The 46,950-nt window shown below is 57.3% G+C and carries 29 protein-coding genes, 4 tRNA genes and 2 rRNA genes; 16 read left to right on the top strand and 19 right to left on the bottom strand.

Translation table 11 applies throughout. The annotated features are described in order from the left end of the window. Window positions 1-110: 110 nt before the first annotated feature. Entirely contained in the window at window positions 111-536 is a 426-nt protein-coding gene (tnpA, locus tag LBK75_08420; protein ID MDR1158305.1) for an IS200/IS605 family transposase, read from the bottom strand. Between the two features lie 123 nt (window positions 537-659). On the opposite strand from tnpA, the gene LBK75_08415 reads away from it, so the two are divergent. From LBK75_08415 to ybaK, 5 genes are all read left to right on the top strand, one after another. Next, window positions 660-1,136 (top strand): hypothetical protein, encoded by a 477-nt coding sequence (locus LBK75_08415; GenBank protein MDR1158304.1) that lies wholly within the window; start codon window positions 660-662, stop codon window positions 1,134-1,136. Window positions 1,137-1,147: 11 nt separating this feature from the next. Next, window positions 1,148-1,615: a hypothetical protein gene (locus LBK75_08410; GenBank protein MDR1158303.1), complete on the top strand. Its 468-nt coding sequence runs from the start codon at window positions 1,148-1,150 to the stop codon at window positions 1,613-1,615. 121 nt (window positions 1,616-1,736) lie between these two features. Continuing rightward, window positions 1,737-2,207: a macro domain-containing protein gene (locus LBK75_08405; protein MDR1158302.1), complete on the top strand. Its 471-nt coding sequence runs from the start codon at window positions 1,737-1,739 to the stop codon at window positions 2,205-2,207. A gap of 213 nt (window positions 2,208-2,420) precedes the next feature. Continuing rightward, window positions 2,421-3,053: a recombinase family protein gene (locus LBK75_08400; protein ID MDR1158301.1), complete on the top strand. Its 633-nt coding sequence runs from the start codon at window positions 2,421-2,423 to the stop codon at window positions 3,051-3,053. Window positions 3,054-3,077: 24 nt separating this feature from the next. Next, window positions 3,078-3,545, top strand: coding sequence for a Cys-tRNA(Pro) deacylase (gene ybaK, locus LBK75_08395; protein ID MDR1158300.1), 468 nt, complete (start codon window positions 3,078-3,080; stop codon window positions 3,543-3,545). 140 nt (window positions 3,546-3,685) lie between these two features. Here ybaK and LBK75_08390 read toward each other — a convergent pair whose 3' ends face one another. The 7 genes from LBK75_08390 to LBK75_08360 all read right to left on the bottom strand — a co-directional run bounded on the left by LBK75_08390 (window position 3,686) and on the right by LBK75_08360 (window position 19,472). Continuing rightward, the gene (locus LBK75_08390; GenBank protein ID MDR1158299.1) at window positions 3,686-4,177 is read right to left on the bottom strand and encodes a hypothetical protein; all 492 of its coding nucleotides are present in this window, start codon (window positions 4,175-4,177) and stop codon (window positions 3,686-3,688) included. Between the two features lie 410 nt (window positions 4,178-4,587). After that, window positions 4,588-4,893: a hypothetical protein gene (locus tag LBK75_08385; GenBank protein ID MDR1158298.1), complete on the bottom strand. Its 306-nt coding sequence runs from the start codon at window positions 4,891-4,893 to the stop codon at window positions 4,588-4,590. Window positions 4,894-5,144: 251 nt separating this feature from the next. Continuing rightward, the gene (locus LBK75_08380) at window positions 5,145-6,296 is read right to left on the bottom strand and encodes an S-layer homology domain-containing protein (protein ID MDR1158297.1); all 1,152 of its coding nucleotides are present in this window, start codon (window positions 6,294-6,296) and stop codon (window positions 5,145-5,147) included. 17 nt (window positions 6,297-6,313) lie between these two features. Continuing rightward, a complete protein-coding gene (locus LBK75_08375; GenBank protein MDR1158296.1) occupies window positions 6,314-10,312 on the bottom strand; it encodes a hypothetical protein in 3,999 nt (1,332 codons plus the stop codon). 89 nt (window positions 10,313-10,401) lie between these two features. Next, on the bottom strand, window positions 10,402-12,744 hold the full coding sequence (locus tag LBK75_08370; protein ID MDR1158295.1) for a hypothetical protein: 2,343 nt from the start codon (window positions 12,742-12,744) through the stop codon (window positions 10,402-10,404). A 647-nt stretch (window positions 12,745-13,391) separates the two neighbouring features. Further along, on the bottom strand, window positions 13,392-18,983 hold the full coding sequence (locus LBK75_08365; protein MDR1158294.1) for a family 78 glycoside hydrolase catalytic domain: 5,592 nt from the start codon (window positions 18,981-18,983) through the stop codon (window positions 13,392-13,394). Between the two features lie 84 nt (window positions 18,984-19,067). Beyond that, complete coding sequence (locus LBK75_08360; GenBank protein MDR1158293.1) at window positions 19,068-19,472, bottom strand: hypothetical protein; 405 nt, start codon at window positions 19,470-19,472, stop codon at window positions 19,068-19,070. Between the two features lie 258 nt (window positions 19,473-19,730). Between LBK75_08360 and LBK75_08355 the strand changes: the two genes are divergently transcribed. From LBK75_08355 to LBK75_08335, 5 genes are all read left to right on the top strand, one after another. Then, window positions 19,731-20,849: an FKBP-type peptidyl-prolyl cis-trans isomerase gene (locus LBK75_08355; GenBank protein ID MDR1158292.1), complete on the top strand. Its 1,119-nt coding sequence runs from the start codon at window positions 19,731-19,733 to the stop codon at window positions 20,847-20,849. A gap of 32 nt (window positions 20,850-20,881) precedes the next feature. Next, a complete protein-coding gene (locus tag LBK75_08350) occupies window positions 20,882-21,331 on the top strand; it encodes a hypothetical protein (protein ID MDR1158291.1) in 450 nt (149 codons plus the stop codon). Window positions 21,332-21,357: 26 nt separating this feature from the next. Then, the gene (locus tag LBK75_08345) at window positions 21,358-22,134 is read left to right on the top strand and encodes a hypothetical protein (protein ID MDR1158290.1); all 777 of its coding nucleotides are present in this window, start codon (window positions 21,358-21,360) and stop codon (window positions 22,132-22,134) included. 154 nt (window positions 22,135-22,288) lie between these two features. Then, window positions 22,289-23,413 carry an S-layer homology domain-containing protein gene (locus LBK75_08340; protein MDR1158289.1) on the top strand — a complete coding sequence of 375 codons (1,125 nt, stop codon included), beginning with the start codon at window positions 22,289-22,291 and terminating at the stop codon, window positions 23,411-23,413. 122 nt (window positions 23,414-23,535) lie between these two features. Continuing rightward, window positions 23,536-26,415 (top strand): glycoside hydrolase family 3 C-terminal domain-containing protein, encoded by a 2,880-nt coding sequence (locus LBK75_08335; protein ID MDR1158288.1) that lies wholly within the window; start codon window positions 23,536-23,538, stop codon window positions 26,413-26,415. A 138-nt stretch (window positions 26,416-26,553) separates the two neighbouring features. On the opposite strand, the gene LBK75_08330 is transcribed toward LBK75_08335, so the two are convergent. After that, complete coding sequence (locus LBK75_08330; protein ID MDR1158287.1) at window positions 26,554-28,701, bottom strand: RNA-binding transcriptional accessory protein; 2,148 nt, start codon at window positions 28,699-28,701, stop codon at window positions 26,554-26,556. A 163-nt stretch (window positions 28,702-28,864) separates the two neighbouring features. Between LBK75_08330 and LBK75_08325 the strand changes: the two genes are divergently transcribed. Continuing rightward, window positions 28,865-30,118 (top strand): helix-turn-helix domain-containing protein, encoded by a 1,254-nt coding sequence (locus LBK75_08325; protein ID MDR1158286.1) that lies wholly within the window; start codon window positions 28,865-28,867, stop codon window positions 30,116-30,118. A gap of 19 nt (window positions 30,119-30,137) precedes the next feature. Here LBK75_08325 and LBK75_08320 read toward each other — a convergent pair whose 3' ends face one another. The 3 genes from LBK75_08320 to LBK75_08310 are packed head-to-tail and all read right to left on the bottom strand — an operon-like array spanning window position 30,138 to window position 34,043. Continuing rightward, window positions 30,138-31,166 carry a Gfo/Idh/MocA family oxidoreductase gene (locus tag LBK75_08320; protein MDR1158285.1) on the bottom strand — a complete coding sequence of 343 codons (1,029 nt, stop codon included), beginning with the start codon at window positions 31,164-31,166 and terminating at the stop codon, window positions 30,138-30,140. Window positions 31,167-31,201: 35 nt separating this feature from the next. After that, window positions 31,202-32,701: a hypothetical protein gene (locus LBK75_08315; GenBank protein ID MDR1158284.1), complete on the bottom strand. Its 1,500-nt coding sequence runs from the start codon at window positions 32,699-32,701 to the stop codon at window positions 31,202-31,204. A gap of 1 nt (window position 32,702) precedes the next feature. Further along, the gene (locus LBK75_08310) at window positions 32,703-34,043 is read right to left on the bottom strand and encodes a hypothetical protein (GenBank protein ID MDR1158283.1); all 1,341 of its coding nucleotides are present in this window, start codon (window positions 34,041-34,043) and stop codon (window positions 32,703-32,705) included. A 324-nt stretch (window positions 34,044-34,367) separates the two neighbouring features. On the opposite strand from LBK75_08310, the gene LBK75_08305 reads away from it, so the two are divergent. From LBK75_08305 to LBK75_08285, 5 genes are all read left to right on the top strand, one after another. Further along, window positions 34,368-38,846, top strand: a complete 4,479-nt coding sequence (locus tag LBK75_08305) for a hypothetical protein (GenBank protein MDR1158282.1) — start codon at window positions 34,368-34,370, stop codon at window positions 38,844-38,846. Between the two features lie 169 nt (window positions 38,847-39,015). Next, window positions 39,016-42,789: a family 43 glycosylhydrolase gene (locus LBK75_08300; GenBank protein ID MDR1158281.1), complete on the top strand. Its 3,774-nt coding sequence runs from the start codon at window positions 39,016-39,018 to the stop codon at window positions 42,787-42,789. Window positions 42,790-42,933: 144 nt separating this feature from the next. Then, window positions 42,934-43,308: a hypothetical protein gene (locus tag LBK75_08295; protein MDR1158280.1), complete on the top strand. Its 375-nt coding sequence runs from the start codon at window positions 42,934-42,936 to the stop codon at window positions 43,306-43,308. Further along, window positions 43,290-43,433 (top strand): hypothetical protein, encoded by a 144-nt coding sequence (locus LBK75_08290; GenBank protein MDR1158279.1) that lies wholly within the window; start codon window positions 43,290-43,292, stop codon window positions 43,431-43,433. The genes LBK75_08295 and LBK75_08290 overlap by 19 nt, the downstream gene beginning before the upstream one ends. A 5-nt stretch (window positions 43,434-43,438) precedes the next feature. Next, window positions 43,439-44,077 carry a DUF2271 domain-containing protein gene (locus tag LBK75_08285; protein ID MDR1158278.1) on the top strand — a complete coding sequence of 213 codons (639 nt, stop codon included), beginning with the start codon at window positions 43,439-43,441 and terminating at the stop codon, window positions 44,075-44,077. A 44-nt stretch (window positions 44,078-44,121) separates the two neighbouring features. On the opposite strand, the gene LBK75_08280 is transcribed toward LBK75_08285, so the two are convergent. The 7 genes from LBK75_08280 to LBK75_08250 form a co-directional block, all read right to left on the bottom strand. Continuing rightward, window positions 44,122-45,390 carry a DUF4143 domain-containing protein gene (locus LBK75_08280; GenBank protein ID MDR1158277.1) on the bottom strand — a complete coding sequence of 423 codons (1,269 nt, stop codon included), beginning with the start codon at window positions 45,388-45,390 and terminating at the stop codon, window positions 44,122-44,124. Between the two features lie 175 nt (window positions 45,391-45,565). Then, a tRNA-Ile gene (locus LBK75_08275) sits at window positions 45,566-45,642 on the bottom strand. A gap of 78 nt (window positions 45,643-45,720) precedes the next feature. Continuing rightward, window positions 45,721-45,796: transfer RNA gene (locus LBK75_08270), tRNA-Asn, on the bottom strand. Between the two features lie 76 nt (window positions 45,797-45,872). Further along, a 5S ribosomal RNA gene (gene rrf / locus LBK75_08265) occupies window positions 45,873-45,989 on the bottom strand. 76 nt (window positions 45,990-46,065) lie between these two features. Next, window positions 46,066-46,140 (bottom strand) — tRNA-Glu (locus LBK75_08260). Between the two features lie 60 nt (window positions 46,141-46,200). After that, a tRNA-Lys gene (locus tag LBK75_08255) sits at window positions 46,201-46,276 on the bottom strand. 184 nt (window positions 46,277-46,460) lie between these two features. After that, window positions 46,461-46,950 (bottom strand): 23S ribosomal RNA (locus tag LBK75_08250); the annotation flags it as partial.

The raw sequence follows: 46,950 nt of genomic DNA, 5'->3' as shown, positions 1-46,950 counted from the left end.
ACTCAACCACACCTGCACTGAAGTGCAGGGGATGGTAAACGACTGAAAGTCGTATTTTCAGGCTAAAGCCAGTTGAAATATCGCACTGTAAGGCTTTTTATGCTGAAGCATTATTCCGTTATCTTAAATGTCTCTTTTCCCTCATCTTGTTGCTTCTCTATATATTCCTTGATCATTTCCTCCGTCACCGCTCCCACCGTCCGGCAAAAATACCCTGTTGCCCAAAGATGTTGCCCCCAATATCGTTTCCGCAGTTCTTCAAACTCTTCCTGCATGATCTTGGAGCTTCGTCCTTTCAGTAACTGCATAATTTTGCTGGGCGCTAAGGTCGGCGGGCAGGATAGCAACATATGTACATGGTCTTTCCCTATGCTCCCTCGTACGATTGTTATCCCATGTGTCCGGCATCCTTGTCGCAGTACTTCCCTCAACCGTTCAGCTACTTTCCCATGCAAAATCTTGTACCTGTACTTTGTTGTCCATACCACGTGGTACTCTATATCATACACTGTATGACTGCCCTTCCTGTATTCCACCGGCGTCACCCCGCTTCCATTATACCAGATGACACTAAAGTGTCTACAAGTTCTGAAAGAATTTACGGACTGAAGTCCGTGGTTTTTACCAGCCGCTTGTTAAATAAAGCCGGGAGCAGTATTGTGAACTGCATGGACTGCGCCACCATCGTGGCCACATTCGCAGGCGCGCTCGGCTGCCGGGTAAGCGAGAAAAGGATGGGCAGCGGGTTTGCCTGCAATCCGATCATAGCGATTGGCTACGACGTATGGAAACCGCCGTTTAATGGCAGTTTCAGCTACCATGAGGTGAGCGTGTCCGAGCCGCTGGACACCGAAACCGCCCTTGTCCCGAAGGAAAACAATTATCGCGTTTACGACGCCTGCCTTCATCTGGATGGTTCCGAAGCCCCCGGCATCGCCGGCTCGGAAATCAAGCTGCTGCCGGCAGGCATGATTTTCTCGAAATTCAGCGATCCCATCGCGGCGGGGCGGGAAATTCCGCTGTGCGAATCGTACCGGGAACACTTGGCGACCAATGATGACGAAGGCGTGAAGAAATGCAAATACAGCTTGGATTACAACAGCAATTTTAATAACATCTATAAAACGGTGATATAGGGGGCGGGAATATGGCCGATGATTTTTTGGGCGACGCGATGGAACGCTACGCCTTTGCGGGATGGCCGAAAGAAAGCCGCCGCGGAGCGGAAACGAAGCGCGCCTTGATGGTAGATAAAACCGCCTTCCCCGGATTTACGTCGGTTCGCCGCGCTTCCATCGGCGCTCCGCGCTCTTACGAGGATTTTTATGCGAGCGATAAGAATGGCGACGCCCGCGTCCGAATCCGCGTCGTCAATACCGAATCGTTTAGCGAGGCGAAAGACGCGCTGATCAGGCGGCTCGCGGACTGTGCCAATCCCAACATCCCAAGATGGGAGCAGGACGAGTTGCCTGTTGACATAGGTTTTGCGTCGGAGAATGAAGGATTGGCGTCGATAATGTTTGTAACAGGCGGCGTGTTTGTAGAAATCGCCAGCGTCGGCTCGGAAGATGTGGACTTGCGCCAATTCGTACAAGCTATGAAAAGACAGATATAGAGCAAAAACGGCAAGCGTCCACGGCTTGATGACTGATACTCGGGATTTACAAAATTTGTTGCAAGATGATTGCATGCGTGCTATACTATGCAGGGTATACTCAATCTGGGGGGCGAACGTCATGTCCATTTCCATCATCTTCAACGATATCACGAAATTGTATGTGGACGCCATCGTTAACGCCGCAAATACCGACCTTGCGAGAGGCAGCGGCGTGTGCGGCGCCATCTTCAACGCGGCGGGAGCGCGGAAGCTCCAGGCCGCGTGTGACAAGCTCGCGCCGATAAAAACTGGCGAAGCGGTCATCACGCCCGGTTTCAATCTGCCCGCAAAGTACGTCATACACGCAGCGGGGCCCGTGTACCGCCACTGGAGCGCCGAACAAAACGAACAACTGCTCCGCGCGGCATACACAAATTCGCTCCGGCTGGCCGTGGAAAACCAGTGTAAGAGCATCGCGTTTCCGTTGATTTCGAGCGGTGCTTACGGCTACCCGAAAGAGGATGCGCTCCGCGTTGCCGGCGCCGCGATTCAGGACTTCGTCAGCAGCCACGACATCGACGTGACGCTTGTGCTCTTTGAGAAGGGATAAGCTCGTGAATGGTCTGCCTGCTCCCCCCGTGTCTGCGGGTGAGCAGGCAGATCCGCACATACGCGCGGACGCTCTGTGCTTCTCCACCGTTTTGCAGGCGGCGTCGGCTCTCCTCACCTGAAAAAACAGACTTTGCAAATGCCTCCGTCTCCCGTATAATTTCTTTGAGACATGGATGTCTGTCAAACACATCCAGGGAGGGAGGAAGTGCATATGAAAGTCTTCGCCTATGTGCGGGTGTCTACGCAGGAACAAAATGAGGACCGCCAGCTTCTCGCGCTGGCCCCCTTTGACATTCCGGCGCAGAACCTGTACATGGACAAGCAGTCCGGCAAAGATTTCAAACGACCGGCCTACCGGTGCATGGTCAGACGCCTGCGACCGGGGGACATGCTGTATCTGAAATCCATCGACCGGCTGGGACGCAACTACGCAGAGATCATCGAACAGTGGCGTATTCTCACCAAGGACAAGAGGGTGGACATCAAGGTGCTCGACATGCCGCTTCTCGACACCACTTACTGCAAGGACCTGCTTGGCACGTTTATCTCGGATCTTACGCTGCAGATCATGTCTTTCTTTGCCCAGTTGGAGCGCGACACCCTGCGCCAGCGTCAGGCCGAGGGTATCGCCGCCGCCAGATCGCGCGGTATCCTGTTTGGGCGGACGCCGGCGCAGATGCCGGAGGATTTCGAGACCTTGTACCGACGATGGCGCGTCGGCGAATTGACCACACGGGAAATCACCGCCCTGTGCGGGATCAGCCGACGCACGCTCTACGAAAAAACGGAGTCCTGGCGCAAACAGGACAAACTGAAATTTCTCCAAGCCATCGGCACCGGCTGACGTCACCACACAGGGGTATCCACTATGACCAAAACAAACGCAATCCGCATACTGGAAGCCGCAAACATTGCCTTCACCGTGCGTGAATACGACGTATCCGACGGCAAAATCTCCGGCGTTGCGGTCGCCGCGAAGATTAGCCAGGAGCCGGAGCACGTCTTTAAGACGCTCGTTACAGAGGGGAAACACACAGGCTTACATGTGTTCGTCATACCAAGTACGGTGGAACTCGACCTCAAAAAAGCGGCTCAAGCAGCGGGCGACAAGTACATCGAGATGATCAAGTCACGGGCGCTTGAGCCAAAGACAGGCTATGTCCACGGGGGCTGTTCGCCGGTTGGAATGAAGAAACAGTTCCCGACCTTCATTGACGAAACCGCGCAATGGTACGATACCATCCACGTCAGCGGCGGCCGTGTCGGTTTGCAGGTCGAGCTCGCGCCCGACGATCTCGCAAAACTGACCGGCGCCGTCTTCTGCGACTTGTTCTAGGAGGCGAACGCTATGTCCTTTGCCGTCGTCTGCAACGACGTGACGCCTGCGTTCTTTGGGAGGAAACGACCATGAACGGTCCGGCTTTCCTCCTGAAAGAAAACGATCCGTTTTGGGGATAGCAGGAGCATAGCGCGCTATCATTCCGCCGCCAAGCCGAGCATTTGCAGTATTTTGTCCGCCGAACGCGACATCAGCCAGTCCCGCGCGCGCTGTTCTTTGCTGTCGAGCAACGCAAACAGACATGCCGGGCATTCGGTCTTTGTGACGACCGCCGCGAGGTCTTTGCGCGTCTCGTACTTCACCGCCGCAATCTCCGCAAACAACTTGTCCTGCCGCTCCGCGAACGCCGCGATTTTGTCCGTGAGCTTGCCAAATACACCGCTGTATTCCGGGAAATATGAAAGAAATTCCTCCTGCACGACGGCGGACGACCAGTCAATGTCCGGCACATAGCTTTCGCCGTAGTTGCCGAACTTGAAGAACGGCACGCACACAGGGCGGTATTCGTCGGACTCGTCGAGTATGACACCGCGGCACTCGCGCACGAGCGGCTGCATAAAATCGGAGCGTATCTGGTCGTATCTGAGCAGCACAAAACCGCCGTCGCGCTTTGTCTTGACATACATCATAGACAACATCCCCGATAAATCAAATGTACTGTGCTCCATATATGAAAGTACATCGTCATCACCAAAGCAACAAAGCTAGTAGGCTGTGTCACCTAAATGTTTACCAAGCGCCGGTCTTTTTCCCGCCAGACAGCGTTGGCGGAACCCGCTGATACACGCCAGTATCAGCGGGTTCCGCCGCCTTGTCTGACGAAAAAAATCCTCGCCGCTTGCTGACAACCTTTAGATGACACAGCCTACTAGGAGCTCCACCGGGGCAATGCTATTGTGACACTTCTTGGGCAAAAAGTCAAATTGCCATCGTACAACGTAGCGGGGCGCCTGATGTACCATGTACCGGTTCATTAGACGCCCCGCTTTGTCCTTGGCAATCAAAACGGGCGGCATTCCGCCGCCCGTCCGCATCGCCGTTATTGTTTGGTTTTACCGAGCAGAGCGCGGAGCCGTGCGATCTCTGCGTCCTTGTCCACGAGGGCCGCATCCTTGTCCGCCACAATAACGCGCCAGTTGGCATCGCTGATGGCTACGGCCGTCTCACGGCGGTCGCGTTCGGCCCAGAGGGCCATCTGGTAGTCGAAGTACTTCTGCTGCACCTTCGGGTCGCTGGCGTTAAAATGATATTGCTCCGCAAACGTTCGCAGCCCTTCGTTCATCTTCAGCACCTCCTGCACAAAGGGATCCTCAGGGTGTCGATACCCTTCCACCAAATAATACATCCACATTCCTCCGTTTGGGTTTCGGTCCCTGCTTTGGTTTACCACTTCGTCACCCTGAGTATACCACATCCTGTCTCCACATTTCAATGCCCGCTTCAACCGCGCGCATTTCGACGAAGCAGGGCGTCTGATGGGCCATGTGCCGGACCATCAGGCGCCCTGCTTTGTCTAAGGGAAGAGAAAGGGTGTAATCTTCGCATCTTCGCGGCGTTACAGTGCGGAGTCTCCCACTGCCGTCGGCGGGGATGGCGTCATGACTGATCCGTCGGCTCTAAGTATGCGCTCACAAAGTTCATCATCAACTGCGCGATTTCGGCCCGGGTCGAGCTGGCCAGCGGCCTGAACCGGCCGTTGGAGCCCTGCATCAGCCCGGCTGCCGCCGCGCGTACTACGGCCGCCTCGGCCCAGCCGCTGATGTTGCCGGCGTCCGAGAAGGTGATCTCGATGTCGTCGCCCAGTTCGATCGCTAAGGCGTCGCAGAAACGGATGATCAGCGCCGCCATCTGCTCGCGCGTGACGGTCTCGTCCGGGGCGAACCTTGTGGGGCTGTGACCCTGCACGATTCCTTTGCCGGCCGCCCAGGCGACGTACGGCGTGTACCACTGGCCCGCGGGTACATCCTGGAAGGTGTGACTGAATCCGGCGACCTCTTCGCCCTGCTTCTCCGCCAGCCGGCCCAGTACCGTCACAAACATGGCCCGCGTCATGGGCCTCTCGGGGGAAAATTTACCCCCGCCGGTGCCGTTCATCAAGCCGTAGTCGGTGACGAAATACACCGCGTCGTAGTACCACGCGTCGGGATCCGTGACGTCGCTGTACAGCTCCCTGTCGCCGGCCGCCGGCGTGTCCGGGCCCGGCACGTCGACAACCACCGTGTTGTTTCTGCCGCCGCTGCTGCTGCCGCTGCCGCCGGAACCGGCCCGCCGGACTGTGATCACGACGACATCTTCGGTGTTGTCCTGACCCGCCGTCGTCCCGTCGGCCAGCAGTCGAACCACCTTCCTGTGCGACAGGGTGAGCGTGACCGTCTCGCTGCCCGTGTAGCCGTCAAACGTCAGCATACCGACCGTGTACCGTCCGCTGTATGTGTTGGCGTTTGTGAAAAAACCGAAATAGTGGACATCCCGCGCGGTGACAAAGGGAGACTCCTGCGCGCCGGAGAGCGCTTCGCTTTTCGCGAAGGAGGCAAATCGCAGCGCGTTTTCGTTGTCTATGGTCAAGCCAAACTCGATGCCCGCATAGGGCTCGTCGCCGTCATCCACCGCCAGTTCGATCGTAAAGCTGTCGTCCCCTGCGGGGACGGTCACCGTCAATGTCTCCGGCGCGGCCCACGCTACGGGCATACACAGTGACAGTAACAGCGCGGCCAGGGTCGCGAAAGCAGCCGTTTTGATATATCTCATGTTTATGTCCTCGTCTCTCACGCGATAAAGTGCGCGTAAATCTCCACTAGGTCCAGCATGTCCACGACATTGTCGCCGTTCACATCGGTCACTTTTGCGCTCTCCCAGTTTGCGTCGCCCTGGCGGGACTGGTAGTAGTAGAACGCCAATGAGAGGTCGGCCAGGTCCACCTTGTCGTCGCCGTTTGCGTCGTAGACACTGGTGATCTTGGCGACGGCGGAGGCCGGGGCAATTTTGCCGCTCCGTGTGTGGGACACGGCTACTCCATCCACAATGTCGATCCCGTAGATTTTCACATCTGTCAGGGTCACCGCCGCGTCACCAAGCTTCACGGTGTCCAGTTGCAGCTTCGCCACGTCCGCCACGCCGGATTTGGTTTGATTGTTCCCAATAATTCCCAATATCACCTTGCCCTGCCACTGGTTGTTCCCAAGATCCTTCCATGTGAGCGCGTCGAATACTGTGAAGCCGTTCAGACCCTCCAGGGCGGCCGCCGCGCCGCTCAACAGATTGCCGTCCACTGTGAAGGTGAGCTCGATCAGATTGACAGTCTCCATGTCCTGGGCGCTGAAGGTGTATTCGGCTTTGCCGCCAAACGGCGTCCTCGCGGAGGTGCGGACGCCGACAGCCGTCTCAAGAAGAATCTGGGTGTAGGGGGTCAGTTTCACAGTCCGGAGACCGTTCATATACGGTGTGGCGCCGCCGCCGCCAAATCCGCCGCTGACTGCGGGTTCCACAGTGCCGTTGTTGTCGGCGTACCCGCTGTTTTCCAAGAAAGTTCTGGCGAACAGAGTGGTGGACAGCTTGATCGCGATGGTGTTCGCGCCCGGAACCAAAGCGCCGCCGATGTCCAAGCGGTCGCTGGCGTTGTTGGCGGGGAACGTATAACCGTTGACAGTGACCGATCCGATTTGATCCCAGCCGTATGTGACGTCCAGATACGCGCCGGTCGTCGCGTTCCAGTCGCTTGGGGCGTCAAAGGTAAGGGTGTATTCGCCGATGCCCGATACATACCGCATGTGGTTGACGCCGAGCTGCGCAAGCTGCGCGTCAGAGGCCGCGATGTTTTCCCAGTCGATCAGATTTTGTTTTCCGAAATCGACCGTGGTGATCTTGCTTTCGCTCGGATCGTTCCCGTCGTCTGTGGGACCGTAGCTCTTGATGACCAAATCCCATTTCGCGTCACTCAAGTCAAGCGCGCCGAGCGTCTTTGCCACGGTCACATTCTTTGTTGCATTGTCGGACAGTCTGACCGTGTAGGCGGCCGGAGTATTGGACCGCAAAGTCAGACCGCCGCCGGAACGCGCAATGCTGTATTGCTCGGAGGGCTTGTCCACGCTCTTCACGTAGGTCTTCGCGGCCGGGAAATCCGTCGCGTTGGTTGTGACCGCGTAAATCACGGAATCGCCGCCATAAAGCTCGTCGATGACAAAGGCGACCGTACCGTTGCCGATGGTGTACTCTCCCACCTGACGGATCTCGCCGGTGATGGCGTCAAGCTGATATGGGACGCCGTCGCCTGCCAGGGTGACGGCGACGTTGCGAATGGCCTTGTCGCCGCCCTTGTATTTTTTGCCCGCGCCGTTGGACATCATGCCGCTGTTCGTGGGCAAGGCGTTGTTGTACATGTAGTAGTAGTTGGTGCCGTCCGCAGGATCGGTATACATCGTGGTCTCAAGCTGGGGGGCGCTGTAGTCGGCATAGGGCGTGATGTTCAGTTCTTTCAACGCGTCACGCACTGCATTCAGCGTGTCCGCTTTTTTGACACCCGGCAAGGCCAGCAATGTGTTGAACTTGTCCGCCAACACAGCGTCGTCGGCCACATCGCTGCCGTAAACCCGCGCGATGTTGCTGTTGTAGACCACGATGGGCAGGTCGGCGACGGCGTACTCAATCAATTTGTCAATGCCATCCACAGACAAAATGGATACCCTGTCCACGACGAGAGCCTTGAAAGCGGGGCCGTCCGGGGCCAACCGACCGCCGCTGACGGTGGCGTTCGGGTGGCTCAGGATCGATTCGCTGATCGGATTGTACGAATACCCCAGATCGAGGAGATTCTGGAACCGGTTGCCGCTCTCAAAGTCATAGGTCTTCTCCTTGTCGATCAGGACGGCCAGATCGATTTGGGCCTGCCCTTTCTGAATGATGGCCTGATTCCGGGCCATGTAATCGGTTTCAGTCGTGATGTCGTCCCAGTACGCCTGACGGTATGTATAGGCGTCGCCGAAGGACCCGGCACCGAATGGCAGCCAGCCCGGCCAGCCCGCGTTATAGCCGTTGAATGTCTTGGCATAGGGCGTACCGTGCAGGATCGCGCGGCTGACGCCGTCGGAATAATTCTGTCCGATCTCAGTTCTGATGTCGCCCATACTGGCCAGATTGACGGTCAGGCCCGTCATGGCCTCCATGGTGAGATAATCCCTTCCGGTTACGTTTACGGTGCCCGACTGATAGCGCACGCCGTCGCCCTTTGACATATTGTCGCACTCGGCCACGTCAGCCACCATCGCCGCGCTGGCGATCTCAAGGCCGGGCAAATGGTAGGTCTGGCCGCGGAAGCCCCAACCCGCCGTATCACGGGCCCATTTCAAGACGCCATTGACACGGTAATCGACATAGAGTCCGGCCAATTTGTCGTTGTAGTCCTCATAAATACGGCCGGCCAGTACGTCGTCATCAAACAGGAAGAAATCTGAGCGGGTCTTTGTTCCGAACATACCCGCCATGTATCTGCTGGCAGCCACGATGGGCAGAATGTTTTTATAGGCGTACTCATCTTCGACATCGTCCAACACGCTGGGCGCCCAATACGACTCCGCGCTGGAAGACTCAATGGAGTCTTCGAAGATGTAACCCGGGTTCGCTTTCATCAGGTCCAGCAGTTCAGGGTCTCTGGCAAACATGTCGTCCCAGTATCCGGTCACCGCCTGGGTGCCCGCTTGGTTGTAGTAATTGGTCACGAAAGCGCCGTTGTGCATGATCTTGCCACCTGATATACTCTGGCCTGTGCCCCGGTAAAAGATAGAGACAACGACCCAGTCGCCGGGCTGAATGGTCGTGTCGTCATTCAGTGTGTCGCCAAGCGTGAGGCCGCTCAGGTCGGCTTTGTACTCGTACTGCCAGTCGGCCATGCGTTTCCGATTGCGCTGTGCGTCCAGCTTCATGCCGTCCGGCAGCGGCTCCGCCGGATCGGGACCGAAGAAATTGACGACATTGGTTTGATAGTTCCAGCCTTTCGCCGCGGCGGTGGCCGCGTCTGGTACGCCGGCCGCAAAACCGGCCGCGCCGCCCGGACCGTCGCCGCCCATCTTTTGAGATACAGCCGCGATGGGCGTCAGCGAATCAAAGTCGAGAACATATTTCCCGCTGTTGATACCAACGACCTTCGCTGCGGCAGCCGCCACAAAGGTGTCGGTGAACAGGAAATTGGTGGTCGCTCCACCGCCGCCAAACCCGCCGGCCGGGAGACTTATTTTCTGTGTCGGAAGACTCAGGTCAACCGTGCCGCCCTGCAAAATGCCGTCTGTAATCTTGGTAAAACTGTACGACAGTTCCTCGTTGGCCGCGTCGTCATTGGGGTCCAATGTGTCCAGCGCGGGCGGCCAGTGGGCGGTGATGGTCATGTCTATCTGAAAACCGCCGGGGACTTTCGCGGCCGCTTTCAGAACCTTTTTGAGGAGTTTGCTCCAGTTGTCGGTGCCCCAGCCGTACACGGCACCCGCGGCGTTGTCATAGCTGACGCCGTCGGCGAGCATGGCGACCTCAACGCCGCCAAAGCCTTTGGCCGCCAATTCGAGAATCTGTTTTTCAATGAGATCGTGATCGTCCGCGCCGGCTTCGGCGTCCGGGAACCACATGCGCGCCATGGGCTTGGAGTTCGCGTCGGGATTTTTGAAGTACTCGATGACGGCGCCGCCACCCGCAGGCGCCGCGCCGGCCGCCGGCATAACGCCCACGAACAGCGACAACAAAAGGCTTGCCACAAGCACACAGGACAGGATTCGTCTTCTCATCGTCTTTACCTCTCTTTTCATCATTTTTCTATATTTTGCGTCATCGGCTGTGCGACTTCCGCAATATAGAATTCCAATACGGTCCTCTCTCACGCGATGAAGTGCGCGTAAATTTCCACCAGGTCGCGCATGTCCACGATGTTGTCGCCGTTCACGTCGGCGACTTTTGCGCTCTCCCAATGGACGTCGTCCTGACGAGACTGGTAGTAGTAGAATGCCAATGAGAGATCGGCCAGGTCCACCTTGTCGTCGCCGTTTGCGTCGTAGACGCTTACGACCTTGGTGACGGCGGTGGCCGGATTGATGACAGACACCCTTTCGCGGGATACCGCCTCGCCGTCCACAATGTCGATCCCGTAGACCGCCGCCGCCGTCAGCGTCACTTTCGCGTCGCCGAGCTTCACAGCGTCCAATTTCAGTTTCGCCACATCCGCCGCGCCGGTCTTGGTCTGGCCGTTTTCAAGGATCCCCAGGATGACCTTGCCCTGCCACTGGTTGTTCCCGAGATCCTGCCACCGAATGTCGTCAAACACCGCAAAACCGTTCAGCGCCTCCAGGGCGGCGGCGGCCCCGCTCAGCAGATCGCCGCCCACACGGAAGGTGAGTTCTATCAGGTTGACAGTCTCCATGTCCTGGGCGCCGAAGGTGTATTCGACTTCGCTGCCAAACGGCGTCCGCGCGCCCGCTCGGACGCCGACTGTCGTGGCGGCGATTGCTTCTTTCCCATAGGTTACGATCTCCACATCACCTACCATTCCATAGGACTGCCACGGACTTGACGCGCTGGCATCGGCATATGCCTGTTTATTGGTCCATGTGTCATACAGAGCTCCATAAGCGACTCCGTTTTGAGTTCCCAGATACCTTATGACGTTTTCCAGTGTACTGGCCACTGAGATGGTAATCGTGTTTACGCCCGGCTTCAGATATGCGCTGATATCCAGTCTCCGGGCCACGAAATCAAAGCCGGGAACTTTTCCATCCCTTTCGAAGCTTACGGAGCTGTCTGTATTGATTGGTGTCACCTCGCTATTTACGAGGCCGTTGACAAATACTTGCGCTGTGTTCCCGTTGAGATTCTCGACATCCAAATAGGCGCCCTTCGTGTTTGCATTCCAGTCGTCAGGCAGTGTGAATGTAGTGGTATAATAGCCCACACCGGAGACTCCTCCGCCAATTTCCGGGATATCTTTCCACGGTTTCAGTGAATCCAATTGTACCGAGCCTAACAAAGCGTGCACCGTCGGATACCATGCTTCTTTGGTCACATAACCCAAGCCGCGGTCTTCGATGTTTACCACCTTGGCGCCATTGGTATAGCTGTCAACCACCAGGCTCCAATCGGTCAGCGGGATGTTCGCACCCGGAGCTGCAATATGACTCACAACCTGGCTGCCGTTGCTCAGCGTGGTGGTATAGGTTCCGCTCTTGGCGGCACTCACAATCAGTTTCCCGTTGACCATCGTCGCTCTGTCGGCATCAGTCGAAACGGCGTGCAGGCTGTCGCCGGCATCATTCGGATCCAACGCGAAGTAAGCCGTCGCGCCGGGTTGCAGTGTCACATTGAAGGATGTGCGGCCGGCCGCGATCGTATAATCGGCGACTTCCGTGATATCACCTGTCCATGTGTCGATCATATAGGGCTTACCGGCGACGTCAACGCTCATGTTAAAAGTCGCGGGACCGTCCTTGGCCTCGATCATCGGCACACCGTTGTAGTCGAAGTCACTGACGGCATTGTAGACGTACACATAGTTCGCGCCATCAGTTTTGCGCATTTGTGTATAAATGTTCTTAATGCCGCCGATCAACTCTGTGTGCGGATAGATACCGAGGTCTTGGAGCGCCTGGAGAACAGCCGAGTCATAGGGTTTACTCGGGTCGTATCCTTGGCCGTCGGTTAAAGTCTTGACATTGGGGAGAGCCTTGATCTGATCCACGACCACTTGCAGATCTGCATCGCTTTCACCCAAAGAGAGGGTGCGGGAAGCGGCTTTGACGACACCTGTTTTGTTGGTGTCTGTGTCGTTGGCCGGGATGGCGGTGTTGTTGTTCACACGATCCTCAAACACATTGTCCACAAAGATGATCGGCAACCCCTCCTGCGCCAATTCAAGGAGTGTCTTGGCGCTGGCCATCTCCATGGCATCTTGATAGACGATCAGGGCCTGATATCCAACTCTGGTGGGAAGCAGTTCGCCGTTGGCATATATGGGCACTCCGGCCTCCTTCACCAGTGTCAGGTTGCGAGGCGCAAAATAGTCATAGGTGTAACCGTTGTTTTGCAAAGACATATCCTGCCAATACAGACCTCTGTTGTCACGTGTGGGGTCATATGTGCCGGCGGAAAGTCCTAACAGAGGATCGCTGCTGCCCGTGGTGGCACCGCCGTTGTTGTTGTTGTAGTCTGTGTGGAGGATACCGATATCCACTTGAGGAATCCCTTGTTGCAGGATGGCCTGAGCCCTGGCGAGCATGGACATATAGTCGCCATAGTGCTGGAATGCGGGCTGACGGGGACCCCAGCGCTCAGAAAACCGATCGTACATGCCTTCGTGACCGGGCCAGTAAGTGGGAGTCCAGAAATTCGCATTTCTGACATAGTCCGCGTCCGCACCCTCTTGAGCGGAGTAGCCGTGGAAAACCGTGAACTGAATGCCGCTGGCAAACTGCGTATTGATGATCTGCCCTCATCTTCCAATTTCCCATATTTCACCATTCTGTTCTAAAAAGTAAACTTTTCCGCACACACCGCTCTCAACAAAATAGCAGATAAAAATAGTCTGTTTCCCCCCAAATATGGTGTCTGAACCATAAAAAAAGCACCGTGCGGAAAAGTTTACTTTTCCGCACGGTGCCGAAAGGCCTCTTCTACCGCCGGCTTTCTTCCTCCGCCGGCAGAAAACGACAAAGCATCGTGTTCGTCTCCATCGTATCCCTCGTTGCGTCAAAAGTAAATGGAAAAAACGAAACACTTTGGATGGAAAACAATGAAATGTGGCGGCAGATTTTCCACAATTCAGAAAATCTGCCGCCACCTACTTAAGGGAAGAAGATTATGGGAAATGCTGGTTTGTCCTCAGGCGACGGAGACTGTCACCAGGTGGGTGGCGCCGCCGAATTCATCCGACGCGCGCACCACGATGAGCGTCGTACCGGCCTTCTTGCCGGTGACCACCCAACCGCCGCCGACCCGCTCCGCCGCCGCGACGGCGGGGTTGCTCGACGTCACAGTGTACGCCTCCTCCGGCAGCGCTTCCACGTTCAGATTCAGCGGCGCTTTGCCCTTGATGCGCAGTGAGATGCGTGCCGACGAGTGCGCCCGCACCGCCGCCGGGATCGGCGCGGATCTCGTGACGCCGCCCAGCGACGCGTAGTAACGGTGTCCGCCCAACCAAGGCAGATCCGCCGTCGCCGAATCCGGCAGCGTGAGCTCTACGCGCCCGGCGTCGTCCGCCGTCACATAGGTGTGGTAATCATCCGTCTCCGCCGGCGCGTAGTTGTAGCCCGTGCGCAGCAGCGCCCGCTCACCCGGCTCGAAGCCGGCCCCCGTGACCGTCACAGTCCGGGCCGTCCGGTCCGCTACGACGTCAAAGGTAAAGTCGGACTTGCCGTACACCTCAATCTCGGCGAGCTGCAGACGATTGTAGGTGGCGCTCTCACCCACCGCGGGCAGACCCAACATCGTCGTCACAATGCGTACATAACGCGCCGGCGCCGCATCAAAGGCGTACTCGCCCCGGCCCTGCGTCTCCGTCGGCGCCGGTTCGCCCGTCACCGTTTTGACCGCCGTGTAGTTTGTGCCGTCGGTGCTCACCTGAACTGTGAAGTTCTCCGGGTAGTTCGCGTAGCCGCCTGCGGCCGCCTGCGCGTCTGTCCTTGGGTAGAGGTACACCCTGTCGACGTTCTTCACGGTGCCAAGGTCGATTGTGAGCTTGTGAGGATTTGCGGATAGGTCGCGCTGGCCGTTGTAGATCGCCGTCGTAAAACCGCCTTTCCCGGCGCGGCTGAGGCGCTCACCGTCCACCAGATTGTTCGAACCCCAGGTGCCGTCGGCAGCCCCCGTCATCGCGTTGTCCGCCTCGACGGGGATCTTCCCGCAGGCCAGATTGACAGGACCTGTCCACTCAGTGTGCGCCAGCAGTGTATAGTCCCGATCCATCTGCACCACATAGGCCGGCTGCGTCTCGTCGCCGAAATCGGCGCCGTCGATCCCCACGATGCCGTATTCGCCCGCGTAGCGGGCCGCGAAGCGGACCTGCACGCTCTCGCCCGTCGGGAAGACGCCCAGGTACGGCGCCGGCTGCACCGCATCGTTCACATAGATCTGGACATTGGCCCGGTCCGTCACATCCACACGGAGGGCTTGGAGTCCGGCCTCGGCGCCTGTGATCAGATAGGCGCCCACCTCGCTGAGCTGCATCCGGTAGTTGGTCCCATTGCCGTCGTCGCCGGCCGGCGTGCCCAGGCGGGTACAGACGATGCGCAGGTGCCGCCATGTCTGCGGCGCAAAGGTGAGCACGTACGGGGCAAGATAGGGCGCCTCCACGTCGGTCTCGGACCGGATGACCGTCCAGTCGGACCCGTTCTGGGAGCCCTCAAGCCTGAAGTCTCGCGGGAAACCGGCCATCTTCCCCTCCAGCGTGAGCGCGTCGCTCCGGGGGTAGAGGTGTAGGCGGTTAAAGGGTTTGGGCGCGCCCATATCGAACGTGACAATCGGGATGTTGCTTCCGGTGGGGTTTTCGCCCACGATGGCACTGGTCCAGCCGTTGCGGCCGCTCCGAGCCGTCAGCAGGCCGTCGATCAGGTTGTCCCGGCCCCACGACCCATTCAACTCGCTTGTGTGACTGGCCTGCGCTGTGACCGTCGCGCCGGTCAACAGATTTTCGGCGCCGATCCATCTGAAGCGGGCCGTGAGAGTCCCATCCCCGGCCAGCCCCTCAAAGGTTCGTGGGTTGTCGACCAATCCGTCTTCCCACGCCTCGAACGCGAAGTCCACGTCGTTATAGGGACGCACAGACAGGGAGAATGTCTCTTTGGAGCCCACGGTGACCAGCGCCGGCGTCTTCTGAGGTCGGGTATCTCCGGAGGCGAGATGGGCGGTCACCTCGGCGATGGCGTCGGGCGTGCCGCTCTGGACCGTCAAGTCGCGGCGCTCCCCGATGACCGCCACGTCGGACATAAACGCATAAGACCCGGACGCCACCTCATAAAGAGCCCGCTGCGACGCCGCGTCGTACCCCAGGTAGGTGACGCCCTCCGCCTCGGCGGCGGCCTGCGCGCCCTCCAGGACCAGTGAGGGGTCCCGGGTCGGGACGGACACGGTGGCGCCGGTGTTGGCCGGCACGGTGAAGTTATAGGTGAAATCGCCGGTGTCCTGATCCCAGGTCCAGGCGCTCTCGATGCGCCCCGACACGGAATCGTAATGGCCGCGGGCGTAAGTGAGCGTCCCCCCGTACTGCGGGTCCAGAACAAAGTGGCGAAACCCGGGCGCCGCTTCGTCGCGCCGAATGCCCAAAACGCCCGACATCATCCACTCGCCGATGGAACCGAAGGCATAGTGGTTAAAGGAGTTCATCCCCACCGAGCCGAAGCCGTTCGCGACGGTGTAGGAGTTCCAGCGCTCCCAGGTGGTGGTGGCACCCTGATTGATGCTGTAGATCCAAGAGGGGTAGTCCTCCTGCTCCAGCAGCCGGAAGGCCGCCTCCGACTGGCCGTTTTGCGACAGCGCAGGAGTCAGGTAGCTGACGCCGATGAATCCGGATGTCAGCTTCCAACCGTGGGTACGGACATTTTCCATCAGCGTCTCGGCCAAAAAGGTGCTGTCGGCCTCGTCGGCCAGCCCGAAGTAGATGAGCATCGCGTACGGGGTCTGGCTGGTCGCCTTCAGTGTGCCGTCCGCGTTGCGGAACGTGGCCGTGAAGGCGTTTACGATGTTCTGCGTGACGGCGTCGTACTGATCCGCGACCTCCGTCTCGCCGATGACGCGGGCCATCTTGGCAAAGAGTTTGTTCGAATACGCCGAAAACAACGTGTTGGTCATGTTCTGGGGCGAACTTTCCACCGCGAGCCAGTCGCCGTAGTTGTTGTCGCGCCCGGTGTATCGATTGCGGATGTAGTCCGCGCTCCGCTCGGGCGCATTGAGGAAGTCACACCAGGCTTTCATCGAGTCGAAGCTGTCGCGGATGATCTGCTCGTCGCCGTACTGCTGGTACATCTGCCACGGGACGATGACGGCCCCGTCGCCCCAGGCGTTCGACCACTGTGTGAAACCAGACGTACGCACGGCCGGGATCAGCACGGGTACCAACCCTTTGTGCTCCCCCGTCGTCTCCTCGTTCATCTGGTAGGAACGCAGGTCGCGCAGCCATTTGGCATAGAACTGGTCGGCATTGGCCAGGTAGACGCCCGTACCGGCGAAGATTTGGGTATCGCCGGTGTACCCCAAACGCTCATCGCGATTCGGACAGTCGGTGGGGATGGAGACGAAGTTGCCACGCATACCCCAGACGACATTGGAGTAGAGCTGGTTCACCTTGGGGTTGGATGTCTCAAACGCGCTGGTGAGCGCGTTGTCGGAACTGATGGCGATGGCCGTGACGTCCTCCGGCGGGATGGCCTCGTCCACGCCGGTGATTTCGATGTACCGAAACCCGTGGAACGTGAAACGCGGCGTGTATGTCTCACCCGCCGGGTCGCCCTTTAAGATGTAATAGTCGAAGGCGACCGGCACCTGCTGGTCGCGCAGGTTGGCCCGGTAGACGGTACCGACAGGGCCGTCGCCGTTGTTCACAGCCGCCTCGCCGGGGTTCTTATAGGCGGTGGTGGTATTCAACATCTCTCCGTGCCGGATCGTGATCCGGGTGCCCGCGGCGCCCTTCACCTTGACGGTGACAAAACCGGCGATGTTTTGGCCAAAGTCGTAGGTGTACTGGCCGGGCACAGGCTCGGTCAGCACGGGTTGCTCAAACCGCTCCACCTCGCGCACAGGCGGCCCGGTCTGCGGCACGATATCCACCGCGGCAGGCAGCGGCGTATGGATTCCGGCGGGTATCCAGCCGGCCGCGTCGTACCCAGCCGTGTTCCAGCCGGCGCAGTCGTAACGCGCGTCGTAGGTCTCCCCCGCGTAATTTTCGGCGTAGAGAATCGGCCCCGGGTGATACTGCCAGCTCCCGTCGGTCACAACAGTCTGCACCATGCCGTCCTCGTAGGTGATGACCAGCTTCCCCAGCAGCGACTGGGTGTTTCCGTACATGTTGTACCCATAGAGCTGGTGCGGGCCGGAGTACCAGCCCATCCCCAACATGCCGCCGATGGCGTTGCCGCCGGACCGCAGCATACCGGTGACGTCGTAGGTCTGGTACATGATGGTGTAGTAGTAGTCCGTCCAGCCGGGGGCCAGATAGACGTCGCCCACCTTCTCCCCGTTGAGCGAGAACTCATAATAGCCCCGGGCCGTGGCGTAAAGACGGGCGCTCCTCACAGGTTTGTCCACGATAAATTCCTTGCGAAACAGCGGCTCGCCACCCTCCGGCGGAGCCGGATCTACAACGTTACGGCTGCTCGTGAATGTCTCGCCGCCCACGCGGTAGACGCCGTCCTGCGTCGTACCGCGGGTGCCGAACATCCCGGTAGGAGCGCTGTCGAATGTCTCCGCATAAAGAAGCCGGCTGTCGTCGTCGGTGTCGTCCCAGATCGCGATGTTGTCGTACTCGGTTATCTCCTCATTGTTGTTGTCGTGGATCTGGCGAAATCCAATTTTTCCTAATTCCCAGCTGCCGGCGACGGTCCGTGCGTTGTCGATAACGGTCAACATTCCGCCCACCGGTCCCACGGATGTAGTAATCACGGTGCCGCTTTGGCCCGCTCTTACAACAATCCGACAGCGGTACCAGGCGTGCTTGCCCTCCTCGCTGTCCGGGATCACGTGGTCAATTTTGATCTCCGCCAGCGAGGCACCGCCCGGGTTCCAACGGTGGGGCCGGAAATAGGGCGTACCCCCATAGGGGCGCTCCACCGGATTGATGTTGAACTGCCACATGAGGTAGTTGTTCCCGGTGGCGGCAAAGATCAGACCGCCGCCGTCTTTGATCATCCGAAAGTCATATTCGACCGTGTAATCCGCAACATCCGGGTTCTCGGAGACCATGGGTTTCGTGAGCCAGAGGGCTCCGTTCCATGCGTCGATCTTCGGATTCATAAAGCCTGTTTCAAACCAGGCCGGTTCGCTGACAGCGGTCCCGGCGTTTGTCTGCGCGGTCACGCGCCAGTAGTACCGGGTGGCGGGTTCCAGAGCCGCGCCGCCGTAAGGGATGTTCAATGTGTTGTCGGAGACCTCGTCCGCCGCCCACACGACGGGTCCGTCGGACGCTCCCTTCGTCACCGTGATCTGATAGCGCTGCTGCTTGACGCCCCGGGCGTCGGAGGCCAGCGCCCAACTCAGGCGGGGGTGGGCCTCGTCCAGCCCCAACGGATTCGTCTCGTACTCCGTCTGAAGGTCCGTCACCTGTACCGTCACTGCGGAGGCCGCGGCACCCGTGATGAGTCCGGCCGGCAGCAGAGTGACCAACCACACCAACGTCAGTACCAGCGCCAAGACCCGCGCGGGCCGCCGCCGTCCCGACCGGCCTCCCCCGTTCTCTTTTGTAGCGCCTACTTGTGTTCGTTTCATAGTTTCCTTCCTTTCTCTTCCAAAATGTTTCAAACTCTCTTTTCAACGGCGTAATATCCCCTACCAATGCGCCATTTTCGTGTCTCAACCTCCCCACTTCCAGCCACAGACAGGATTTTCGATACAATTCCACATGTCCATTATTAAGATGCTCTCCCGCAAAGTAAATGGAAAAAAAGAAACAGTTTTCATGGAAAATAGTGAACTCATCGAGATTTTACAGCAAATGGAGAGACGGTCCCCGAAGAGAAAAGTATAGAAACGCCAAAAACCGCCGTTTTCTCCTACGGAAACGGCGGTTTTTGGCGTTTTTGGTGTTTTTGAAAAGATATACCTTAATAAGCGGGCATATGTAAAGGGGTTTTGTGATTTTTGCCTACACAAATATGGAAAATATTGTAAGAAGTGCAGTGATTTTTTAAAAGTAGTACAAAATTGTCCATTGACTTTAAGAAAATTTTGTACTATAATGGGGTCGGATTTTTTCAAAGTCTCGTACTGCCTGTACGTTATTAAGGTATAGCATAACAAGTTCACACGGAAACTGCCGAAGGCACTGCGGCCCAGCGGGTCGCGGGATCGACAGAATGCGAATGGGGCCGGGATGCGTGAATTTTTCAACACTTTTTACTGAAAACGGAAAATTCCAGTGTTTCCTAATTTTGTTTAGCCGCTTGGGGTGATACTCCGCTCTCGTTCGGGGCCACTTTTAAGTGAGTATTGTCAGAGTTTTGGGAGAATGAATTCATGAAAAAATACATAAGGTTCTTATTCCTCCTCTTTGTGCTCTTCATGTCGTTTATCCTGCTGACCGGTTGTGATTCGGACGCGGATGGATCGGAGAACGGCCTCGCGTTTTTATACAGTGCGGGGATTGATAGAGACGGTTTTTGGAAAGGAATCAAAGCGCTCGATTATGTTGAAAATTTCAATTATCGAGCGATGACCATTCCTGCCGACGCACATCACATTTCGGATGATTATCTCCAATACCAAATCGATACCCTAATGGCCGGATACATGTCAAGAATCCAAATTGTGGATCGCGTGGTCGCTGACGGCGACACGGTGAATATCGATTATGAGGGAAAGATCGACGGGGTTGCGTTTGAGGGCGGTTCTACCATGAGCGCAGGCGTGGATGTCACCATTGGAGCGACAGACGATACAGATAGTATGCTGAGCTTTCTTGATGGCTTTTTGGGACAGTTGATCGGGCAGACGCCCGGAAAAACAATTGATATCGAGGTGTCCTTCCCCGCCGACTATTATGAAGAAGCAATACAGGGCAAGAAAGCTGTGTTTGCGACGACCATCAATTATATTGTCGAAAGGGAGGAATTGACCGATGCCTTTGTTGTGAAGAATCTGTCCTCGTCCAACGGCTGGACAACGGTTGAAGAAATGAGGGAGGGTATGCGGGCAAGCATTCAAAAAGATCTCATAGGGCAATACATAGAGCAATTCCTCAGGACTGAGGTGCCCGTCAAATCCATTCCCGATTCATTGATGAAATACCAGGAAGCGGTCCTGTTGCATGGTTACCAGGAATTGGCGGACTATAACGGGATGGAGTTGGAGAAATATCTGCAAGAATATGAGGGTTTCTCCAGTGTGGAGGAATGTGTTGCGGATGTATATGACAACCTCGTGGAGAATGCAGCGTATTGCTTGGTCATCCAGGCCGTGGCGGAGGATGTGGGCATTTCGGTCAATGATGAAGATCTGGCGAAGTATTCTTCCGAACATCTGTGGTCAAGCGACATTTCTATACAAGCGGAATATTATGGTTTGCCTTACGTGAAGCAGGCCGTCCTGAGCCAGAAGATCCTTGATTATATCGCTGAAAATGCCATATTGATGTGATCATAAAAACGGAAAGAGATGATTATCAACCAATGAAAAAATATGTCTGCTTTTGGGCTTTTGTTTTTGCGGCGGTTCTCTTTTCCTGTTTGCTGAGTGCCTGTGAGAGCGATGAGGCTGATCCCTCAACACTGGGGACATATAATTTTGGTCGGGATAAAGTCCCCAGCATTACGTCGGTAGTCGGCGAACGGACGGTTACAGGTGTGGAATCCGAAGGCAAGAATGAGTTTCCCAGCAAGCAATATACATATCAGAGCCTTTCGGTTTCCGACGACCTTTTCCAATATACACAGCTCCTGCAGGAGCAGGAATGGACTGCAACGGGGGATGGTTATAATCTGAAGGAATCGCCGGGCAGCGCTCAGTTTGTCAAGAAGTCCGTTGACAGTGGACAGATTTTGATTCTTTTTATTACTTATGAGAACAATGAATACGCAATTAAGATTACAAAATTAGAAGCGATGATCGATCAGTCATAGGTAAAGGAAATAAGGATGGTATGTTCATGCGAAGGAAAATAATACTCAAATGCGCCCTCATATTTGTGCTGCTTCTCGACATTTTGAGGGGTGTGGATCTCACCGCGCTGGCGGCCGACAAGGTGACGGTGCAGGTGAAAGATGTCATCGCCAGCGCGGGACAGACGGTCACGACAGAGCTGATCATGGACGGAACATTTGCGGCCTTCCAAGGGGTTCTGATGTATGACACCGGCGCGCTGACACTGGAAAAGATCGAAGCCACAAGTCTGCTTTCTGGAAGCATAACAGTGTTCACTCAGGACGAGACAACCGGTACATTCGTAAACGGCTCCTTTGTCAGTGCATCAGCCAATAATGCAGTGGTAGACGGCGCGGTACTTGCGTTTACTTTTCGTGCCGGGAGCAACGCGAACGGGACCTATTCGTTCAGCATAGAACAACTCCTGATCTATGATGAAGAAGGCGTGTCGCTTACTGTCGATGCCGTGGATACGATTGTGGTTCCAGCAACTCCGCATTCGACAACTCCAGAGCCGGCCCCAACAACCCAGAAGCCAGCACCGGCTCCAACAACTCAGGAACCGACACCGGCTCTAATAATCCAGGAATCAGCACCGGCCCCAACAACCCAGAAGCCGGCACTGGCATCAACATCCAACGACCCAGATCGGGGTCATTCCGACGGCAGCGGATCGGTCATTCTTCTGCTGATCATTGCGGCCATCGTGCTTGTCGGTATTGTGCTGACCGCAATCCGGATCAAGAAAAATAAAATGAAGGCGCACGAGCAACAGAAATAAAGGGGGTGGAAATTCAATCCTTATTGGCTGGCAGAGTAAGTCAAATTATTTATATGATAGGGGGATCAATCTTAAGTGAACTATAAGCGCTTATAAACGAGAAAAGAAGAGGAATGTTTTCAGCAATAATAAGGAGAAACAGGAGGACTTCGGAATGAAGAAGAAATCATTGTCATATGTGCTGTCAGTGGTACTGCTTTTAACACTCTTTACAGGGATGGCGACGTCTGCGTCGGCCGCCGTGTCAGCCACTCTGTCGGTGGCCAATGTGCAGGCGTATCCGGAAAGCACAATCGCGGTGGACGTCAGCCTCAACGGCGCGACATCAGGTCTGCAAATCACACTCGAATATGACCCGGCGGTACTCACACCGGAGAAAATCGAGGCGGGACCGCAATGCCCCAGCGGATGGATGGTTGAACCCTCCGATGACCTTACAATGGGTCGCCTTGTTGCCGTCTCAGGTTCGTTCACGAATGAAACTATAGACGGCGTCGTTGCGCGGTACACCTATAAAGTGAATCCAGGCGCGGCTCTGGGCAGCTCTTCTCTGAATGTGGTCACGGCTATTCTGTCAGATGACGGTACCGACTTTAACGCGACTGTGTCGAGCCACGGCTCGGTCACAGTGGTTTCCAGCAACCCGGACAACTCAAGCAACCCGGGCAACCCGAGCAACTCCGGGAGAGAAACTGTTGATGATCCCACGCTTCCGCTCGCATCGCTTTTCCCGTTCACAGATGTCACAGAGAGCGACTGGTTTTACGACGACGTGTATTACATGTGGGAAAACGACCTGATGAACGGCACGTCGGATACACTGTTCAGTCCGGGCAGGACCTTGACGCGCGGCATGGTGGTCACCGTGCTGTATCGCATGGAGTCGGAACCCGGCACGGACGGTTTGGACATGCCCTTCCCCGATGTCGCGGAAGGCATATGGTACACAGACGCCGTCAAATGGGCCGCCGACAAAAAGATCGTTCTGGGCTACAGCGACGGTACTTTCGGCCCGGACGACGACATCACGAGGGAGCAGATGGCGGCCATCCTTTACCGCTACCAGGCGTTCACCGAAGAAGCGCCGCCCGATACCGCCGAGGAGATAGCGTTTGCCGACGCGGGCGATGTCAGCGACTACGCGAAGGAGCCTGTCAAGGCGCTGGTCATGCAGGGCATCATCAACGGCAAACCAAACAACAGGTTCGACCCGAAAGGCAACGCGACCCGCGCCGAGTTTGCCGCCATGCTGCACAGGTATGCAGCAGCTCTTGCATAGGGGGGATGCGCTCAGCTGAAAACAAAAAAATACTACGACAGAAGAAGGTGACGCCAAAAAGAGAGTGAAGCGTCAGTGCGAAACACTAGAAAAGAATTGTTACTTTGAGGAGGAAAAATGCAATGAAGCGACTCACCGCGACCCTTTGCGCGATTGTCTTTTTAATGGGCGTGTGCGCCCTTCAGATCTCCGCAGCTCCTGAGGATACGGAATACCCGAATTACGCCAAGGTGCGACTGGTTACGAACAGAAACGGTCTTGTCCTTGGCAGCAGCAATGACACCGGCGTCCAGTTCATCTATGACGCGTCTTCCGGCTATATTTTCAAGGATCTCAATAAAAACGGCAAAATCGACGTGTATGAGGACTGGCGTGAGGACATCAACACCCGCACGGCAGATCTGCTGTCGCAGATGCCGCTCACCGCAAAGTTCGCCCTGATGGCCCACAACGGCACCGTCAGCAACGGCAACCGTATGGCCGTGAGCAGAGCCATCGGCAAGGGCGCCCAAGCCGACGGCAACTCGGGCAACCTCCAGCAGAGGAACGCCGAGGCCACCACGTTTGGGATCCCCTACTCCTACAGCTCCGACCCGGTTCACACCGGCATAATCGACACGGGTGCCAACGACGAAGGCGGCGGCGGCACCGGTTACCCGCCCGTCACAAACATTTCCCGCTGGCCCAACACCCTCGGCCTGGCCAACTCCTTCAGCGCGGATCTCCACTATACCTTCGGCCAGGTGATCTCGCAGGAATACAGAAACAGCCAGATCTTCCAGCAGCTTGGCCCGCTGATTGACCAGTCCACCCATCCGACATGGAGCCGTATCAGCAGCGCTATCACCGAGGACTATGACCTGCTCGTCGACCTGGTCCAGGCGGAGGTCTCCGGCATGCAGACCACCGAAGGCGATCCCATCCAGGATTACGGCCTCCCGGAAGGTTGGGGTAAAGACTCCATCAGCGCCATGACCAAGCACCTTCTGGGCACCGGCTCGGGCGAGTTCGGCTATGAAGGCCATACGCAAGTTGGCGGCTGGCTGGTCTATCCGGGCGGCGGCTATGAGAAGCTGATCAACACCGCGGCCGACGCCTCCGGCTTTGGCCTTTTCCCGCCGCACTCCTCCAAAACCGCCAATGCGGGCATGACCGCGTACGGCATCGCAACCGGCGACGACGGCCTTGGCAGAGGGAACGGCTTCCTCGGCGACAAACGCTTCTCGCTTGTCGGCGGCGGTTACAGCAATTTTATCATGAATGAATTCCTCAGAGAAGGAAGAAACTGGGACGGCATGATCACCTCAGACTGGGGCATCTATGGCGGCACCGGCGCTTCAAACCATGGGATGCAAAGCAGATTCGGCGTGGATGACGCCCTGCGTTACTTCGTCTCCTACATGTCCGGCATGTCCCAGACCGGCGGCACCGGCAATGCCGCCACGTGTCAATTGGCCTACAACATTGGCGTGAACGGCGACCCGACGCGCGGCATTCCCGCCTACGGCCAGGAATATATGGACGCGCTGGTCGATGCCAGGGCCGGAAACGTGATCAAGACCATCATGAAGTGCGGCCTGTTTGAGAATCCCTATTCCGATCCCGACAAAGCGGATGCGGAGAACGGCAGTGTCGAGCTGAACCAGATTGCCTTTGACGCGCACCATCAGTCCATCGTCATGATCAAGAACCATGACAACCTCCTGCCCATCGAGAATAGCAGCTTAAAGGCTTATGCCGTTGGCAGCTATTACCCAGGCGGTACAAGTGGCTATGGCGCTCAAGGTCACGACTACAGAAACATTCCTGAGATGGCCGACCGCTACTACGACGTAACGGACGATCCGGCCGAGGCCGATTTCGGCATCGTGATGCTCGCCGGCCCGAATAACGGCAACGGCACCGCGGGCCGGGCCCAGACCGCCCAGTTCGCCCCCTATACCAAAACGGTCGGACGCGAGGTTTCCATTGGCGGCTACTGGTACCATGCCAACGGTTCCATCGTCCAGGCATATGAAATCCCCAATCCGGCCATCGGCGACTACAAGGAAAACTTGTCCAACATCGGCTTCCCCAACGCTACCCCGGATTATCAGTCAGTTCTGAAATATCTTCTCGATGCCAAAGCGGCGTTGGGCGACAAACCTATCGTTCTCATCCTCAACTACAGAAACGCGATTGTCCCCGCGGAATTTGAGCCCCTCGTAGACGCGATTGTCGTTAGCGTAGAGGCAGCCCAAGAGGCGTTCATGAACGTCATCAGCGGTGTATATGAGCCCACCGGCATGCTGGCGGTCACCTTCCCGCGGAGCATGGATCACATCGAATTGTCCGCCGAGGACGTTCCGGACACGACGCCCTATGTCGACGCCGACAATAACGTCTATCAGTTTGGTTTCGGCCTGAACTACAGCGGCCGCATCGTGGACGAGCGCACCGAGAAGTACTTAGGCCTTAAGGCCATCCGTGAGGTCGAGCTGCTTGGCGGCGGTACGGTCAAAGTCCCGATCGAACTGCTCAGCTACAAGTACGGCCCGACCGGCGTGACCGCGACGGCCTACTATGACAAGGCCGACTTGACCCTTGTGGGCTTCGAACCCGCTCCCGGCTACCTGCTCGTAGGCAGCGGCGATCAATTCACGTTTGCAAACGCGCGTGCGATCACAACGAACACGGTGATCGGCTATGCGATCTTCGAGGCCGCGAACGCCGCCAATTTCGACGCTTCCAAAGTGACTTTCGCCATGGACAGCGTGGCGTGGGACATCGACGGCAATCCCACGATGGCTCGTTTCAACGACGCGGAAGTCAGCCATGTCTCGACCCTTGGCGACGTGACCTTAGACGGCATTGTGGATGTCAAAGACGCCGTTCTATTGCTCCAGTATCTGGCTGGTAATAAAGATCTTTCTGCAGCACAGCTCACGATGGCTGACGTCAACCTTGATGGAAATGTCACTGTCTCCGACGTGGTTATCATCATGCAGATGTGTATGGCCTAATCACTGATTCTTTGGCATCAACGGACACAAAAAACCTGCCGCCTCCCTGCTCTGCAGGGGGCGGCAGGTTTTTTGTGTCAACCCGAGTTTCGGGAAAAGTCCGCAAAGCACTGCAAACACAGCGAAATCTGCGCGCCGTCATTCCTCCGGCTTCAGCAAACTCAGCGATATCTGATTCTTTTCCTTCTCCACCGCCACGACATACACCGTCACCACGTCCCCGACCTTCAGTATCTGGGACGGATGCTCCACCCGCCTCTTTGCCATGCGGGAGATATGCACCAGGCCGTCCCGGTGGACGCCGATGTCCACGAACGCTCCGAAATCCACCACATTGCGCACCGTGCCGGTAAGCTCCATACCGGGCGCCAGGTCGTCCATACTCAAAACGTCGCGCCGTAGCGTCACCGGCGGCAAGTCCTCGCGCGGGTCGCGCCCGGGCAGCAGCAACTCACTGATGATATCGCGTAGAGTCGGCTCACCTAACTCCAGCTCCGCGCAAAGCTTATCAAATGGATACGCTGCCGCCCGCTCACGCAAACCGGCGAGCATATCAGGGACAAATCCGCCGCAGCCCAGCAGCTTCAGGAGCTTTTGCGCCACACCGTAGGATTCCGGATGAACGGCAGAGGCGTCCAGCGGGTTTTTGCCGCCAGTGACACGCAGAAAGCCCGCGCACTGCTCATAGGCTTTCGGCCCGAGCTTTGACACCTTTTTCAGCCGCGTCCTGTCCGGGAACGGCCCGTTTTCTTGCCGATAGGCCACGATGTTTTTCGCCAGCGCGGGGCCTATACCCGCCACCCGCGCAAGCAATGCGGGGCTGGCGATGTTTACGTCCACCCCCACGGCGTTGACGCAGTCCTCCACCACGCCGGAAAGCCGCGCGTCCAGCGCCGACGCCTTCATGTCGTGCTGGTACTGCCCCACACCGATGGCCTTGGGGTCGATTTTTACCAGCTCCGCCAAGGGGTCAATCAGCCGCCGCGCCAGCGACACCGCCCCGCGGAGCGTCACGTCAAGTTCTGGCAGTTCCTCTGCCGCCAGCTCCGACGCCGAATACACCGACGCGCCCGCCTCATTGACAATCGTATACCCCGGCCCGTCCGGCAGCTCCGCGATGGCGTCCGCCACAAACCGCTCGGTCTCTCGAGAGGCTGTGCCGTTGCCTACGGCGATCGCGGTGACATGATGTTTTGTAATCCAGCTCAGCATTTTGCGCTTGGATTCCTCCGCGCGCCCGTGCTGTGGCAGGGGCCAAAGCACGCCGGTGTTCAGCACGCGGGAATTTTCGTCCACCACCGCCGATTTGCAGCCGGTACGTATGCCGGGGTCGAGCGCCAGCACCGTCCGGCCCTTGACGGGCGGCTGCATAAGCAGCTGCCGCAGATTAACGCCGAACACCGCTATCGCCGCGTCGGACGCTTTTTCGGTCAACTCCTGCCGCGCCTCTCGCTCCAAAGACGGGAACAACAGGCGGCCGTAGGCATCGTGTACGGCCTCGCGGACTTGCTCCGTGGCGGGCCGCCTCTCTATTGCATACTGCCGTTCACAGATCGCGAGCGCGTCTGTTTCCGGACAGGTGATCTTCACCTTTAGAAAATCCTCGGCCTCGCCCCGGTTGATGGCCAATACCTGATAGGAGGCCAAGCGGGAAATTGACTGGTCGAAGGCGTAGTACAGCCGATAGACCGAATCCTCCTCCTTCGCAGCCGCGGACGCCAGCCGCCCCCGGGACGCAAGCAAAGCGCGTAGGAGACGGCGCAGCTCCGCGTCGTTGCTGACCGTCTCGGCAATAATGTCCCGCGCCCCGGCCAGGGCCTCTTCGATATCAGAGACGCCCTTTTCCGCGTCGATAAACGGCACGGCCAACTCCTCCGGCGGCGGAGATGACTTGTCCTGCGCCAACAGCAGTTCCGCCAGCGGCTCCAGCCCCTTTTCCCGGGCGATGGACGCGCGGGTGCGCCGCTTGGGGCGGTGAGGTCGGTAAAGATCCTCCAACTCGCTCAGCGTTGCGGCGCTATGTACCGACTGCGCCAACTCATCCGTCAGCACACCGAGCGTTTTCAGGGACATGAGGATCTCCTCTTGTCGCTTTTCCACCGCGCGCAAAGAGGCGAGGCGCTCAGATATTTTGCGCAAGGTTTGGTCATCCAGCGAGCCGTGCTGTTCCTTGCGGTAGCGGGCGATGAAGGGCAGCGTATTGCCCTCGTCCAGCATGGCGGCCAGATTATCAACCTGCCAGGGCGCAACGGAAAATTCTTTTGCGAGTATTGGTGCAATCGTCATCCGGCGCACTCTCCTATTCTTCTTGCTCCAGGCAGCTGTCTGACGGCGGGTCCTCTCTTTACGGGGACATACAAGCTTCACGAATCGGAATATTGCGAAAAAATCTTGATATTATTCCGATTCGTGGTATAATAACCTTATCAACAACCGTGAGGTGAACACGATGGAAACCATCACCGCCAGAGAGGCCGCTGAAAAATGGGGCATATCCGACCGCCGTGTGCGCGTCTTATGCGCGGAGGGCAAGATCTCCGGCGCGGTCAAACTGGGAAAATCATATATGATACCCGCCGGCGCGGAAAAGCCTGCCGACGGCAGGGAACGTGAAACCGCGCCTGACGGACTCCGTCATCTGAAATGGGATAACGAGGTCGTCGGCGTCATCGGCAAGGCGGGCGCCGTGTCTTTCAGCGCACCCGCCTACAACGAGGTCGTAGCCACGTACACCCGCGGGCAGAGCAAATGGACAGCCGAGCAGTTTAATGAATTTCTGGCCGAGCGCGTTGTAAGCCGCGACCGTCGGGACATCGAGCGCATCCTGTTTCGCATGGGCCTGTCACAGTATGACGTGCCGCGCATTGCCGAGATTACGCGGGGTGTCCATCCGAAGGATCTGCTGTGGATCGCCCGGACGAAATCGGAGCGGCTGGACGCCGCCATGACGAACGTCTTTTCGTCGATATTCCTCCAGCGCATTGATATGGCCGGAGACAGCGTGGATACGCCGGAGGGCTATAACATCAAGCGCTACGGCGTGTTCGAGGGCCGATACGGCATCTACAAGCGGCGCATCAGCCCGCTGACCACCGACGCGGAATCGGAGATTGCCGTCTATCTACTGGGCGGGAAGCTCGGCGTGCCGGTATGTCCGGCGATCCGGGCCGATAAAGACACCGTGTTCTCCGCTTTCTTATATGACTTCTCCAAAGAGTACATTGTCCATTTCCGCCGCCTGTTCGACGGGCCGCGTTCGGACAACGAATATCAGAACTTGATCGGCGTCCGGCCCCAGTACCGGGACGAGATTGCCCGCATGATCCTGCTGGACTTCATCACGCGCCAGGACGACCGCCACCTATCCAACATCGCCATCAAAATCAGCGGCGGCGAGGAATCCTTTTACGCGCTCTACGACAACGGGCGCAGTCTGTTCTACGAGGATACTGAAGAAATGGTCCGGCACGCGGTATCTGACCCGGCCGGGTCTGCCACCAGCTTCGGCTACTCAGGCACCTATTGGGATTACATTCAGGAGATCGCGAAAGAGCGCGGCGGCCTCGATGGACTGATAGATCTCGAAATCACGGCGAGTGACATCCGGGCCATCCTCACCAAGGCAGGTTTCACCGGCTACCGATTTGACGGCGCGCTGGCGTGGATTTTAAAGGCAATCGAAATGATCAAGGCTTTGGTCTGAGAGGAGGCACCGTTATGATTTACGCCTGCGACAGATGTAATGTGACGACTTCCCCGGTCGCGATGGAGCGGTTGCCCGCTTCGACGATCTCCACGGCGCGCAGGCCGTCCTCGCCGCTCACCTCGGGTGGACGGCCTTCTCGGATACATGTGAGGAAGGCGGTGTCCTCGCGGAGATAGGCGTCCGCGAAGAGCGTGGTCCAACTGCTCACCACATCCCCGCACAAACCGCCTTCGCGGGTGTAGCGCAGGGTATTCGTCTCGCGCAGGCCGCCTGCCTGCACGGATCCCTTTGTCCCCAGCACATCCACGCGGGCATCGTAGCCGTACTGCACGCCCTGCGCGCCTTCGACGCCGCCCAACATCCGGTTCTCCATGCGCAGGTTCATGAGCACGGTGTCATAAAAATCGGGATGACTCCGCCGCGCCTCCTCACAGCGGTAGTTGCCGGCAAAGGCATGTACCGCGTCGGCCTCGCTGCTTGTCAACCAGCGCACGGTGTCGATGTCATGGCTGTTTACTTCGGCAAGCGGGCCGTTGCTCTCCGCCAGATCGTACATCCAGGCGTGAGGAGTACTTGGGCCGCGCGTGAGCGATTTGACGCAAACCACATCGCCGATCGCGCCGCTCTCGACAATTTCCTGGGCGCGGCGGAACCCGGCGTCGAACCGACGCATGAAGCCAATCTGCAAAATCACGCCGTTTCGCGCCGCCGCTCGGATCATCGCAACGCACGACGGCGCGTCGATGGCCATCGGTTTTTCACAAAAGATGTGTTTTTTCGCGTGCGCGGCGGCCAGCACCACATCGCAGTGGCGCCGGGTCGGCGTCACAACCACAACCGCGTCCACATCGGGGCGGTCCAGCGCCATGTGAAAGTCCGTGTGCCACGAAGCGCCGAGTTCATCCGCCGACGCGCGGGCGCTCTCCTCCCGCACATCGCAAACTGCCGTCACGCGGGCACCCGGCACCCGAAACGCAAAATTCCGGGCGTGGATCATCCCGGCGCGGCCCGCGCCAATCAGGCAGATGCCAAGGGCTGCATTCATCTGGATGTCCTCCTCAAATTCAACAAAAGCACCCATCAAAACCGGCTCAGGGCCGACATGGCCTCCAGCACTTTGAGATAGCGCCGGACACAAGGTCCGTAGCGTGCGTGCGCCGCCGCGTCGCAGAGAAGCGAGCGTGCGACCTGCAACGTATTTTGAATGCGTGCGTGTGGGTCGTCGATAACCCCGACCGCTTTGCCTGCGATGGCGGCGCTGCCGATGAGCGCGGTGTCCCCCGTACGGTAGTAGGAGGCTTGCACGCCCAGTACGTCCGCCTTGATCTGCAAAAACAGCTCGGACTGTGCACCGCCGCCGATGGAAACAAGCTGCCCAAAATCTCCGGTGGGGTAGAGTGCTCGCAGCACCGACAGGTAGTAGGCATACTCATAGGCGATGCTCTCCATGATGGCGCGGTACAGGTGCGCGCGGCTGTGTTTCCAGTCCAGCCCTGTGAAGCCGCCCTTGATGGCGGTATCACTCGGCAGCACCCGGCCGGCGAAGTGCGGCGCAAAGACGACACCCTCACTGCCCGGTTCAAGACCGACGGCCTCTTCATCTAGCACGCGGTATGGGACGGGGGGTGTGCCCGTGAATTGATCGCGGAACCAGCGGAGACACAGCCCGCCCCCGCTGATATAGGCAAGCGGATACCAAAAACCGTCCTCGGGCGCACGCATCATCGTCATTGTGCCAAAACGCGTGTCGGGTACAAAGGCGTCGGTCAGCGAACAGAGCACCGAGGCCGTTCCGGCGCAGTCCAACAGACAGTTTTGGGCAAACAGTCCCGCGCCGAACAGCGAAGCCGCCGTATCCCCTGCGCCCGCTGTGACCGGGATCCCCTCGCGCAGACCGGTCGCCGCCGCGAAGCCCCGCGAAGTCGTCCCGACGACGGCAAAGGGCGAGACCACACGCGCCATCTTGTCCGCTTCTATATCAAATATCTCCAACAATTCCTCCGACCAACGCAGATGCAGGTTGTCGCCGAAGCCCGAATATTGCAAGCCGGTGTGGTCAAACACCGCATCGCGCGCGTCGAGACCACAGATCTTGCCCACCACGTAGCCGTGCGGCAGTACAAATTTGGCGACGCGGCGGTAGGCCTCCGGGTATTCGTGCTTCCACCAAAGGATTTTGGGGCCGTGGGTAAAGGTGACCGGTCCGCCGGTGATCTCCGTCACACGGCGGCCGGCCCGCTCTCGCATGAGCGTTACATAGCGCTCGCAACGGGAGTCCAGCCACGAATCGTATACTGTCGCGGCCTCGCCGTCTGCAGCGATGCCCATGATCCCCGCCATCTGCGAGTCCACGCCGAGGGCCAGAACTTCGACAGGTTCCGGGGCGGCGTGCAACAGCGTCCGAATGACACGCAGCACAGAGCCGTAAATGTCGTCCGGTTCCTGCCAGAGCGTACCGGGCTTCGGCTGGATCAGCACCGAGGCCTCAAAACTGGAGGCAAGCGCTTGCAGCGCAAGGTCGAACAGGACGGCCTTTGTCCCCTGTGTGCCGATATCAACGGCGATGATTGTCTCTCTCAAACTAGATCACTTCCGTCTCAAAACCGTACACTTTGGCGGCCTGGAGCAGCAGCGCGGTCACGTCCCCGGCCAGGATGACGGCGTGATGCGAGGAAAGCGCCTCCATGACCCGATGTCCGCTGCGATTGCGGTAGCGCAACAGCGCGCCGTTGCGGCAGTCGGACCCTGGATACTGCACATAATCCTCAATCTCCGCTTCGATGATGGTCAGCCGCTTCATGTCGGCGTGGAGCTTCGCGAGCGTCACGGGACCCGTCTGCAGACGGCAATCGATGACGATAGCCTCGTCGTTTACGATCTCAAGCGCCTTCGGACGCATGATCCAGTGCGTGCAAAAACTCTGCGGCGCAAAGCCGAAGTACCCACAATGCACGCCGAGGGCGTGGTTATCCGGGTCCGAGATGTCCGGAAACTGGTCGATCTTTTCATGCTTCAGCGCGGCCATGCCGACCAAAAACGGGTAGATGTTGGTCATCATGATGGGCCTTTGCAGCGCGGAGTGCAGGATGTACTTACTGATCAGCGTGACGGTGTCGCCCTCGCAGGCCCAGATGATGTGGTCGTACTCATACAACCAGTTCCAGGCCAGACATGGAGTGGAGTCGACGTGGAAGGATTCATTCAGGCAATTCGCACCAACGCCGTACACCTCACCGATCTCGTCCAGCACGCGCCTCACGGCAATGTACAGCTTGACGGCCCGGAGGACACCCGTCTCGGACACCCCTTCCATCGGCACGGCGCGCCGCCGCCAAAGCGCCGCCGCCTCTCTATCGGGGATACTCCGTGCTATATTCCCCAATTTTTTCCAGCCTTGATAGAGGATCGTCACGCCGAAGGCGTCTTGAATCTGCTCGGTACATTCCCGTTCCCACCAATAGAAACGCTTGAAGATGTTCGCCTGCATCCCTTCGCCGGGCTCGTCCTGGAACATGACGAAGCGCATGGGGGCCCTCATCGCCCGTTTGGCGGCAAGGGCGCGCAGAACGACTTTCGCCATCTCGACCGAATACGGCGAAAACACCGTGAGGCCGAGCTGCTCGCGCAGGTAGGCGACGATCTCCCAGTCCCACATCTCCACGGTACCGAAGCCCGACGTCAGGACGATGACAGGCAGCGGCAGCGCGCGCAGCATCTCCCGATGGGAAAACAAGGCGCCGATCAATTGAGGAAACAGAACGGCGTCGACTCCATCGGGCAGCGCCGCCCCGACCGGCAGCTCCGGCAGCAGTTCGGCCTCCTCCCCGTAGTAGTTCCGAAGCGCCGCAAGCTGCGCACGGCGCTCCTCGTCCTCCCGTGTGTTGGCCTCCCGGAAACAGAGCGGCTGCAATCTGGCTTTCATGACGTTTCCCCTCCTATTTGGGTACCTCTAACAACTTTGGGCAGACTGCTCCCTCTTTATTTTACCATCGTCTGTCACCGGACGCAATCTCTCAAACGACGAAATCCGAGGCTCACGCCACACTTGCGGCGTGAGCCTCGGATTTCGTACGATACCGTGACAATGTCCGTGGATGCCAGGCGCATCAAAATATGTGCTAAAAATATCAAAAAATGCACCAAGTACATCAATAAATACACAAAACATATCAAAAAAATTTAAAGACACGGATGTCTGGCCACATTATAATGTGTATGATAAATTTTTACAGAGGAGGGACCTTTCATGAAGCTGAGAAGAAGAATTGTGTCGATAGCGCTTGTGCCGATCATGTTATTTGCGTTTCAGATGATCATAGCGCCGTCGACGGTATCAGCCGTACCGGACACCGCCGGCGCGCCGGATATCACCAGGAACGGCCTGCGCGCGGATTACTATGCCCGAAACAACAACATTGCCACGACCATTGATTTTGATGATTATATGGTCACGACCATCGACCCGGCCATCAACTGGTCGGACCTCAGAGGTTTGTTAAAGGACCGGGCGGGGAGTTATGAGTATGTAACCACTCGCAGAACAGGCTGGATTAAAACCCCGCCCGGCGGTTCTACCGCGACGTATCAATTCAGCTTTTCTTCCAACGAAGGCATCCGTCTCTGGGTGAACGGCGTTCAGCTCCACAGCCGGTGGGACACGTCATACGAGAGAAACACGACGACATATACCAATTGCACGTCGACGATAAGCCTGGAGCCCGATACATACTATTCGATCACGGTTGATCACTCCGAGGGCACCACGGCCACCAACAACGGCGTCGTCGGCTCCCATCAACGTCTTCGCTGGACCAGGACCAACGGCGGCAGCCCGTTCGCGGCCACGATCATTCCGCCGGAAGCCTATTTCCTCGACGCCGCGTTCACGCCGGCCCGGATCACGGAGATAGACACCTCGGACATCGGGGTGCACGAGCCGGCCACGCTTGTCATGGACGTCGAGCATTTCACGCCAAATACGGTCTTGAAGCTGCTCCGCTCCTCCGACTCGCGGCAGCTGAACCCGATTGTCGTCCCGTATACGTCTCTCGGCGCCGGGAAGATTTCCGCCACGCTGCCCGCGGGTCTGGCGCCGGCCATGTACAAGTTCCTGGCCGAGGATGCGGATCCCCAGGACCCCGCCGGGGTCGTGAGAATGCCCAGCAAGTTCTTCTTTACGACGATGGTCAACAACGCCCCCAGACCGGAATACCCGCGCCCGGACTACGCCCGCGACGATGTTTGGGATTCCCTGAACGGCGAGTGGGATTTTAAGATAGACAAAGACAACAGCTTAACCGGTTATGAAAACGGGATCCCCAACCCGGACACGATTCTGGTGCCATTCCCGTGGCAGTCCCCGGCCTCTGGCATCTTCGACGAGGACCACCCGGCGGCGGGCGGCTGGTATTACCGCACGTTTACGCCGACGTCCGAAAAATACGCCGGCAGAGAGATCTACATCAAGTTCGGCGCGGTCGACGCTGAGAGCACGCTGTATATCAACGGCCAGTATATCGGTTTCACGAAAAACGGCGGTTACCTCCCGTTCGAGTACAATGTCACGCCGTACCTGCATTTGGACCAAGAGAACTCCATCGCGCTCAAGGTGTACGATCCGGGCACTTACGGCGGCACGACCTATACCTCGCTCATCGGCAAACAGGGCCGCAACGCGCCGTGCGGCTACGCGGGCACATCCGGCATTTGGCAGTCCGTCATCTTTGAGGGCAGGCTTTCCGCAACCCAGCTGGAGTATTTCCATGTGGACCCGCTGGTCAACAACGGGGCCGCCGTCGTCGACGCGAATATGCGCGACCTGACCCACGGCGCCGTGCCGGCGGACGGCTCGGCGAGATTCAAGCTCAAAGTCGTCGGCGGCGCGGGCAAAACTTTGAACGTGTCCTACCGCTTCGACGCGCAGATTTGGGACGACGACCTGGGCGATTACAAGGCGTCCAAGGGCGCTTCGACGGTCGCCGGCACCCGGCAGATCACCATCCCGGCGGACGGCGATCCGTATCTGACCGATTTCACCGTTTCAGTGCCCAACCAGCAGCTGTGGCATCCGGATGAGCCCAACCTCTACGTCGGAACCGTGACGCTGACAGAGGGCGCGGCGACCGTTGACAAGGTGAGCATGCACTTCGGCCAGCGCGACATCCACAACGCCTATTGGGAAACCAGCCCCGAAGAGGGCAATAACAGATATCAGTACATTCTGCTGAACAACAGACCGCTCTTCATTGCCGGTCTTCTCGACCAGGGATTCTGGGAGGAGGGCGTCTACACCGCCCCGACCGAAGAAGCGCTCAAGGACGATGTCAAAGCGATGCGCGACCTGGGCTTCAACATGATGAGAAAGCACCTGAAGATCGAGGATCCTCTGCAGTATGTCTGGTTCGACAGACTGGGCATGATCCTCTGGGCGGACATGCCCCACAGCACGCGGATGAACCTCGAAAAGGGCCAGCCCGACAGCGGCCGCGATTTGTTCGAAGAGGCGCTCATTGGCCTGATCAACCGCGACTACAACAATCCGAGCAAGATGATGACGGCACTGTTCAACGAAAACTGGGGCATCACCCGCAACGCGAGCCACGCCAACTGGATCCGGTCGCTGCACACATTGGGGAAAACGTACGACACCTCCGGCCGGCTGTTTGAGGACATTTCGCCGTCCGACGCCAACAACAACCATCTCCAGCCGACGGACCTGAACACATTCCACTTCTATGTCGACGGCTATACCAATACGGTCAACACCGTAAACGGCCGGGCGAATGGCCTGTACATCGGTTCGGACAACAACTTCAGAGGCTGGACAGCCGCCAACGGCGGGGGCGACACACAGGACGGCGACCCCTGGCTCAACTCCGAGTACGGCGGCGTGGGGTTCCCCGACGGCGATTATGACATCTCCTGGTGCTTCAAGTACATGACCGACGTACTGAGACGGTATCAGAAAATGCAGGGATTTATCTACACCGAGCCCTACGACATTGAGATGGAACGCAACGGTCTGCTGAAGTATGACAGATCCGCAAAGATCATGGGCTATGACGAGATCGCCTACGGCGGCGACATGCGCGTCAATGACATCGTCGCCCCCGAATATGTCGGATTCGACAACGCGCCCATCACCACGCTCACGCCCGGCGGCACTTACGCCTGCAACATCAACTTTATCAACTGGGCCTGGCACGACAAGCACACCGGGCCGTTTACGCTCAAATGGCGCGTGGACGGCGTCGACGGCTACGGAAACAAGGTCGGCACTTTGGAGATCCCGGGGTTCCGCGGCGAGGCGGCGATCGATTACTCCCCGTACATCAGCAGAACCGAGCCGATGTCGTTCACGGTGCCAAACGAGGCCCGCTTCAACAGATTCGCCGGCACGATCACCGTCTGGATTGAAGACGGGGCGGGCCAGACGATTGCCAAAAACTTCAACAACTTCAAGGTCATCGCTTCGGGGACCACCCCCGCGACCGAGCAGCTCGCGGACAATTCCTATGTCCTTCGCATGACGTCTCCGACGGCGCAAGGCAGCGCGGGCTCTCTGGCGGGCACCAGGACGGGTTATCTCACCTATCATTATCAGGTGCCGGCCAACTTCGACGCCGACGGTCTCACCTCACTAAGGCTGCTTGCCGAGATCGCCGCGTCCCGTAAGATGAGCACGTCCAACAGAACCACTTGGCGCGCGCAGACCGCGGAGGGATATGAAACGCCGTCCGACGTCACCGTCACCATCAACGGGCATCCTGTCGACACGGTATTCATCCCGGACGCGCCCAATGACATCCGCAACATTTTGACGCTCGACCCCACCGCGGACTCGGCCGGCAAACCCACTCCCTCCTCGGCGCCGGAAGGCTTTGGTTATCTGATCGATCTGGATCTTGACAAAGCGCTCATCGCGACGTTGAAGGAGGAGCTGAAAACAAGCAAAACACTGACTGTCCGGTATGAGGTTTTGGACACCGCGGCGCACAAAAACGGTCTGCGCGTCTACACCGACACAACCGGGCGTTACCCCGTATCTCCGAGCATTGTGCTGAACCCGTCTGCGTTATACCACCGAGAGGGCGCTATCGAGGACGGTGCTCTCCTGTTTCAGTCTCCGTTGTCAAACGCCAACTACACCGTTAGCGCTCTTGTCACTGGATCGACAGCCGTTATCAACGCAGGTTATGCCATCGCGGTTGACGGCAATTCCGTCACCGTGACCGGCCATGGCGTCAACCAATCGGCGGTTTCCGACGCCGCCGTCGACAAAATCAAAGTGACGTTCTTTGAGGAGCAGATCAGGGTGTATGTCAACGACAATCCGCACAACATCATCGATGTTTACGGCAATGCGTTGGCGTCGACCGAGGTCGAGGTCCACGGCGCGCTGGCCAACGTAAAGGTGCTTCCCGAGACGGTTACGCGGCAGCCCGGCTTGGCTCTGTCCTCGTACATCGAGAGTGACGGCATTGCAGCCAATCTTCAAAACACCGCCGCCGCCGACACACCCGTTGTGCTGATCGTCGCGGTATACGACGGCAGCGGCAAGCTTGTCCGCACCGAATTGGACGACACGCTGACCGCGGATACGGACACGACGCTGTCCAAGCGTTTTTCGATCAAACCAAGCGAGTACCCTGGCTGCAAATTCATCGTCTATGCCTGGGCGCCCAACACATACCAGCCCCTTGTGTACCGTTCGCAAATCAACTAGTAGGCTGTGTCATCTGAAGGTTGTCAGCAAGCGGCGAGGATTTTTCCCGCAGGCAAGGCGGTGGGTTCCGCTGATATCGGACGGTATCAGCGGAACCCGCCAACGCCGCTTAGGGGAAAAAGGCTGGCGCTTGGGTCGAGTAAAATCTGTATAAGAAGGAGCGTTTTGTATGGCATTCAGGAGAATGATCAGTTGTTTTTGGGTCATGGTTTTGTCGATTTCATTGACTGCGCAACTTTCCGCAACCGGAGTTGAATTGGGCTCGCCTGCGTATTCCGACTTTGGGCCAATGGCCGACGCTCAGCAGTATTGGAATCTGGTCGGTGCTGCGGACAAAATGCGGTTTGTTTCGGCGGGCGCGAACGCGAGCAAAATATCATTTGACGACTCGGACAACGTAAAAGCGATCCTAAATTCGCTCCCGGACGGCCAAAACCCGTACGAATGGAAAGACTACGTTGTGGAAGCGGCCATTACCCTCAACGGCGACGCCACGAGCAACGCCGGCGTAATGTTCAGAACGACCGATGCCGTCAACGGGAGTTCCGATTCGTATAAGGGCTATTACATTGGATTTGGCCCCAGTTACTACATACTTGGCAGAGCAAACAACAATTGGGCAGAGATAAACAGAAGCAGCAACCGGAGTATCGCCGTTGGCGTATCGCACACAATCAAAATTGTCGTCTATGGCAGCAAGATCGCGATTTACGGCGACGGCGAAGAGATCTTTAATTTCGTTGACACCACATATACAGCCGGTTCTGTCGGGTTCCGCGCCTGGGGCAGACAATTCGTCGCGGACAGCATAACGGTACGCCCGGTAACGGTCGCGGATCTTGACGCGGCGTTCGGAGGGGCGGATGTGCCGAACAAAGCCGTGGAGCATGTTTTCCAGATCGGTAACACCAACCCCTTTGTGCCGGGATACGCCGCGGACGGTTCGATCTTTTTTGACGAACATTCGCAGTATTATTATGTTTTTGCGACAAACGACGGGAACGGCGGAAAAAACACCTGGCCGACTCAAGTCTGGTATTCGAAAGATTTAATCAGCTGGGAACATCGGGACGTGGAATTGCCGGAAGAGTGGTTCATGAAATCCAACGATTACGATGAACAGCCGCACGATATGGTTTGGGCTCCGAGCGTAATATACAATCCCAAAAATCAAAAATACTATATTACATATACCATCGGCAGCCAGCGAATCGGCATGTCGGATTCGCTATTTGGGCCGTGGGTTGACGCGAATAAAGTTGAGCCGAACAAGCCGTTTATCAACACGCACGACGGACAGTTTTTTCTGGATGACGACGGATCTATTTATATGACCGTCGGCGCCTGGACGTTTTGCATCATAAAACTGGATTTCGACGCGGAGGGCAAAGTCTCCGCCGGGGCACAGGACGACCCCCGCATGAACCGGACATCCGGCCGAGCAACCAATCCGTTCAAATATTACACGGCGGAAGGCATAAGAAACTCTTTTGAGGCTTCGGAGATATTCAAACGCAACGGCCTGTATTACCTGGTCTGGTCAACGGACGGCGGCGCGGCTTATAATGTCAGGTACGCGGTCGCGGACGACGTTTTTGGCCCATACCGCGAGATAAACGGTTCGTATGATAATCCGATTTTGTCCACCGATAACGAAAAAAATATCCTGGGGCCGGGGCATCATGCCACATTTGTCAAGGGCGACGACTACTATATAATTTATCATCGTCAGAGTTATCCTTTTGTCGACAGCAAACGGCAGACATGTATTGAGAAGCTCAATTTTAACGCGGATGGGAGTATCCAACAAGTCATTCCGTCCCATTCCGGTGTCGCGTTGTTTGAGAACCCCGAAAAACGCACCAATATAGCCCTGGGGAAACAGACCAGAGTTTCGTCCGCCAGGGTATACGCGCCGACCTCTCAATCCAATGTCAACTTCAGATATAGCGGTAACTTCGCGGTTGACGAAAATGGGGGCACCCGCTGGGACGCGGGCCTGGGTGCCAAAAATCCGTGGTTAATCGTGGATCTGGGCAGTGATTCCGATATATCGGCCATACAGACGACGTTCGAGTTTACGAATAAGAAATACTTCTATAAGCTCGAAACGCTTACGCAAGAGCACGCGAAGGATATCGATTCCGCGACGGAAAGCGAAAATTGGCGGATTTATGTTGATAAAACCACCGAAGGCGCGCAGTATTCGCCTGTAGAGGATACGACTGCCGGTGGCGTCGACGTAACGGCGAGGTATGTGCGCATCACAATCCATAAAACCGAGAGCGTCCCAGAAACGGCGGAAGCCGGAAACAAAGTGAACGGCGACAACGCTACAAGCATTTTTGAGATAAAAGTTTTCGGCGAACAGACCGCCAGCGATTTGAACCGTGTTATCGAAGCCGAAAGTTTCAACCTGCAGTCCGGGTTGACGCTTGAGGCAAGCGCCCTTACCGGGATGAATATCTGCAGCACGAACAACAATGATTTCATCATGTATCAAAACATTGACCTCGGAGCGGGAGCGAATGTTGTCCAGGCGAGAGTCGCGGTCGGGTCCGCAGGCGGGCGCGTGGACGTACGAATCGATTCCGCGGTCGGACCTTTGATCGCTACGATTGACGTCGAAAACACCGGAGGCTGGCAGACGTGGCATACCTTGACGGCGAAACTTTCGGACACGGTTGTTGGGAAGCATGATATTTATCTGGTATTTAAGGCTGACAACGACAGGGAGGGCGTCGCGAATATCGACTGGATTAAGTTCGGCGATTCGAGCGTTAACAAGTCCAATCTGAAACAGATGCTTTTACTGGCCGAAAGCGAATTGCTGAAAGATTACACGTCAAGTTCGCTGAGGCAATTGCGGGCTGTGCATGACAACGCGCTGGCTGTATATGAGGATTTGAATTCGACACAGCAGCAAGTTGACGATGCCGTGATTGCGTTAATCAAGGCTATCGAATCGCTGGTTTATGTCGGCGGCGTTCAGGCTGAATACTATACCCTGCAGAGAAGAACAGGTCTTGATCGCGGAGCTGTCTATCCTTACGGTCTGGACGCGACGAGGAAAAAGGATGTTTTGATTGACGACAATATCAATTTCAGCAATATGGAAGGCCTGCTTTCACAACACGCCGGGCAAAGCGACTACGCGGGCGTCAGATGGACCGGAAGGATCAAAGCGCCTGTCACGGGGACATATGTATTTACTACATATACCGACAATGGCGTTCAATTCGACTTCAACAGCGAAGCCAACCTGATCAACTGGTGGGTTAACGATTGGGAGCAATATAAATCAACAAAAGCGGTAACGCTGCAGGAAGGCGAAATATATAATTTTGAGATGCGTTACATGGAAATTGAAGGCGGGTCATGCGCGTTGCTGTATTGGACGATTGACGACGGAGCGCGCCAGATCGTCCCGATGACATCCTTGCTTTTGCCTTTGGTTGATTATGAGAGGCTTGATTCTCTGGTCGCTCAGGCCAAAGCGCTGAGAGGAAACAAATTTACCCCGGCGTCCTGGCAAAACATGCAGGATTCGTTGCAGAAGGCTTTGGATGTGCGCGACGGGGACAAAATCCTGCAGTATCAGGCGGATGCCGCGGCGACGGATTTGGAGCAAAAGATAACGGCTCTTGTACCGGTATCGGCGCCGGATTGGGAAGCGTCGTTTACGGCGGCCGAATCGGACGGGAAAATCGATGTTTCGGCCTATGTATCGAACAACACCACCACATTAAGCACGGTCAACGTAGTGATCGCCGAGTACGATAAGCTCACAGGCAGGTTGCTTGCGGTTGACTCCAAACAGGTTGCGCTGCATGACGCAGACGAAGAAATCGGCCTGACACTGGCCGTCAAGGGGGATTATGTGCTGAAATTGTTCGTATGGGACAGCGTTACGTATGCCCCGAAGATGAACCCTGTTCCGTAACCGACCACCTGAATTTTCGCTGTATCAATTAAAATGTAAAACAACGGGAACGTCTATGCCTGAGCGGTATGGACGTTTCTGTGCGCTTGCTATTGCTCCAAATGTGTGGTACAATGGCGCCACAGCGAACGAGAGGTGGACACAGTGGAAACCATCCAAGAGACCGCCGAAAAGCGGGGCGTACCGCGCATCGCCGGGATTACGCGGTGGATCCACCCGAAGGACCTGCTTTGGATCGCCCGGACAAAATCGGAGCGGCTGGAAGCCGCCATGACGGATGTCTTCTCATCGATATTCCTTCAGCATGTGGACAAGAGCGGCGACAGCGTGGACACGCCGGAGGGCTACAACATCAAGCGCTACGGCGTGTTCGAAGGCCGGTATGGCATCTACAAGCAACGCATCAGCCCACTGAGTACCTGTATCGGCGCCGGCCAGGAATCTTTTTTATGCGCTGTACGACAACGGCCGCAGCCTGTTCTACGGAGGACACCGAGGAGATGGTCCGGCGCGCGGTGAACGACCCCGCCGGGTATGCCACCGGCTTCGGGTATGCGGGGACGGACTACGTGCAGGAAATCGCGCGGGCGCGCGGCGGGCTGGACGGGCTGTTAGTCGTTATGATTTTAGCGATCGAGGAGTGATGGGTGTGCATACATTGAAACCGCACAGATTTCTTGCCGTCATACTTTTGTTTGCGCTGGCCGCGCTGCCCGGCTGCACCGGCACACCGGCGCAGCCCGCGGAGACGCCGTCGGATCGGTCCTGGGCGACCATCGCCTTCGACTTTCAAAAACAGTCCGGTCACGCCTCCAACCAATTCGCCGTCTGGGTGGAGACCGCCGATGGCCAATACGTCAAAACGCTGTACGCGACAAAATTCACGGCGGCCGGCGGGTACAAAAACAGGCCGGATTCCATTCCGACCTGGGTGGATCGATCCGGCCTTGCCGGGTTGTCCAAGGAACAGGTGGACGTCATGGCCGGCGCGACGCCGAAGTCCGGCGCCCAGTCCTACACCTGGGACCTGACCGGGGCGGACGGCGCCCCGGTACCGGCCGGAACGTACAAGTTCTTTGTAGAGGGCTCGCTGCGCTGGAAAAACCGCGTCCTGCACGCCGGTGAGATCGCCATCGGCGGCGAGGCGGCGACCGCGACGGCGACCGCGGCGTTCACCTATGAGACGTCGCCCGACCAACCCGCGCTCTCGGACGACTCTCCGGAACATGACATGATCGGTACAGTCACGGCGGGAGTACACGCCGTGACTGTACCGCATCGCGCGTGATCAAACGACAGCCGCCTCACGCCACAATCGCCAGATGGATACGGTCAATTTTTCAGGCAGCCAAGCGGCACGACCCAGACGCCGTTTTTCATCTGAAAAGCGTATTCCGTCCCCGTGAGCACCATCAAAAAGGACGGCTCATTCATTTTTTCCGTGTCCACGGCCTGTTTCAGTCTGAGCAGATTTTTCGAGGCATCCTCAATCTCGCCCGCCCCCAGCTTGACCTCGACAGCGCCCCAGCGGCCGTCCGCAAGTTGGACGACCGCGTCTATTTCAAGCCCGCTCTTGTCGCGGTAATGATAGACATTGCCGTCTATGCTCTCCGCATAGATCCTGAGATCTCTCACACAAAGCGACTCGAACAGAAATCCGAAAGTCTCAAAGTCCGAGAGGAGCCTCTTGGGCGCTGCCCGAAGCGCGGCCGTTGCAATTGACGGGTCGGTGAAATGCCGCTTCGCCGTGGTGCGAATTGCGGTCTTTGAGCGTAGCCTGACGCTCCACGCGGGCAGATCCTCGATCACGAATATTTTTTTCAACGCACTGATGTATTGGTCGACGGTGACCTGTGACAGCGCCTCGTCGTTTGCGATCAGGTCGTTTAATATGGTTGTGGTCCTTGCCTCGTTCGATACATTGCGCGACAAAGAACGCATGAGCGCCTTTACCCTGTCGGGGTTCTTCTCGATACCGTCGGCCCTTGAGATATCCTCGTTGGCCACGGCTTCCAGATAGTCCCCGGCGACAGTTAAGGCGATTTTTTCATCTGTTTCCCGCGCTACGGCCGGCCAGCCGCCGCGGTTGATCAGAAACGCCAGCGCTTCGACGGAAACGCCGGACCGCCCTTCCAGACCGGCGGCGCCGTTGAACAGCGCTTCGAGGGATATCTCGCCGGTCGAATCGCCGGTCTCGAACAAAGACATCGTGCGCATCTTCATGCGCGCAATGCGCCCGGTTCCGGTATGCATGTCGTCTGTCCTGGTCGGCACGACAGAGCCGGTGAGGATGAACTGGCCGTTTGCGTGCCGCTTGTCAACCGCAAAGCGAACGGCGTTCCACAACTCCGGCGCGACCTGCCACTCGTCGAGCAGGCGCGGCGTTTCGCCTTCCAGCAACAGCGAAGGCTTCGTTTGCGCCGTCAGCCTGTTCGCCTTCGATGTGTCGGGGTCCTGCATATACAGAACGCTTTTGGCCAGCATTTCGGCAGAGCTTGTTTTGCCGCACCACTTGGGTCCTTCTATGAGGACGGCTCCCTTCGCGCGAAGCAAAAGCGCCAGTTTTTCATCTGAAATTCGTTTTATATAGTCCATGCTCATAGTCCATCACCTGCACACAGCATACCAAAGACTTTTCACTTTGTCAACAGATCGCTTTTGAGTTTGGCTTCATTTCACTTTTAAGTTTGGCGCCAAGAGGCAGCCTATCCAACACCAAAAACGCCGCCGCAAACAAAAGAAAACGCCGCAAACCATTGGTATTGCAGCGTTTCTGTGGTGGGCCATCTAGGGCTCGAACCTAGGACCATCCGGTTATGAGCCGGGGGCTCTAACCAACTGAGCTAATGGCCCACGAGGTGGGGGGCTGGGGGCCCCTAAAAAGCGGACAAGGCACGCCGCCACGAGCTTTGCCTCGTGGCGGCAACGCGCTGGCTCCCCAAGTTGGACTCGAACCAACGACCCTGCGGTTAACAGCCGCATGCTCTACCGACTGAGCTATTGAGGAAGATGGAAGGGATAGATGAACAGAAGGATAGATGGTTCAAGTGTCAGACGAGAAGGACTGACACTTGAACCATGGATGTCGGCGCCGACCTATTTTCCCAGGCGGTCGCCCGCCAAGTATCGTGGGCGCAGATGAGCTTAACTGCCGTGTTCGGAATGGGAACGGGTGGACCCTCACCGCCATAGGCACCGACTTGACAATTGATAATTGATAGTTGATAATTTTGCTGTCTTTTCTTGGGGCATCCAGATTGTTCTGTGTTCACCCTCTGGTGACCCGTGGGGGAATCGAACCCCCGTTTCCGGCGTGAGAGGCCGACGTCTTGACCGCTTGACCAACGGGCCTTATCAATCGATAGTAACAATAGAAATTATCAACTATCAATTATCAATTATCAATTATCTTGGTGCACCTTCAGGGACTCGAACCCAGGGCCCGCTGATTAAGAGTCAGCTGCTCTACCAACTGAGCTAAAGGTGCATATCCTCTGCTTCGCAGTTCTAAGCTCTGCGTTGAGCAACCTCCGTCCTACCGTCTCTCCACTCAGCACTCAACACTCAGCACTCATCACTTGCGAAGCACAGAGTGCTTCGCACTCGTCGCACCCTCAAAACCAAATAAAGAGAGCTCTTTGTCAGCACCACAAGTGTTTACCCACTTTTCCAAGGTCAAGCCCTCGGCCTATTAGTACCGGTCAGCTTAACATGTTGCCATGCGTACACCTCCGGCCTATCAACCACGTAGTCTTCGTGGGGCCTTACCACCTTACCAGTGTGGGAGATCTCATCTCAGGGGGAGTTTCACGCTTAGATGCCTTCAGCGTTTATCTCGTCCGTACATAGGTACCCAGCTGTGCCCTTGGCAGGACAACTGGTGCGCCAGAGGTACGTCCATCCCGGTCCTCTCGTACTAAGGACAGCTCCCTTCAAATCTCCTCCGCCCGCAATAGATAGGGACCGAACTGTCTCACGACGTTCTGAACCCAGCTCGCGTGCCACTTTAATCGGCGAACAGCCGAACCCTTGGGACCGAATTCAGCCCCAGGATGTGACGAGCCGACATCGAGGTGCCAAACCTCCCCGTCGCTGTGGACGCTTGGGGGAGATCAGCCTGTTATCCCCAGGGTAGCTTTTATCCGTTGAGCGACGGCATTT

It is taken from the genome of Oscillospiraceae bacterium (assembly GCA_031265355.1).
Lineage (GTDB): Bacteria > Bacillota > Clostridia > Oscillospirales > UBA929 > JAIRTA01.
This window is presented reverse-complemented; position numbering and strand designations above follow the sequence as displayed.

Coding starts and splice junctions, on each gene's coding strand:
- LBK75_08305 (MDR1158282.1), top strand. CDS start 34,368: ATGAAGCTGAGAAGAAGAATTGTGTCGATAGCGCTTGTGCCGATCATG.
- LBK75_08345 (MDR1158290.1), top strand. CDS start 21,358: ATGCGAAGGAAAATAATACTCAAATGCGCCCTCATATTTGTGCTGCTT.
- LBK75_08365 (MDR1158294.1), bottom strand. CDS start 18,983: ATGAAACGAACACAAGTAGGCGCTACAAAAGAGAACGGGGGAGGCCGG.
- LBK75_08320 (MDR1158285.1), bottom strand. CDS start 31,166: ATGAATGCAGCCCTTGGCATCTGCCTGATTGGCGCGGGCCGCGCCGGG.
- LBK75_08350 (MDR1158291.1), top strand. CDS start 20,882: ATGAAAAAATATGTCTGCTTTTGGGCTTTTGTTTTTGCGGCGGTTCTC.
- ybaK (MDR1158300.1), top strand. CDS start 3,078: ATGACCAAAACAAACGCAATCCGCATACTGGAAGCCGCAAACATTGCC.
- LBK75_08335 (MDR1158288.1), top strand. CDS start 23,536: ATGAAGCGACTCACCGCGACCCTTTGCGCGATTGTCTTTTTAATGGGC.
- LBK75_08310 (MDR1158283.1), bottom strand. CDS start 34,043: ATGAAAGCCAGATTGCAGCCGCTCTGTTTCCGGGAGGCCAACACACGG.
- LBK75_08300 (MDR1158281.1), top strand. CDS start 39,016: ATGGCATTCAGGAGAATGATCAGTTGTTTTTGGGTCATGGTTTTGTCG.
- LBK75_08290 (MDR1158279.1), top strand. CDS start 43,290: ATGGTCCGGCGCGCGGTGAACGACCCCGCCGGGTATGCCACCGGCTTC.
- LBK75_08385 (MDR1158298.1), bottom strand. CDS start 4,893: ATGTATTATTTGGTGGAAGGGTATCGACACCCTGAGGATCCCTTTGTG.
- LBK75_08375 (MDR1158296.1), bottom strand. CDS start 10,312: ATGAGAAGACGAATCCTGTCCTGTGTGCTTGTGGCAAGCCTTTTGTTG.
- LBK75_08380 (MDR1158297.1), bottom strand. CDS start 6,296: ATGAGATATATCAAAACGGCTGCTTTCGCGACCCTGGCCGCGCTGTTA.
- LBK75_08400 (MDR1158301.1), top strand. CDS start 2,421: ATGAAAGTCTTCGCCTATGTGCGGGTGTCTACGCAGGAACAAAATGAG.
- LBK75_08340 (MDR1158289.1), top strand. CDS start 22,289: ATGAAGAAGAAATCATTGTCATATGTGCTGTCAGTGGTACTGCTTTTA.
- LBK75_08330 (MDR1158287.1), bottom strand. CDS start 28,701: ATGACGATTGCACCAATACTCGCAAAAGAATTTTCCGTTGCGCCCTGG.
- LBK75_08280 (MDR1158277.1), bottom strand. CDS start 45,390: ATGAGCATGGACTATATAAAACGAATTTCAGATGAAAAACTGGCGCTT.
- LBK75_08390 (MDR1158299.1), bottom strand. CDS start 4,177: ATGATGTATGTCAAGACAAAGCGCGACGGCGGTTTTGTGCTGCTCAGA.
- LBK75_08355 (MDR1158292.1), top strand. CDS start 19,731: ATGAAAAAATACATAAGGTTCTTATTCCTCCTCTTTGTGCTCTTCATG.
- LBK75_08410 (MDR1158303.1), top strand. CDS start 1,148: ATGGCCGATGATTTTTTGGGCGACGCGATGGAACGCTACGCCTTTGCG.
- LBK75_08405 (MDR1158302.1), top strand. CDS start 1,737: ATGTCCATTTCCATCATCTTCAACGATATCACGAAATTGTATGTGGAC.
- LBK75_08325 (MDR1158286.1), top strand. CDS start 28,865: ATGGAAACCATCACCGCCAGAGAGGCCGCTGAAAAATGGGGCATATCC.